Raw genomic sequence first — 57671 nt, 5'->3', positions numbered from 1 at the left:
TCGCCAAGTCGCTTCTTACACCGAAGGCGCGGTCAGCTGGCTGGTTTACGCTGATCGTCTGTATCAACTGCCGCTCGGCGTCGTCGCCATCGCTATCGGGACCGTATTGCTGCCAGACCTCAGCCGCCGCCTGCGCGCGGGCGACGAGGCTGGCAGCCGCGAGTCCTTCAACCGGGGCACCGAACTGGCCCTCGCCCTGACCTTCCCCTGTGCGGTTGCCCTAGTCGTGATCGCGCTGCCGCTGACCGCCGTTCTCTACCAACGCGGCGCCTTCACCGCCGATGACACCGCCGCCACCGCCCTTGTGCTGGCGATCTACGGAGCGGGCCTGCCGTCCTTCGTGCTGCACAAAGTCTATCAGCCTTTGTATTACGCGCGCGAAGACAGCCGCTCGCCGTTCCGCTTCGCCGTGGTCTCGATGATCCTGAACGCGGTGATTGCCGTCGGCCTGATGCCCTATATCGGCTTTGCCGCCGCCGCCCTTGCGACCACATTCGCAGGCTGGATGATGGCCGCACAGCTTTGGCTTGGCACCCGGACCATGGGCGACGCCGCCCGCTTTGACACCCGCTTTCGCAGCCGCGCCCCCCGCATCGTCATCGCAAGCATCGTCATGGGTTTCGCGCTTTACGCCGCCCAAGTGGCGCTTGGCGATATGCTGGCAAGCCACGGCTGGCGCTATGCCGGGCTTGGCCTGCTGATTCTTGCGGGCGTGCTCAGCTATTACGCCGCAGGCAGCGCCATCGGCGCCTTCCGGCTGTCAGATTTTCGCACTCTGCGCCGCCGCCGCTAAGCGCCGCGCGCCGCGTTAACCCGGCAGATCACGGGGAAAAGTATGGCCGCTTTCCATACGGTTTATGGCCGCTTTCCGGACAGCGTTTTGCCAAGGATTTCCGCCGATTAACCCCTGATCGCCGCATCAGCCCGCCAAACTCTGCCCGAGCCCGCCTGTCAGCGATTGCGCACCCTGTCCCGCACCCGCGCAAATCCGCCCGGGCTGACCACAAACGACAGCAAGAACCCCGCCGCAAATCCCGGCAGATCGGCAACCCAAGACCAGTCATGGCCCACATCGCCCATACTGGGCATCAGCATCGGCAGCACCGTGAAAAACGCGCCATACAGCGCCTGTATCAGCATCAGCGCACCGATCATGGTAAACGCCCGCAACTGGTTCACCCCCGTCCCCGCCAGCTTCACCCAGATCAAGAACGAAAACGCCCCGATCAAGCCATAAACCCCCGGAAATGCACCATAAAGCGGCTGATTCGGCACCAGATACGCATAAACAAGCCCGCCCAGCGCGCCCGAGGCTAAAAACACAAAAGCCACCGCCCAAGCCCGGAACACCTCGCCGACAAACTTGCCCAAAGCCAGCAACATCGCCACCCCGAACAAAGCCTGCGTTGCGGATCCGTTCACGAAGGCAAAGCTCAAAAACCGCAGCAACACGCTCTGATCGACCGCCCCTGCCGCCAGTCTCTGCCGCCAAAACTCTGGAAACACTCCATAATCCTGAATGGCCGCAATCCGCCACCCCACCGCCTGCACGCCGCCGATCAGTTCGGCATCGGCAAGGCTGAACAAAATCTCCAGCCCGATCATCGGCAAAGCCAGCAGCCACACCACGCCCGGCAATGGATTGATCGGCGCTATCTGATCCGGTCTTACATCGTCCTGCATTGCATCCCCTTCAGGCCCCATGATTGACGCCCCCCCCTGCCTTCGTTAAGCCGAAAGCGCAGTATTTTCCAGATGGAGTATCCCATGTCCGAGCCGGTCCAAACGCCTCAGACCACCTTCCAAACCCGCATCTTTTCCGGCATCCAGCCCTCTGGCGGCTTGACGCTTGGCAACTATCTGGGCGCGCTGAAACGCTTTGTGCAAAAGCAGGATGAAGGCATCGAGACGATCTATTGCCTCGTGGACATGCATGCAATCACCACCTGGCAAGACCCTGAAAAACTGCGCCACCAAACCCGCGAGGCCGCCGCAGGCTTTATCGCGGCTGGTATTGATCCCGCGCGCTCGATCCTGTTCAACCAATCCCAAGTGACAGCCCATGCCGAATTGGCTTGGATTTTCAACTGTGTAGCCCGCATGGGCTGGATGAGCCGGATGACCCAGTTCAAAGACAAAGCGGGCAAGAATTCTGAGAACGTCTCGCTTGGTCTCTATGCCTACCCCGCACTGATGGCCGCCGACATTCTGGCCTACAAAGCCACGCATGTCCCGGTGGGCGAGGATCAAAAGCAGCATATCGAGCTTACCCGCGACATCGCGCTGAAGTTCAACAATGACTACAAGGTGAACTTCTTCCCCGTCACCGAACCGGTGATCGAAGGCGCTGCCACCCGCGTGATGTCTCTGCGCGATGGCACCAAAAAGATGTCGAAATCCGACCCCTCGGATCAGTCGCGCATTAACCTTACCGATGACGCCGACAAAATCGCGCAGAAGTTCCGCAAGGCGAAAACCGACAGCGAACCCTTGCCCGACAGCCTCGAAGGCCTCGCCGGTCGCCCGGATGCCCGCAACCTGATCAACGTCTACGCCGCCCTCGCCGAAATGACGCCCGAGGCGGTGATCACCCAGTATGCAGGCGCACAATTTGGCACGTTCAAGCCCGCATTGGCCGATTTAGCGGTGGAAAAGCTGTCCCCGATCACCACCAAGATGAGCCAACTCATGCAAGACCCCGGCGAAATCGACCGCATCCTTGGCGAAGGCGCCGCGCGCGCTGATGCCATTGCCCGGCCCATCGTCGATCAAGTCTATGATATTGTTGGCATGATCCGTTCGCGCCAAATCTGATGCGCGGCACTGGCGCGTGGCGCAAGCTGACCCGCCTGATTTTGCTGATGGTTCTGGCAGGCTCGCTTGCCGGAACCGCCCTCACCGCCGCCCGCATCGCCGCTGATCCTTTGCTGACGCCGTTTGTCGAAGCGAGCAAGGACCAGATCGAGGCTGCCACCGAAAAGCTGTTGATCACCGCAGCCACGCCCGAGACCCTTCACGCCCATCTCGCCAACCGTCTGGCCGAAACCCGGCGCAACTGGCTGGCGCTGGACGCCTTGGTCGATCTGGCCTACGAGCGCAAAATTCCCATCGATTCCGCCCTCAACGCCGCCGTCCAAACCGCGCGCGAAGAGGATCACAGCACCTACGCCACCCTCACCTCTTGCGCCGCCTGCGCCTATGATCCGGCGCAATGCGCGCTGTCTCAAGTCATGATCTGCCAAGCCCCCATCGCCCTGACCCCGATCGGCGACATCGCAGGCATCACCCGGGCCGGAGTGACCTATGCCAGCGGTGGCGAAGTCGACCAGATCGACCTTGCCCTGTCTGTCGTAGGCCTTGGCGCCACCGCCGCAATCCTTGCCTCTGGCGGCACCTCAGGCCTGGTCAAAGCAGGTGCCGGCCTCGCCAAACTCGCCCGCAAAATGGGTCGGCTGTCGCCGCGATTGGTCGATATGGCGGTGGATGCCGCCCGCACCGGCGTCAACTGGGCCGCTCTGCCCGGCGTGCGCAACCTCGACGACCTGACCGCCGCGATCCGCACCGAAGCTTTCCTGCCCCTGACCAACACGCTGACCGACCTGAACCGGCTGAACACCGCCACTGATGCCACCACCGCGCTGCACCTGCTGCCGATGGTCGATGACGCCGCAGACGCCCGCCGCCTTGCAAACGCCGCAGACGCGCTTGGCCCAAAACTTGTCGGTCGCGCCGAAGTCTTGGGCAAAGCTCGCCTGTTCCGCGCCACCCTGCGCTTGTCCGAAACCGCATGGGCGCTGGGCGCGGGGCTGGTCGGCCTGCTGCTTTCAACAGCCAGCCTGATCGCCGGGATGATCCAACACGCCCTGATCAAACGCCTGCGCACATCCCTGAAACGCAGCGCCCCAGAGACAGCGCAGAAGCCTCCGGCGGGGATACTTAGGCAGAGAGGATGACCAAAGAGGTTGCTCTTTTCAAAATACTCCCGCCGGAGGCGACGGACGCAAATGCGCCGAGCAACGCCAGACGCTGAAATCCCAAGCCTGTGCAGAGCCGAATTTCGCCTTTTCTTGAAATTCGCCTTTGCCGCGATCACTCCGCCATCATCGCCTTTAGCACCGCCTGCGCCTCAGCCGAATCCCATTCGGCATCACCGATCAGCCGCGCCACTTCCTGCCCCTCGGGGTTCAGGATCACCGTCACCGGCAGCCCCAACACCCCCATATGCCGCGCCAAAGCCGATTTCGGGTCGCGCAGCACCGGCAGCGCCACCACGCCCGCATTGCCGTAAAACTTGGTGATCTGGCCGACATCATTGCGCCCGGTTGCCACAGGCACCACCGCCAACTCTGGCATAGCCACGGCCAAGCGATCCAAAGATGGCATTTCCTTGCGGCACGGCGCGCACCATGTCGCCCAGAAGTTAAGCACCACCCATTTGCCCTGATACTCGGCCAGAGAATGTTCCGCCTCGGCCTCGTCCAAAAGCACCGCTTCGGGCAAAGCAATCGCCTCGGCATGCACCGCCAGCTTCTTCATATCGCCGGTCAGCAGCCCATCAACGCTGCCTGCAAATGCCGCCCCAACATTTGCACCAGCCGCAAAGGCCGTATACAGAACCACCAACAGCATCTTGCGCATCATGTCGAAGGCCCTTCCATGACCAAACCCGAAAATTCCGCCAACCAGATGTGGGGCGGCCGCTTTGCCTCTGGCCCTGACGCGATCATGACCGCGATCAATGCCTCGATCGGCTTTGACCAGCGGCTTTACGCGCAAGACATTGCCGGAAGCCGCGCCCATGCCGCCATGCTCGCCGCCACCGGCATCCTGACTTCTACCGATGCCGAGGCCATCGGGGAAGGCCTGCTCACGGTGTTGTCAGAGATCGAGGCTGGGAATTTCACCTTCTCGACCGCGCTTGAAGACATCCACATGAACGTCGAATCCCGCCTCAAAGACCTGATCGGTGCCCCCGCTGGCCGCCTGCACACCGCGCGCAGCCGCAATGACCAAGTCGCCGTCGATTTCCGCCTTTGGGTGCGCGATCAATGCGATGCCGCGATCAGTGGCCTCACCGCCCTGATGCGCGCCTTCCTTGCCCAAGCCGAGGCTGGCACCGATTGGGTGATGCCCGGCTTCACCCATCTGCAAACCGCCCAGCCCGTCACCTGGGGCCACCACATGCTGGCCTATGTCGAGATGCTGGCCCGCGACAAATCCCGCTTTGAAGACGCCCGCAAAAGGATGAACGAATGTCCCTTGGGGGCCGCCGCCCTTGCAGGCACCTCCTTCCCCATCGACCGCCACATGACCGCCAAAGCCTTGGGCTTCGACCGTCCCACCGCGAACTCTCTCGATAGCGTCTCTGACCGCGATTTCGCGCTGGAATTCCTGTCAGCCTCCAGCATCTGCGCCATGCACCTGTCGCGATTTGCCGAAGAACTGGTGATCTGGTCCTCGGCCCAGTTCCGTTTCGTCAAACTGTCGGACAAATGGACCACCGGCTCCTCGATCATGCCGCAAAAGAAAAACCCCGATGCGGCAGAGCTTTTGCGCGCCAAACTGGGCCGTATCCTTGGGGCAACCGTCGCCCTGTTCACCATCATGAAGGGTCTGGCGCTGACCTATTCCAAGGACATGCAGGAAGACAAAGAGCAGGTCTTTGACGCCGCCGACACCCTGATGCTGGCGCTTGCGGCGATGACGGGCATGGTCGGCGATATGACCGCCAACCGCGAGGTTCTGGCCACCTCGGCAGCCTCGGGCTTCTCGACCGCCACCGACCTTGCCGATTGGCTGGTGCGCGCGCTGAACCTGCCGTTCCGCGAGGCCCACCACGTCACAGGAACCCTTGTGGCGCTTGCGGAATCCAAAGGCTGCGATCTGCCTGACCTGTCGATCACCGAGATGAAATCCGTCCACGATGGCATCACCCAAGAGGTGTATTCGGTTCTGGGCGTCGAAAACTCGGTCCGCTCACGCACGTCTTACGGCGGAACCTCGCCGGACTGCGTGGCCAAACAAATCGCCCGCTGGAAATCCCTGCTGGCCTAAGGCACCCTCGCCAAAACCACCGCGAAAGCCACCGCGAAAGCCATTATGCGCCTGCTCATCGCCGCCCTGCTGCTGACCGCCTGCTCTGACCCGTTCATCGGTGCAGGCGTCGGCTTTGGCCCGAACGGCGCAACCGTGCGCCCGGTGATCTCGGGCGCAATCGGCAACGGTCGCATCAGCTACTCTCCTTAAGGACCAAAGATGAGATACCTCTCCCTGCTTGCCATCGCCCTGCTGACCGCGTGCGGCGCCGACGGCAAACCCACCCCGCCGCAATCCGGCATCTCGATGTCGGGCGATATGCGCGCCGGCGTCACCTCGGGGAAAATGCCGTAAACCCACACACAATTGCGTGTGCCTAGGCTTCTGCTATACCCCAAGCGACTGATTTCATAAGGGGCCGCCCGGTGGACCATTTCCTGTATCGCAACGGCACATTGCATGCCGAAGACGTGGCCGTGGCTGATATTGCAGCGCAGGTCGGCACCCCGTTCTACGTCTATTCCGCCGCCACCTTGGCCCGGCATTACACCCTGTTCACCGAAGCGCTCTCCCCCCTCCCCCACCTCGTCTGCTTTGCGATCAAATCGCTGTCCAATGTCGCGGTGCTGAAACTGCTGGGCGATCTGGGCGCGGGCATGGATGTGGTGTCGGGTGGCGAATACCGCCGCGCCGTTGCCGCAGGCGTACCCGGCGATCGCATCGTGTTTTCCGGCGTCGGCAAAACGCGCGAGGAAATGCGCCTCGCACTTGAAGGCGGCATCCGCCAGTTCAACGTCGAATCCGAACCCGAACTGCGCGCGCTTTCCGAAGTGGCCAGCAGCATGGGCACCACCGCCCCCATCACCATTCGCGTTAACCCCGATGTCGACGCCCGCACGCATGAGAAAATCGCCACCGGCAAGAAAGACAACAAATTCGGCATCCCGATCAGCCGCGCGTCCGAAGTCTATGCCGAGGCCGCCAAACTGCCCGGCCTACAGGTGATCGGGATCGACGTGCATATCGGCAGCCAGCTGACCGAACTTGAACCCTTTGAACAGGCATATAAAAAGGTCGCGGACCTGACCCTGCGCCTGCGCAGCGAAGGGCATACCATTTCCCGCCTGGACCTCGGCGGCGGCTTGGGCATTCCTTACGAACGCTCGAACTCCGCCCCACCCTTGCCCCACGACTACGGCGCGCTGATCAAACGCACCGTCGGCCATCTCGGCTGCGAGATTGAGATCGAACCCGGTCGCCTGATCTCGGGCAACTCCGGCCTGCTGGTGTCGAAAGTCATCTACGTCAAATCCGGAGAGATCAGCGATTTCCTGATCGTCGATGCCGCGATGAACGACCTTGTGCGCCCGTCGATGTATGGCGCGCATCACGACATCATCCCGGTGACTGAATCCAAAGCCGCCACCGAAGCCCACACCTATGATGTGGTCGGCCCGGTGTGTGAAACTGGCGATACTTTCGCCAAGGCCCGGCCACTGGCTCCCTTGGCCGAAGATGATCTGATCGCGTTCCGCTCGGCAGGCGCTTATGGCGCAGTGATGGCGTCCGAATACAACACAAGGCCGCTGATCCCCGAAGTGCTGGTGAAAGACGATCAATTCGCCGTCATCCGCGCCCGCCCCAGCTATGAAGAAATCCTGAACCGCGATACCATTCCGCTCTGGCTGTGAAACGTAGAGGCCGATGACCGAACCCAGCGAAGCTCAGGCCCTGAAGAAGATCGAAACCCCGCTGCGGATCACGCTTGCGGGGCTTTGGGCCGAGCGTATCACCCGCGCGTTCTGGCCACTGTGGAGCATCGCCTCCGCCAGCCTCGCCGCCGCCGCGTTCGGCCTGCAAGACGCCCTGCCGCTAGAGGCAGCTTGGTTCCTGATGGTCACCGCCACGCTGGGCCTGATCTGGGGGATTATCCACGGCTTTCGCGCCTTCCGCCGCCCCAGCCGCGTGGATGCCCTGATCCGTCTGGACAGCAAACTTCCCGGCCAACCCATCGCGGCGCTGCGCGACACCCAAGCCATCGGCATCAGTGACGACGCTTCAAAAGCCGTCTGGGCCGCCCACCGCGCCCGCATGGCCGCCCGTGCCTCCACCGCCCGCCCGGTGCAACCCGATCTGCAATTGGCCAGCCGCGACCGCTACGCGTTGCGCTACGTTGCCCTCACCGCGCTGGTGATGGCGCTGCTGTTCGGCTCGATCTGGCGCGTCACATCGGTCGCAGGCATCGCACCCGGCGGCACCGCGAACGCCGCCGCTGGTCCCGCGTGGGAAGGCTGGGCACAGCCGCCCGCCTATACCGGCAAACCCGCGCTCTATCTCAACGACCAAACCGCCGACGCCCTGACCCTGCCCACCGGCACCCGCCTGCAAATCCGCCTGTATGGCGAACCGGGTGCGCTGATCGTCAGCGAAACCGTCTCGGGCCGCACCGACGCCCCGCCAGCCAGCCAACCGGCTCAGGATTTCACCGTCACCACCTCGGGCAAACTCGCCATCGAAGGTGCCGCTGGCCGCACATGGCGCATCATCGCCACCCCTGACCGCGCCCCCAGCATCACCCCCGCGGCAGAGATCAGCCGCGACGGCGACGGCCGCTTCAAACAAAAGTTCAGCGCCAAAGACGATTACGGCGTCACCAAAGGCCAAGTCACCATCGCCCTCGACCTCGCCGCAGTCCCCCGCATCTACGGCCTCAAGACCGAGCCCGAATCGATTCCCGCCGTGGTGCTCGACCTGCCGCTGCCTGTCAAAGGCAGCCGGGCCGAGATCGCCTCCACCCTCGTCGATGATCTCTCCGAATCGGTGCTGTCAAACCTGCCGGTCACCCTGACCTATGCCGCCACCGATGCCGCGGGCCAGACTGGCACCGCCGAACCTCTGCACCTGATCCTGCCCGGTAAACGCTTTTTCGACCCACTCGCCGATGCTCTGATCGAGATGCGCCGCAACATCCTGTGGTCACGCAGCAATGCGCCCGCCACGCTGGAAATCCTGAAAGCGGTGTCGAACCAGCCCGGCGACATCTTCCCCGATGACAAATCCTACACCCGCCTGAAAGCCGTGATTAAACGGCTGGATGCCGAGGCCGCAAGCCTCACCCCCAAAGCCCGCGACGAGATAGCCAAGGAACTTTGGGAGATTTCCCTGATGATCGAGGACGGCAAGCTGTCCAACGCCAAAGACCGTATGATGCGCGCGCAAGACCGCCTTGCCGAAGCCATCCGCAAAGGCGCCTCGCCCGAAGAAATCCAGAAACTGATGGACGAGCTGCGCGACGCCCTCGACGACTATATGGCCGAAGAAGCCAAGAAAAATCCGGCCGATCCCAACGACGAAACCTCGCCCCAACAGCAAGGGCCGTCGATCACCCAAGATCAGATCGACCAGATGCTGGATAAACTGCAAAAGCTGATGGAAGAAGGCAAAACTGCCGAAGCCGCCGAATTGATGAAGCAACTTCAAGAGCTTATGAACAGCATGAAGGTGCAGCAAGGCGACGGTCAAAGCGGCAAAGGCAGCCCCGGCAAGCAGGCGATGAAAGACCTTGGCGACACCCTGCGCGGCCAACAGGGCCTGTCCGACGACAGCTTCCGCGATCTGCAAGACGGCCAAGAAAGCCCCGGCCCCGACGGCAAAACCCTGTCGCAACGCCAACAAGAGCTGCGCGAGCGCCTGAACCAACTGCGCGACGGCGGCAAGCTGCCCGGTCAGGGCAGCGACAAAGGCAGCGATGGCAAACAGGCCCTCAATGATGCCGAACGCGCGATGAAAGACGCTGAAGACGCGCTGAAAGACGGCGATCTGCCCGGCGCTTTGGACAAACAAGCCGAAGCCATGGATAAAATGCGCCAAGGCATGCGCGATTTCGGCGATGCTCTGGCCGATCAGGAACGCCAGCGCGGCAGCACCCCCGATGGCACTGAACAGACCGAGGCTCCCGAAAGCGGCGGCCCGCGCAATCCGCTTGGCCCCGACAACGGCCTGCGCATCGGTTCCGACGGCAACCTGGCCGAGAACAAAGAGATCTACAAACGCGCGCAAGAATTGCTCGACCAGATTCGCAAACGCTCTGCCGATCAATCCCGCCCGGATCAGGAACGCAGCTATCTCAACCGCTTGCTTGACCTGTTCTAACCTGATTCTTTTCACGCCCCCCTTGTTTTCTCGGCCAAAACGGCGCATGTAGGCAGGGCGAAACGCTATCTATCGAACATCTGTCTCCTATACGGGCCTCAGTTATCGATTGCTACGACTGAGCCACGTCATCGCATACTGCGGATGGCACACCAAACTTAGGAGACACACGATGGCTAACGGCACCGTGAAATGGTTTAACGCCACCAAAGGCTTCGGCTTTATCGCCCCGGCAAACGGCAACAAAGACGTGTTCGTGCACATTTCCGCTATGGAACGCGCTGGCATCCGTCAACTGAATGACGGCCAAGCCGTGACCTTCGACATCGAAGCAGGCCGTGACGGCCGCGAGTCGGCGATCAACCTCGCTCTGGCATAAGCCAACCGCGCAGCCAGCCTGCGCAGTGAAATTTGAAACGGGGGTAGCGCAAGCTGCCCCCGTTTTGCTTTGCGCCACAAGCAGATCAGATCAAACCAAACGCAAAAGGCCCCACGCAACCGCAGGGCCTTTCACTCAAATTCGATTAAAATTTGCGTTCACATTGGCGCAAATATTCCACGGGTGGTCTGGAGGGTGTGAAACCCTCCAGGGCCAGCCCAGCAGGCTTAGGCTGCCAAAGCGTCCACTTCCGATTCACCCTTGGCAATCGCAGCTTCGGGGCCAAAAGCCATCGCGTCAGCCGCTGCGAATTGCACATCGGTGATGCCAAAAAAGCCCAGCATGTGGCGCACATAGCCCGAAGCAAAGTCAATTTCCGAGCCAATCTTGGTGCCGTCCGAGGTATAGGCCACGATCGCGCGCTTGCCGGTCAACAGGCCAACCGGGCCGGTTTCGGTGTAGTTGAAGGTCTCGCCTTTGCGGGCCAGCTGATCAATCCACGATTTCAACTGCGACGGCACGCCAAAGTTATACACTGGCAGCGCGATCACCAGCAGGTCAGCGGCTTTGACTTCGGCCAGCAGCGCATCGGCATAGGCCGCAGTGGCTTTTTGATCGTCATTGCGGGCATCCGCCGGGGTAAACATCGCGCCCAACCAAGCGCCGTCAATCGCGGCAACGCCAGCCGACAGGTCGCGGGTCACAACAGTTGCACCGGGGTTGGCCGCCAGAACACGGTCCATGATCCGGTCGGTCAGCCGACGCGACACCGCGCCAGCCGGTTTGATCGAAGATTCAACGCGCAGGATATTGGTCATTTTCAGGGTCCATTTCAGCATAAGGAGGAATTCTATGCACCCTAGATGCGCGCTTTCTCCTCTCTGCGCAATTAGAGGAATCGCACCTCCATTGCGCATCTATGCACAGAAATAGCCTGCACGGCACAACAGCGAAAACCCCCAGTCTTGGCGCAATCGTTAAGAAAGCCTAAAGCTGGCAGTGTAACCCATTGATTCCAAATACCCGAATATGGTCCCGAGTTGGGACCGTAGAAATTGCCCCCATAAAAAAAGGCCGCGCATCCCGCGCGGCCTTTCCAGATTTTCAAGCAATCGCTCCGGACGGCTTCAGCCCAAGGCAGGGTAATCCGTGTAGCCCTTTTCGCCCGGCGTATAGAAGGTGGCAGAATCCGGCGCAGCCAAGCTGGCCCCCGCCTGCATCCGCGCCACCAGATCCGGGTTGGCGATGAATGCCCGGCCAAATCCAACCAGATCCGCCGCGCCCGCATCGACCGCCGCCTGCGCCGAAGCCGCATCCACACTGCCGCCGACGATAAAGGTCCGCGGCCAGGCTGCTTTCAACTTGGCGCGGAACTCTGCCGGAATCGCCGGATTGCCCATCGCCGCGTGATCAACCAGATGCACATAGATCAAGCCGATCTCAGCAAGGCGCGCCATCAACGCCAGATAAGTCTCGTCCACCTCGGCATAGGCCGCCATCCCCGATGCCATCCCATAAGGCGAAATCCGCACCCCAACCTTATCGCCACCAATCGCCGCGACGACCTCTTGCGCAACCTCCAGCAAGAACCGCGACCGATTGGCCACCGATCCGCCCCAGCCATCCACGCGCTTGTTGGTATCGGGCGAGATGAACTGCTCCAGCAGATACCCGTTCGCCGCGTGCAGCTCGACCCCGTCAAACCCCGCAGCAATCGCATTTTTTGCGGCGGTGACAAACTCGGCCTTGGCTTGCTGAATATCCGCTTCGGTCATTTCCTGCGGCACCGGATAATCCTGCATGCCCGCAGCGTCGGTATACATCTGCCCCGCCAAAGCGATGGCCGAAGGCGCGACAATCTTCGCCCCCTCAGGCATGTTGCCGGCATGGCTGACCCGACCGGTATGCATGATCTGCGCGAAAATCTTCGCTCCCTTGGCATGCGCCGCCGCCGTCACCGGCGTCCAGCCCGCAACCTGCGCGTCATTCCACAGCCCCGGCGTGCGGGCATATCCACGGCCATTCGGGCTTGGCGCGGTGCCTTCGGTGACAATCAACCCAGCCGTGCCACGCTGGCCGTAATACTCCGCCATGATCGGCGTCGGCACCGCATCAACGTCAGCGCGCGAGCGGGTCATAGGGTTCATCACCACCCGGTTTTGCAAGGAATGGGGGCCCATTTTGGTAGGGGCAAAAATCGAAGCCGTCATGATGTCATATCCTTTGACAGAAATCTGAACTGAACAGTCTGGCTGATTTTCCCGCCAAGACAACGCCTGTTTCGGCCCTACCGCCTGTGCAACAATGCACGGGCGCAGGGGCTTGAAAGCCGCAGCTGCGCGCCCACAAGCTTGCTGGTTCTGCCCGTTCAATTGCGGGGCAAAAGTTAAGGCTTTATGAACAACCCCATCTTAAACCATTGATATATATAGACCCAAAGCCCTGCCCACGCGTGGACACTAGCCCCGCGTGCTGAAGAAATCGCTGATCGCACGTGCCATCGCCTCGGACACCCCCGGCACCGCCATCAGATCCGGCACCCCTGCCCGAGACACCGCCTTGGCAGATCCGAAATGCGCCAGCAAGGCCCGCTTCCTGACCGCGCCCACCCCCGGAATATCATCCAGCGGTGTGATCGAGACCTGCTTGGCCCGCTTCGCCCGATGCGCCCCATTCGCCCAGCGGTGCGCCTCATCCCGCAGCCTTTGGATGAAATACAGCACCGGATCATTGCGCTGCAACGCCTTCACCGGCATGCCCGTGCGGTAGAATTCTTCCTTGCCCGCGTCGCGATCAATCCCCTTGGCCACCCCCACCATCGCGATATCATCGACGCCAAGTTCCGCCAGAATCCCCGCGACAGCCGAAACCTGCCCAGCCCCGCCGTCGATCAACAGCAGGTCCGGCCAGCTTCCCGAACTCCGCTCGGGGTCTTCCTTCAACAGCCGCTCAAACCGCCGCGTCATCACCTCGCGCATCATGCCGAAATCGTCGGAATTCTTCCCCGCCGCCGATTTGATGTTAAACTTGCGATACTGCGATTTCAGGAAACCTTCCGCCCCCGCCACGATCATACCCCCAACCGCGTCAGATCCTTGAATGTGGGCGTTATCATAAACCTCGATCCGCGTGGGTGGCGCATCCAGATCAAACGCCTCGGCCAGCCCTGCCAACAACTTGTTCTGGGTCGAGCTTTCCGACATCTTCCGCGCCAGACTTTCGCGGGCATTCCTGACCGCGTTTTCCACCAACTCGGCCTTCTCACCCCGCTGCGGCACCGCGAGTTCCACCTTGCGCCCGGCCCGCTCGGACAAAAGGTCCGTCACCAGATCCTCATTCTCCACCGGATGCGACAACAGGATCAGCCGGGGCGGTTCCTTATCGTCGTAAAACTGCGCAACGAAGGCTTCCAAAATCTCGGCCTCATCCGCCCCCGCCCCGGTGCGCGGATAGAAGTCACGGTTGCCCCAGCTTTGATTGGCGCGGATGAAGAACACCTGCACGCACGCCTGCCCGGCATCAAGATGCAGGGCGATCACATCCGCCTCGGCCACCCCCGCCGGGTTGATCCCCTGCGATTGCTGCACCTGAGTCAGCGCCTTGATCCGATCCCGCAACGCCGCGGCGCGCTCAAATTCCATCGCTTCCGAGGCGATATTCATTTCCGCCGCCAAGTTCGATTGAACAGTCGTGGTCTTGCCCTGCAAAAACCGCTCGGCATCCGCCACCAAGGTCGCATAGCCCGGCCCATCAATCCGCCCGGTGCAAGGTGCTGCACAGCGCTTGATCTGATACTGCAGACAAGGCCGGGTGCGGCTGTCGAACATCGAATCCGAACAGTTGCGCAGCAGGAATACCTTTTGCAGCTGGTTCAGCGTGCGATTGACCGCCCCAGCAGAGGCAAACGGTCCGAAATAGCTGCCCTTTTCGCTGCGCTTGCCGCGATGCTTTTTCAACTGCGGGAACGGATGCTCGGTGCTTATCAGAATATTCGGAAAGCTTTTGTCGTCGCGCAGCAGCACGTTATAGCGTGGCTTCAACTGCTTGATCAGGTTCTGCTCTAGCAGCAAAGCCTCGGTTTCCGTCCGCGTGGTCAGAAACATCATCGAGACGGTTTCCGAAATCATCCGCGCGATCCGGCCAGAGTGCCCCGAAGGTCGGGCATAGTTCGACACCCGCGCCCGCAAATTCCGCGCCTTGCCAACGTAAAGCACCTCGGACGCCGCGTTCAGCATGCGGTAGACGCCGGGGCTGCCGTCCAGCGTTTTCAGGTAATCCTGAATAAGGTCGTGCCCGGTCAAGCCGACCTCGGTAAGGCTGATCTCAGTCATACGAAAACACCCCCCGAAGATTCGTCGATTCTACACGCTAGCTGCAATGATAAATGGGGCAGGACAAGAGCAAAGCTATCCCCGATTTCTGTGGATAACATTGCGGAGAAGATTTCAGAACCGCCAAATTTCCCTTGTTTTTGGCCCCATTCGCCGAATTGCCTATTTTTTAGGCGAAATAATAAGCCACTGAAAACAAACGAAAGATTTATTAACCCTTGGCAAATCCCTGATAAATCAGAACTTTTTGTAACGCACCTGTGAAGGCATTGCAAAAAGTGGACAACTTTCAAGCGAGGCGAATTTTCGCCTAGTCAAAATCCATCACATCCGGGGTTTTCCAAGCCAGATGCTGGCCGCCATCAACAGAGATCATTTGCCCTGTCACCGCCACTGAATCGAGAAAAAACCCTAGCGCCGCAGTGATATCGGCAGGATTTGAGCCGCGTTTCAGAATGGTTGCCGCGCGCTGCTGACTGAAACTTTCATCGCTTTGTCGGATGCCTTGCAGCGTTGGCCCCGGCCCGATGCCATTCACCCGCACCCGCGGCGCCAGATCCTGCGCCGCTGTCCGCGTCAGGGCCCAAAGCCCCATCTTGGCCAAAGTGTAAGAGATAAACTGCGGAGTCAGCTTATGCACCCGCTGATCCAGCATGTTCAGCACCATACCGCAGGCCACCGGTTCGCCATGATAGTCCAGCACTGGCGGCGGCACCTGCGCTGCAAAGGCCTGCGTCAGCACAAACGGCGCGCGCAGGTTGCTTTCCATATGGCGATCCCAGCTTTTGCGGGTCGCCGTCGCGACAGAGTCATTCTCAAAGATCGAAGCATTGTTGATCAGCACCGTCAGCGGCCCGCCCAAACCCTGTACCGCCATCGGCACCAGCTTTTCCACCTGCGTTTCAATCAACAGATCGGCCCGCAAAGCCACCGCCTTGCGCCCCATCGCGGTGATCTCTTTCGCCACGGCCTCGGCCTCTTTGCGCGAGCTTGCATAATGCACGGCCACATCATAGCCGCGCCGCGCCAGATACAGCGCCATCTCGCGGCCCAGCCGTTTGCCCGCCCCTGTCACCAATGCCCGCATTGTCACCCCTTTTTGCAATCGCAGCCCTTCGAGCCGATCACATAGCGCCCGCAGCGCTTGCAGGTAGCAGGATTTGCCAAGCCCAGCCGCTTTTTTACCGAATAGCCAAGTTTGCCGGGAAATAATGCGTTGCCGACCATGCCAATGGCGACCATGACCAACAGAAAGACGATGACGGCTTTGATCATTCTACAATCCGTATCGCGCCCAAAGCGCGCGTTCTTCGACCGATGCCAGCGCATCTTCGGCTATATTCAGGCCAAACCGGGCCAGCAACCCGCGCTTTTGCCCCAGCGGCACCAGCTTTACCTTGTCGCCATACAGCGACTTAAGTTTGGGGACCAGATGCGCCACTCCGTCGGTCAGCCCCAGATCAACAGACCGCTGCCCCACCCAAATATCGGCGTTAAACAGATCAGCATCGGCCAATCGGCTGCCGCGTCGCGCTTTCACATGCGCAATGAACGCCTCGTGAATGGGCGCCTGCAAAGCCTTCAACCGCTCTACATCCTCGGGTTTTTGCGGCAGAAACGGATCGGCAAAGCTTTTCTGCGTGCCAGCGGCGACCACCCGCCGCTCCACTCCCTGCTTGGCCATCAGCTCGGGAAAGCCAAAGCTGGCGAAAATCACGCCGATTGACCCCACAATCGACGACGGATCGACCCAGATCTGATCCGCCGCACAGGCCAGCCAATAGCCGCCCGAGGCTGCGACATCCTCGACAAAGGCATGCACGGGGACAGATTTCTCCTCCGCCAACCGCCGCACACGCGCCGCGATCAGGCTCGATTGCACTGGCGACCCGCCCGGAGAATTCACCACCAGCGCCACCGCCGCAGGCTTCATCTTGAAGGCTTTTTCGATGATCGCGGCCAGCCCCGCATCACTCAGCGCATTGCGCCCGCCGCCAATTGTCCCCGCCAACCGGATCACCGGAACGACAGGGGATTTCTTCACAAAGGGGATAAATTTCATCATCCCGCAAAGCTAAGCGCTCCCCCCTCAAAGCACAACGCTAGCCATTCACATTGGCCCAAATACTCGCCCGCGGATCCGTCAACCCAACCCTTGCGCATCACGCCATTCCCCGCCACCCTGCCCGAATGATCGACAAGCTGGAAATGTTCATCGCGCTTGCCAACGAGCGCCACTTTGGCCGCGCGGCCGAGGTTTGTCGCGTCACGCAACCCAGCCTGTCGTCGGCCATCCGCCAGTTGGAAGATCAGTTGGGCGTGCAACTGGTGTTCCGCGGCTCGCGGTTTCAGGGTCTGACCCCGGAGGGCCAGCGCGTGCTGGATTGGGCGCGCCGCATCGTCGGCGACATGCGCGCGCTGAAGGACGAGATGCGCACGGTTCATTCGGGTCTGTCGGGCAATCTGCGCATCGGCGTGATCCCCACAGCTTTGCCGATGGTCGCCGATCTGACCGCGCCCTTCACCGCCCGTCATCCGAACATGCGCGTCACTTTGCTATCGCGAACCTCGGCCGAAATCCTTGCGGGCATCGAAAGTCTGGAACTCGATGCTGGCCTGACCTATCTCGACAACGAACCCCTTGGTCGCGTCACTCAAACCCCACTTTACACCGAATTCTACCGCTATCTCTGCGCGCCCAATTCACCGCTGGCCGATCGTGCACAAGTGACGTGGAGCGAACTGATCCATGAACCCCTGTGCCTTTTGACCTCTGACATGCAGAACCGCCGCATCGTCAATCAGCATCTGGCCGAAGTCGGCGTGCGAATTTCGCCAACCGTAGAATCCAATTCGAGTATTGCCTTGGTGGCGCATGTGAAATCCGGGCTTTGGGCCTCGGTGGTGCCGATGAAACTGGCCGAGATGTTCACAGGCCAGGGCCTGAAAGCGATCCCGATTGTCGAGCCAGAGGCCGAGCATCTGGTCGGCCTGATCACCGCCAAGCGGGATCCGCAAACCCCTGTTCTGCAAGCGCTTATGGACGAGGCCGCAAAGCTGGCGGCCCGCCTGCGCCAATAGGCTATGCCTATTGAACAACGATATATCCATATTGATTTCGCTATCAAACGGCGTATCACAGGCCCCAAGCTACCAAAGGGCCGCCATATGCTTGATTCCGCCGATATCACCACCCGGGTTGAGGAAATCCTGAACACTCACAAAGGGATGGAGGGTTCTCTGCTTCCGATCCTGCATGCGATTCAGGCCGAATTTGGTTATGTGCCGCAAGCGGCGTTGCCGATCATCGCGCAGGATCTGAGCCTGTCGAAGGCCGAAGTGCATGGCGTGATGAGCTTTTATCACGATTTCCGCGAGCATCCTGCGGGCAAGCATGTGCTGAAACTCTGCCGCGCCGAAAGCTGTCAGTCGATGGGGGCAGATCGTGTCGCCGCCCATGCGCAAAAGGCTCTGGGCATCGAATGGCATGAAACGACCAAAGACGGCAATGTGACGCTGGAGCCGATTTTCTGCCTTGGCCTGTGCGCCTGCGGCCCGGCTGCGATTGTCGATGGCAAGCTGGTGGGCCGGGTCGATGAAGCCCGGATTGACGCGATCATTGGGGGTCTGAAATGAAGATTTACCTGCCCCTTGATAGCGCCGCCGTAGCGCTTGGTGCTGATGAAATTGCTGAGTCGCTGATGTTCCAAGCCAAAGCGCGCGGTGTAAACCTAACGCTTGTTCGCAATGGCTCGCATGGCATGGTCTGGCTGGAGCCGATGGCCGAAATCGTCACCGATGCAGGTCGCATGGCATTCGGCCCGCTGACATTAAGCGATGTGCCTGCGCTGTTCGGCGATCTGGCTTCGCATCCGAAGGCTTTGGGAAAAACCGAAGACTTACCGTGGCTTAAGGCCCAAACCCGGCTGACCTTCGCGCGTGTTGGCGTGATCGACCCGTTGTCGCTTGATGATTACAAGGCCCACGGCGGGCTGGCCGGCCTGACGCTGGCGCTTGGCATGGATAAAGCTGGCATCGTTGCCGAAGTCACCAATTCCGGCCTGCGCGGTCGTGGCGGTGCGGGCTTTCCGACGGGCATTAAGTGGAAAACCGTGTCCGAGGCTGTGGCGGATCGCAAGTACATCGTCTGCAACGCGGATGAAGGCGATAGCGCCACCTTCGCCGACCGCATGCTGATGGAAGGCGACCCCTTCACTCTGATCGAAGGCATGATCATCGCAGGCCTTGCCACCGGGGCCACCAAGGGATTTGTGTATATCCGTTCAGAATACCCGATTGCCATTGAAGTGATGCAAAAGGCGGTGAAAATTGCCACCGATGCAGGCGTGCTGGGGGCTTCGGTTTTGGGCTCGGCCAACGCGTTCAACATCGAAATTCGTGTTGGTGCCGGGGCTTATGTTTGTGGCGAGGAAACCAGCCTGCTGAACTCGCTTGAAGGTAAACGGGGTGTTGTGCGCGCCAAGCCGCCGCTGCCCGCGCTGCAAGGCTTCATGGCGAAACCAACCGTGGTGAACAACGTGATTTCGCTGGCCTCGGTGCCGGTGATTTTCGAGAAAGGCGCCGCGTTCTACAAGGACTTCGGCCTTGGCCGTTCGCGGGGCACCATCCCGTTGCAGATCGCCGGAAACGTCAAGCACGGCGGCCTGTTTGAGATCGCCTTTGGCCTGACCTTGGGCGAAATTGTTGATAAAATTGCGGGCGGTAGCGCCTCGGGTCGCCCGGTCAAGGCGGTGCAGGTTGGCGGCCCCTTGGGTGCCTATTTCCCGCGCGCTTTGTTCGACACGCCATTCGGATACGAAGAATTCGCGGGCAAGGATGGCTTGATCGGCCACGCTGGCCTGACGGTGTTTGACGACTCTGCCGACATGCTGAAACAGGCACGCTTCGCGATGGAATTCTGCGCGATTGAATCCTGTGGCAAATGCACACCCTGCCGCATTGGTGCTGTGCGCGGCGTTGAAACCGTGGACCGGATTGCCAAGGGTGACGCCTCGGCAATCCCGCTGCTGACCGACCTGTGCAACACGATGAAGTCCGGTTCGCTTTGCGCCTTGGGCGGCTTCACGCCTTACCCGGTGATGTCCGCGCTGACCCACTTTCCCGATGATTTCGCCCCTATGAAGGAAGCCGCCGAATGAAAGACTTCATCATCCCGGATCGCGATTTCGGCACCCCTGCCGCGAAAAGCAAACAAATGGTCACATTGACCATCGACGGCTTTGACATCACCGTGCCAGAAGGCACCAGCATCATGCGCGCCGCCGCAGAAATCGGCATTTCGGTGCCAAAACTCTGCGCCACCGACAGCATCGACGCTTTCGGCTCGTGCCGCCTGTGCCTTGTTGAAATCGAAGGCCGCAACGGTACTCCGGCCTCTTGCACCACCCCGGTCGCCCCCGGCCTGAAAGTCCACACTCAGAACGCCAAACTGAAGCAACTGCGGCGTGGCGTGATGGAGCTCTATATCTCGGACCACCCGCTGGATTGTTTGACCTGCTCGGCCAATGGCGATTGCGAGTTGCAGGATATGGCGGGCGCGGTCGGTCTGCGCGACGTGCGGTACGAGGCGATCGACACCCATTTCAAAGCCAAAGACACCTCCGGCATCGCCAACCCGAACTACATTCCGCGCGACGATTCCAACCCGTATTTCAGCTATGATCCGCAAAAATGCATCGTCTGCTCGCGCTGCGTCCGCGCCTGCGAGGAAGTTCAGGGCACCTTCGCTTTGACCATCGAAGGCCGTGGTTTTGATAGCCGCGTGTCTTTCGGTGCGAAAACCGACACCGCTTTGTCGTCCGATTGCGTATCCTGCGGCGCTTGCGTGCAGGCCTGCCCGACCGCAACCTTGCAAGAAAAGTCGATCATCGAAATCGGCACGCCTGAACGCTCTGTCATCACCACCTGCGCCTATTGCGGCGTCGGTTGCAGCTTCAAAGCTGAAATGCGCGGCGACGAATTGGTGCGCATGGTGCCCTACAAACACGGCAAGGCCAACCGTGGCCATTCCTGCGTCAAAGGCCGCTTTGCCTACGGTTACGCGTCGCACAAAGACCGCATCCTGAACCCGATGATCCGCGACAGCATCAACGATCCGTGGCAGGAAGTGTCCTGGGATGAGGCGATGGACTTCACCGCCAATCGGATGAAGGGCATTATCGAAAAGCACGGTCGCCATTCGGTCGGCGTGATCACCTCGTCGCGCTGCACCAATGAAGAAGCTTACCTCGTTCAAAAACTGACCCGCGCCGTGTTTATGAACAACAATACGGATACCTGCGCCCGCGTTTGCCATTCGCCCACCGGCTATGGTCTGGGGCAAACTCTAGGCACCAGTGCTGGCACGCAAGACTTTGATTCGGTGGAAGAAACCGATGTGGTGATCGTGATCGGCGCGAACCCGGTTTCCGGCCACCCTGTCTTTGCCAGCCGTTTGAAAAAGCGGCTGCGTCAGGGTGCCAAGCTGATCGTGATTGACCCGCGCCGCACCGAAATGGTCGAAGCGCCGCATGTCAAAGCCGAACATCACCTCGCTTTGACCCCCGGCACCAACGTCGCCATCGTCACGGCTTTGGCGCATGTGATCGTGACCGAAGGCCTGTTCGATGCCCAGTTCATCCAAGACCGCTGCGATTGGGATGAATTCCAGGACTACGCCGAATTCGTCAGCCAACCGCAAAACTCGCCGGAATCCGTGGCCCTGCTGACCGGCGTTCCCGCTGCTGAAGTGCGTGCTGCGGCGCGGCTGTTTGCCAAGGGCGGCAACGGCTCGATCTACTACGGCCTCGGCGTGACCGAACATTCCCAAGGGTCGACCACCGTGATCGGCATTGCTAACTTGGCGATGATGACTGGCAACATTGGCCGCCCCGGTGTGGGCGTGAACCCGTTGCGCGGGCAGAACAACGTGCAAGGCTCCTGTGATATGGGCTCTTTCCCGCATGAATTGCCGGGCTATCGCCATGTCAAAGGTGAAGGCGTGCGCGACATTTTCGAGAAGGCTTGGGGCGTCAAGATTGATGACGAACCGGGGCTTCGCATCCCGAACATGCTGGATGCAGCGGTCGAGGGCACCTTCAAGGGTCTGTATTGCCAAGGCGAAGACATCCTGCAATCCGACCCCGACACCAAACACGTCGCAGCGGGCCTTGCCGCGATGGAATGTGTGATCGTCCACGATCTGTTCCTGAATGAAACCGCGAATTACGCGCATGTGTTCCTGCCCGGCTCCACCTTCCTCGAAAAGGACGGCACATTCACCAATGCCGAGCGCCGCATCAACCGCGTCCGCAAAGTGATGGCCCCGCGCAATGGCTATGCCGATTGGGAGATCACCCAGATGCTCGCCAATGCGATGGGTGCTGCTTGGTCCTACACGCATCCCACGCAAATCATGGACGAAATCGCCATGACCACGCCGTCTTTCGCGGGCGTAAACTATGAAAAGCTGGAAACGATGGGCTCGATCCAATGGCCTTGCAACGACGCCGCCCCGGAAGGCACGCCGCTGATGCATGTCGAGGCTTTCGTGCGCGGCAAGGGCAAATTCATCAACACCGAATATGTCGCGACGGATGAGAAAACCGGCCCGCGCTTCCCGCTTTTGCTGACCACGGGCCGTATCCTGTCGCAATACAACGTCGGTGCGCAAACCCGCCGCACCGGCAACGTCGCTTGGCATGCCGAAGATGTGCTGGAAATCCACCCGCATGACGCCGAAGTGCGCGGCGTCAAGGATGGCGACTTTGTCCGTCTGGCATCCCGCTCGGGTGACACAACCCTGCGCGCCACGATCACCGACAAGGTTAATCCGGGCGTGGTTTACACCACCTTCCACCACCCCGACACGCAGGCCAACGTGATCACCACCGATTTCTCGGATTGGGCCACCAACTGCCCCGAATACAAGGTCACCGCTGTGCAAGTCTCGCCCAGCAACGGCCCGTCGGAATGGCAAGAGGAATACAACGCCCAAGCCGCGATGTCGCGCCGCATCGCAGCAGCCGAGTGATGCAAACCCACCGCCCTTTGCCGCGCCTGATCTTCGGATCGGGCGCGGGCACCGCCAGCCGAGAGCTGCCGGAAGAAGTCGCGGTGGCTTTGTCGTTCAATGGATCGACCCAAGCGGTGATGATGGCCTCGCCGTCTGATCTCGTGGATTTCGCCTATGGCTTCGCACTGACCGAAGGCATCGCAAAACCTAAAGAAATTCAAAGTGTTGAGGTGGTCGAAACCCCGCTCGGCCTTGACGTTCAAATCTGGCTGGAAGCTCAGGCCGAAGCCCGTCTGGCCAAGCGTCGCCGCACCATGGCGGGCCCAGTGGGTTGCGGCTTGTGCGGTATCGACAGCCTGGAAGAAGCCACGCGGGTGATGCAGCCCGTACCGAAAACCAGCTTCCGCATGGCCCCGTCTGCGATTATGGCCGCCATCGCCGCCCTGCCCGCAGCCCAGCCGCTGCACGACACGACCCGCGCGGTCCATGCTGCGGGTTACTTCAGCGACAAACTGTTGGCCGTGCGCGAAGATGTTGGCCGCCACAATGCGCTCGATAAGCTTTGCGGCCATCTGATCCGCAATCCGCATCCCACCGGGGCGATCATTCTGACCAGCCGGGTTTCCATCGACATGGTGCAGAAGGTTGCCGCCCTTGGCGCCCCGATGCTGATTGCCGTTTCTGCCCCCACCGCCCACGCCGTTCACCTCGCCGATCAGGCTGGCATCACCCTGATCGCCCTCGCCCGTCCAGATCGGTTTGAGGCCTACACCCACACCGACCGCATTTCGCAGGAGACCGCCCATGTCGCTTAATGACACCCATGCAGGCCCGCACGCCAAGCTGATCTATATGGCCAACCAGATCGCTAAGTTCATGGAATCAAAGCCACATGCCGAAGGTCTGACGCTGCTGGCATCGCATATCAACGATTTCTGGGAACCCCGGATGCGCCGCCATCTGTTCGAGGTTCTCGATGCTGGCGGCACTGGCCTGCGCCCGTTGGTGCTGGAAGCGGCAGCCACCATCAAGCGCCCCGCCATCGCGGCCTGACCTCAGTTTCTGCACGGGCGCCGCGCACCCCTTGCAAACGAAGGCTTGAGCCACAAGGCGCTTTATCCTAGGCTTGATGAAAGCCTGACGGTGCTGTGCGCTGCCGGGCCATTTTATGAAGTTATTTTGACCGGAGACGTTTCATGCGAAATGTCATTGTTCGACCAGGATCGTCCGGGCAATCTGTCCGCGAATTGCAATTGGCACTGAACAATCGACTGAACCCTTCGCCGAATTTGATCGTGAACGGCCTTTATACCCCGCAGACCGAGCGTGCCGTTGTCGCGTTTCAGCGTTCTAACTGGTTGGAAATGGACGGGATCGCAGGCCCTTGCACCTTGGATGCACTGCATGGTCGCGAAACTTCGCCGGTTATTTTACACAACGTGCCCTATATCAGCCAACCCACACCCACCACATGCTGGGCTGCTGCGACGGCGATGCTGACACGGGTTTCCATCCAATCCATTCGCATGACCACACCCACCCGGCTGCTTGCCGCCGACGGTTCATTGCTGAACGAAAGTGAGCGCGGCCAGCGGCTTGAGGTGCATCAGACCTTTGCGCGCCTGCATCGCCTGCGCTACCAACCGCCGCAAAGCTGGCCGGTTTCGGTGTTGATCGGTTTGCTGCGTCATGGCCCGATCATGCTGGAATTGCTGCATAATCCAGCCAGCTTCAACCGTGGCACAGGCTCCTCCGGCCATTACGTCGTGATCGTCGGCGCGCGCGGATCGCATGCCGACGATGGCAGCACCACGACACTGCGGATCTATGACCCAGACGATAGCAGTGGCGAGGGCATCTATTCGGTGGTCTATGGCTCGATGTTGCGGCGGGTGCCGCTGGCGACCTTTGGCATGTTCACGCAATAGGCAGCCAGCAGACCGCCGCAGTGAAATCCGCGTCTTCTGCGGCATCGCCTTTGATCTGAAAGCCTGCGTCAAATGGCGAGACATCACTGCAAAATTCGGCGTTAAAGCCTTGATCTTGCCAGTTAATCCGCAGCATCTGAAAATCGAACAAACGCCGCGACACTGCGTATTGCGCCTTGTAGGCCGCCTCTTTTGCAACAAAAATCCGCAGAACCTGCAAGCCATGCTGCGCAGCGGGAAGTGCAGCAAGCTGCAGCATTTCTTCGGGCCGCAGAATGGTCGGCCACAGATCAGGCGGCAGCGCCTTCAGCGGCTCTACATCCAAGCCAAGCCCCAGATAGGCCCTGCTATGCGCCATAACTGCCAGACAGGCCCCCGCGCAATGGCTGATGCTGCCCGTCACCGCATCCGGCCAAATCGGCGAGCGATCAGCGTCCATCGGAATTGCTGCACCAGCAAAGCCCAAAGCCCGCAAAGCCCGCCGCGCCGCGTCCCGCCCCGCAGAAAACTCTGCCAAGCGTGCAGGAACAGCACCCGGCACCGCTTCACCCGGCCACAGCACGGGCGCTGCACCCGCTTCGGCGAGCACCACGCCCTCCGGCAAAACCGCGCGAAGCCGCTCTGCGATGTCAGCCATTCACCTGACCGCGCATCGCACGACGCCGCGCCATGGCATCAGCACGCGCATCGGCACGATCCGACATCACAGCAGGCGCGGCTTTTGGCCGATCATCCAGATGCGCCGCCAAAGCCTGCAGCACCGGGAACCGGAAAATGTCAGTGATCGACAGCTTTGCCGCGCCAAGGCTTTCCCTGATCTCACGATGCACCTGCACTGCCAGCAGCGAATGGCCACCCAGAGCAAAGAAATTATCCTTGGAGCCTACCTTCGCCACGCCCAAAACCCGCGCCCAAATCGCAGCGATCTGCGTTTCAATATCCGAGGTTGGGGCAACAAAGCTTTGCACTTCCAATGGCTTCGCGCTTGGCGCTGGCAGTGCCTTGCGATCAACCTTGCGGTTGGGTGTCAATGGAAAGCTGTCCAGCCCAACAAAATGCGCGGGTATCATATGCTCGGGCAAGGCATCGGCCAGACTGGTGCGCAGATCAGCCTCTGCCCATTGCCCAGTCAGATAGGCCACCAACCGCAGATCGCCGGGGTTGTCCTCGCGCGCCATCACCACAGCTTGCTTGATGCCCGCCTGCGCCTCCAGCACTGATTCAATCTCGCCCAACTCTATCCGGTAACCGCGCAGTTTGACCTGATGGTCAGTGCGCCCCAGAAAATCAAGCTTGCCATCATTGCGCCAGCGCACCAGATCGCCAGTCCGATACATCCGCGCACCCCAGGCACTGGCCCGATCAGCGGTGACAAAACTATCGTTCACAAACCGCTCAGCCGTCAGGTCCGGGCGTTGCCAATAGCCGCGCGTGACGCCATCGCCGCCAATCCACAACTCCCCCGCGACACCGGGCGCGACCGGAGTCATAGCGCTATCCAGCACATAGACCTGCTGGTTCGCCAAGGGTTTGCCGATGTTGCACACCCCCTCCACATCGCCCACCTCTTCAACCGAAGACCAGATCGTGGTCTCGGTCGGGCCATACATGTTCAGCACCCGCGCCGAAGTCGCGCTGCGCAGATCGGCGATCAGGGCGCTTGGCAATGCTTCACCGCCCAGCATCACGGTTTTTACACCAGACAGCGCCATACGTGAATCGTCGTTCAGAGCGATCATGCGCGCCATCGACGGCGTACATTGCAGATGACTTACGCCATGCCGCAAAATCTGCGCCGCGATTGAAAAATCATCCGCCGCAACGCCGCCCATATTGGCGCGCTTGACCACCTCGGCCAGCGGCTTCAGCCCCGCCATCACCAAATCTGGTGCGATGCCAAAGTCGATCAGACAGGCCACTTCGCCAACACCGATCCGCTTCAATTGTTCCACCCGCGCCAGCGCATCGTCAACCGTGCCGAACAGGCCAGAATCCTCAAAATAGCGTTGAAATGCAAAATCGAGGATCGCCTCGGTCTCTTCCCCACTCAGCGATTGCAGGTCGATCTGCATCGGGTTTGACACGCCCTGCGGCTTTTTGAACGCCGGGAAAGCCCAGGCATATTGCTTGATCAAAGCCGCAGCCGAGCGCAGGTACTCCTTCATCGGCCCCCGCGCCACTTCGCGTGCAGCATCACGATCCTGCGCGATATAGCTGTGCAGCATCAGCGTCACCACATGCTTTGCCGGGTCATGCCCGGCATCGCGAAGCGCTTGATGATAAAGCTTAATCTTGCCGCCAACCTCTTCCACAGACTGGCCCAGCAGATGGGTCAGCACATTGGCCCCAATCGCCCCCGCCTCGCGCCATGTCTCTGGATTGCCCGCCGTCGTCACCCACAAAGGCAGCTCTTTCGACACAGGGCGCGGCTGGCTGATCAACTCGAACACACCGCCATCCGCCGTCGGAAAGCCAACCTTTTCGCCCCGCCACAACCGGCGCACCTGATCGGCTGCGGCAAACATCGCGGCCTTGTTGTTGGGCGGCGTGTTTTCGGGGCGCAGCACGAAATCATCCGGGTGCCAACCCGAAGCCACTGCCACCCCGGCGCGGCCATTGGTCAGGTTGTCGATCACCGCCCATTCTTCAGCAATCCGCGCCGGATGGTGCAGCGGCATCACGCAAGATCCCGCCCGCACGCCGATATTCTGCGTCACCGCAGCCACCGCAGCACCCGTCACCGATGGGTTCGGATAGGGGCCGCCAAAGGCGTGAAAATGCCGCTCGGGCGTCCAGACCGCGCAAAACCCATGGCTGTCGGCAAACTTTGCGCCTTCAAGCAGCAGCTCATATTTCTTCGGACCAGCGCCGTCGTCATTGCCCCAATAATACAGCGAGAAATCCATGTTCTGCGCCGACGTGATCGCCCCGCCCGACACCAAGGCGCGGTTCTCATCGCTGGTCAGCACCACTTTGAAACCGCGCGCCAAGGTCCAGAACAGTTCCAGCACCGAAATATCGAACGAAAGAGAGGTAACGGCCAGCCAAACCCCCGCCTCTGGACCGATGCGCTGATCCATGCCGGTGAAGAAATTGGCGACATTGCGATGTTCCACCATCACGCCCTTTGGCCGACCGGTAGAGCCCGAGGTATAGATCATATAGGCCAAATCGGCCGAGGTGACCCCAGATATAGGGTTATCATCGCGCGCCAAACTCAAACGCGTGTCGCTATCAAGGCATAGAACCTGTGCCTGATGCTGCGGCAATCCAGCGGCGATATCGCTTTGGGTGACGATCACCGGGCAGGCGGAATCCTCAATATACAAGGCGATGCGATCAGCGGGATAGGCCGGGTCCATCGGCACATACGCCCCGCCCGCCTTTAAAATGGCCAAAGCCCCGATCAACAAATCAAGGCTGCGATGCGCGCAAAGCCCGACCAAGGTGCCCGGACGCACGCCCATTTCGATCAACACATGCGCCGCCTGATTGGCGCGCGCGTTCAGCGCAGCATAGCTGAGGCTATCGTCGTTGCAGACCAAAGCCACCGCATCGGGGGTGCGCAGCGCCTGTGCTTCAAAGGCCTGATGCACGCAAAGGCTTGAATCGTAATCAGTTTTTGTCTGGTTCCAGCCATGCAAAACCTGATCACGCTCGGCATCCGTCAGGGTCGATATGCTGGAAATCGGTGCATCCCCCTGCGCAGCAGTCAGGGCCGCAACTAGATGGCCGATGCGCGCGGCATAGCTCTGCGCCTCGGCCAAGTGCAGGCGGGCCGCGTCGAAATGCAGCGCGCTTGGGGTCAGCGTCACCACTGTCCCCGCAATCGGCCCCGCGTCAGCAACGCCAATCTGCGGACAATGCAGGCCAGCCAGACTGACATCGCGAGTCATCAGATCAAGCGCAAAGCCAGATGTCGAACCCAGATCCAAGGCCGCGCGCGCCTCTGTCACGCTGCCCGCGATGGCCACATGCAAAGGCCGCCAATCCGCGACATAGCCCGCGACGCCTTGCGCGGCCTGCGCCAGATCGACACCACCTGCGCCATTTGCCAAAGCGGCGGCCAATGCAAGATCGGCCAAGCCGCCCGACAGCGGCAGGCTTTGCCATTGCGCCGCATCAGCACTGGCATGGCCAATCGCGGCGGGGTTCATTGATTTCAATGCCTTACGCAACGCAGGTTCAGCCAAAGCAAGGCTCTGCCCCAGTGCGGTCAGCCCCTCAACCTGCGCCAAAATCACTTTGCCGTGCAGGGCGGACGCGGCAACAGCCAGCCCCTTTTCCTGACAGCTTAACCGCATCAGGCGCACCGCACCCGCACCACAAGCCACCACCAACCCCGCGTCGTCTGCCTGCAAAATCTGACCAACCGGCCCTGCACCCTCAGCAATCTCAGCCGCGCCGACATTCACAACACGGTCTGCAAAAGCGATTTTCGCCGTGGTCAGCGGGTTCCAGTAGCGGCCATGATCCAAGCCCCGAACAAGGCGCACCACCGCCTCGGCGCTTTGTGAAAAATCAATCCGCCCCATATCTTTCGGGCGATCACTGCGCAGAAACAGGCTGCGCTGCGACAGATCCTGCGGCTTGCGCTGCAAGATGCCGCTTTCCAACTGTGCCAAAACGCTGGGAAAACTTTCCATCGCAGCTTCAAAACAGCGGGTGTTCAACGTCAGCGCGGTATCTTCGGCGGCAATGTCAAAGCTGCGGCTTTCCAGCACGTCACCCTCATCCACACCGCCTTCGATCACATGCCATGAAATCCCGTGCTGCGTTTCACCCGCCAGAATGGCCCAGACCGGCGCGTTCAGCCCGGCATAGCGCGGCAGCGGGCCATCGTGAAAATTCACCCCAGCCCGCGCCAGCGCCAGCACCGGCGCCGCAATCACCGACAGGTTGGCAATCGACAGCAGCCAATCGACCTTTTCGCCCAGCCGTTCCGCCAAATCCGCGCCATAAGCTTCAACCCGCAATCCGCGACTTTGCGCCCACTGCCGCACATCCTGGTTGCGCGTCACCACCGCCGCCAACCGATGTCCGCGCGCCAGAATAGCCTCGCCGCACTGGCGGGTCAGGGTTTCATTGCCGATCAGATAGGCGGAAAACTGGGTCATATGAGTCCTTACCCCTCAACCGAGGGTCGTGATTGGGCGGTGTTTCTGGGCTTGGCAAAGATCGCGCGCAAAGCATGGCGCGCAAGGTCGGTCAAATAGAATGGCGGATCGCCACGGTCTTTGCGCTGGATCAACAGGCGTGCCCGCCACAAAAGACCGGCCACAAGCACCGAAAAAGTCGCCGCCGCGCTATAGGCAACCCCATGATTTTTCGTGAAATAATGCAATCGACTGTCCAACCAAAAGCTGGGGATCCTCTGCCACTCCCGCATCCCGGTCGAGACAGAGCCAATATGCATCACCCGGCTTTCCACCACATAATCGGTCGGAAATCCCGCAAGGGCGGCACGGCGGCACAGATCGGTTTCCTCAAAATACAGGAAAAACTGCTCATCAAACAGGCCGATCTGCTGCAGCACAGACATCCGCATCATCAAACTGGCACCCGCCAGCCAATCCACCCGCCCGGTCACCTGCGGAATCGGCTGCGCCACAACAAAGCGGTTCAGCGCCCGGCTGACCGGGCCAAACCGCAACTGCCCCTCAAACTCCGACGCGATGGACGGAAACCGAAACGCCGTGCGATGCGCCGCGCCATCGTCGCCATAGATAAAGCTGCCCGCGAATCCCACCGTCGGATTTGCCTGCAAATGCAACAGCAAAGCCCGGATCGCATCCGGTTCAGGAAACGCATCCGAGTTCAGAATATAGACAAAATCCGGTGTCGAGCCATCGGGCATCCCCGCCCTGATGCCAAAGTTATTACCCGCCCCAAAGCCACCGTTATGCCCCGATTGCAGCACCCGCACCGCCTGCGCGCCTTTGTCCCAACCGCGTTTCTGCACCTCGGCCAGCATCACCTGAAACGAGCCATCGCCGGAATCGTTGTCGACGATCACCAAAGCGCCCGCGATCCCGTCCAGCGCCACAAGCGCCGCTTCGGCCGCCTGTAACGTCATCTCGGCAGATCGCCAGTTCAGCAAAACCGTCAGCAATCCCGCCATGCTTCACTCCGCCGCTGTGGCAAGCGGCACGATATTATTGCTGCCCGCTTCAGCCGCAGCAATCACGGCACGCAGTTTCGCCACCAGCACCCGCACATTCGGCTCGAGCACCATACTGTCATGATCGCCCGGCACCTCGATCGTTTGCAAAGCGGGGGCAAACTGACCCCAGTCATTGTCGGGATAGACGTATTCCTTGGCATCGCTGACCCAACGGCCCGCAGCCACCTGCCATTTCAGATCCATCGGCGGGCGGAACAGCACAGCCGCCCCGGTCCGACGGACCAGTTGCATCTGCGGCAAAGCCCCCCGGAACGCAACTTCGACAGCCATATTGTGGAAATCGGTCGGCGCTTCGGCAGGGGGGCCAGCCCGTCGCAGCGCGCGCTGCTGCACATTCCAGGCATGGCGTTTTTGGATCCATTCAAACAAGTAGCCCACACCTTTACGGCGGAACTCCAACAGTTTGATCACAGCCTTGTCGCGCGAAGTCACCACCGGGCGCATCGGCAACGGCGTGTCCAGCAGCACCACCAGCGCCACGTGTTCGCCGGCGGCCTCCAACTGGCGGGCCATATCCCAAGCGGTCAGACCGCCCCCGGAATAGCCGCCCAGCACATACGGCCCATGCGGCTGCACCTGCCGCACTTCGGCCAGATAGTCAGTCGCCGCCTGTTGCAGCGTGGTATGCGGCTGATCATCTCCCAGCAGCCCGCGCGCCTGCAACCCATAGAACGGGCGATCCGCACCCATCAGATTTGCCATGTGGCGCAGATTCAGCACGTTGCCGCCCATGCCTGCCACCATGAACAGCGGCGTTTTCGGCCCGCCCTCGCCCTGATGCATTGGCACCAGATGCGTGAACCGCCGCGTCGGAGCCGCCAGTTTCGTCGGGTGATCGCTGCCCACATCCCCGATCTGCGCCACGATCAGCGCCGCACAGCGCGCAATCGTCGGCGCTTCAAACAAAACCGAGATCGGGAAATCCACCCGATAGGCCTTTTTGACCATCGCAAACAGCCGAACCGCGATCAGACTATGGCCGCCAAGATCGAAGAAGCTGTCCTCAACCCCAACCTGCGCCACGCCCAGCAACTCTTGCCAAAAGCCAACCAAAGTGCGCTCAACCTCGTTGCGCGGCTCCACATAAGCCGTGTCCAGATCGGGACGTTCAAAGGATTTGCCTTCGATTTTGGCAGCCTCGGCTTCGGCGGTTTGCCGGATCAGCGCGGGCAGATCAAGGCTGGACACGATCACCTGACTGCCGCCCAAGGCCAACGCCCGGCCAAAAGCCTCGGCACCTTCGCTGGGCTGGATGCCCAAGCTAAAGCTGTGCAGCAGGCGTTCTTCGGCGGGGGAAACCGGCTTTGCCACCGTCTCGTCAAAGCTCAATTCGCGCGGATCGGGCTGGGTAAAGCTCAATGCCCCTTCCAGCCGATGGATGTTAAAGCCTTCAATTTCCACGCAAACCTCGCCGTCCGGCGTGGCCAGTGTCACATCAAAACTGGCGGTCGGCAGGTTGGCCCGATTGTCCGCCGCATTGCGCACCCAAGACACAATCTCGGCAGGAAGCGGGCGCAAAACCCGGATGCGGCCATAGGACACCGGCACCCACAAATGATCCGGGCGATAGCCGTCGATCAGCCCCATCGCCCAACCGGTCGCCAAATCCATCAACGCCGGATGCAGCAGCCAAGGTCCCGCCTCGTCAGCAAATTCCGCAGGCAAAGCCAGCCGCGCAAGCCCCTCATCTTTGCCAATAGAGCGCGAGTTCAACACCCGCCAGCGCGGACCAAAGTTCAGATGCTCTTCCTGCGGGCTGCGCAAACCGCGCCCCACTTCTGCCGCAGGTAAACGACCCGCAATCGCCAGAACGTCGATCTTCGCGGCCTGCGCTACCAGCGGAATCGCCCGCGCTTGTGCGTGCAACTGCCAACCAAGCCGCCCTTTCACCGTCACACCAGAGCGCAACTCAAATCCATAGCCCTCATCGCTGCGCGGCAGCGTCGCCCGGATCTGCCGCGCCTCGCCCTCGGCCACATCCAAGGGCCGGAAGAAATACAGATCGCGCAGCTCAAACGCCCCCGTCTCTCCCTGCGCGCGCAGGGCTTCGGCGGCGATCTCGATCGTGCCTGTGCCGGGGATCAGCGCCTGACCTGCCTTGGTGCGGTGGCCATCCAGCACCCAACGGTCCATTGCATAAGTCGCTGTAAACAGACGATTTCCTTGGCCGTCAAAGCTTGCTTCATCCAGAAGTGGCGCGGAAATCGGCAGCCTCGGTGCAGGCGGCGCCCCCGTGCGGTCAGCCAAAGCTTCGGCCGCCATGCCAACGCCGGTCCATATCCCCCAGTTCAACGCAATCACCCGCGTTTTGCCAGTGCTGCGCGATTGTGAATAGGCATTCAGGAATTGATTTGCCGCAACATAGTCGATCTGCCCCGCAGGCCCGGTCACTGTAGAGGTTGAGGCAAACAGCACCAACAAATCCAGCGTGCCATCCGGGAACAGGCGATCCAACACCAGCGTGCCATGCAGTTTCGGCGCGAACACCTCTTCGACATGCGCCGGGGTTTTCAGCATCAGCGGTCCGTCGTCCACCACGCCCGCCGCATGGATCACCGCGCGCACTGCGCCAAATCGGGCGACGCCCGCAGCCACCGCCGCGCGCATATCTTCCAGATTACAGACATCTGCTGGGGCGACCAAAACCTCGCCGCCCAAGGCTTCCAGCCGTTGCAGCGCCAAAATCCGCCGCGCAATCGGGCCAGAGGGGTCATGCGCCGCCAGATACTTGGCCCAAGTGCCCCGATCGGGCAGATTGCGCCGCGCGATCAGCGTGATTTTCGCCCCAAACCGCTGGATCAGGTCTTCCGCGATGGTCAAACCGATGCCGCCAAAGCCGCCAGTGATCAGCACATGCGCGCCCTGCGGCAATGTGAATTTTTGTTCGCCAAGGTCAGCGGCCTTCAACCCCAGTTCATAGCGCTTTTCACCGCGCAGGGCTGCGATCACGCTATTGGGCACGGCCAGAAGATCTTCCAACACCTGCTCGGCCAAGGGCTCCAGTGCGGCTTTGCCACGACGCGGCTGCGGTGGCAAAGCCAGATCAAGGGTCGAAACCGTCACCCCCGGCAACTCGCGCGGGATCACCCGTGCGGGGCCTGCGATCATCGCCTTTTCCGGGTCAGCCAAAGCTTCGGATTTCACCTGCGAAGCCCCGGTCGAGGCCACGGTGATATGCAACGGGCGCGGCAGATTTTCCTCGGCAATCGCTTGGGCCAGGAACATCAGACTGTAAAAGCCCTGCTCCAGATTGCGGTGCAAAAAGCTTGATCCGGGGCGGAAATCGGGGCTCCGCGTCACCAGCCAGAAATGCGCAATCCGGTTCGGGGTTTGGCCCCGCGCCACCAGATCGCGGATCAGCAGATCATAGCCTTCGCGACCACGTTCGGGTGGCAGCATATAGCCGCCCTCGCCGTCGCGGCCAAAGGCATCCGCCGCCCGCACGGTTTGTACATTGTGCCCACCCGCCCGCAGCTTTGCGGCACAAATCGCACCAAGGCCTTCTTTATCAAGGAAAATCAGCCAGTTCTCTTTCGGCGCATCCCCAAAATCTGCGGCGAAGTCAAATCCCGTCGCCGCGGGCCGCCAATGCGGTTTCCAGCCCCAATCGCCGATATCCTCGATACGGGCGGGCAGCGCCTGCGCCTCAACCTCGGCACCCTTGCCGGGTTCGATGAAATAGGGTTTGCGCTGAAAGGCATAGCCCGGCAGCACCACCCGATTGCGCCGCGCGCCTGCCCAGATCGGTTCCCAATCCACCGCCACGCCGCAAGCCCACAGCCGCGCGATGCTGGCCATATGCCACGCATCATCGGCCATTTTCTGCTCGGGATGCCGCAGCGCCGCGATCACTTGCCCCTGCGGCACACCATTGGCCTGCGCCAAGGAGGACAGCGCCCGACCGGGGCCCATTTCAAGGTAGACCCGCCCCGGCTCTGCCATCAGATCGGCCATGCAGGCTTGGAAATTCACTGTGTTGCGCAGGTGCTGCACCCAATAGTCCGGGCTGGTGGCCTCGGCCTCAGTCAGCATAATTCCTGAACGATTGCTCACAATCGGAATCTGCGGCGCGCTTAAGTGAACTTTTCTTAGGTAATCGCCAAACCGCGTCAAAATCGGCTCTAGCATCCGGCTGTGTGCAGCGATGTCGATCTGAATCCGCTGGGTCTCAACCTCGACCTTCGCCAGTTCCGCAGCCAAAGCCAGCAAGCTGGCATCCGGGCCGGACACCACGCAAAGCCCCGGCGCATTGACCGAAGCCAAATCCAGATCGCCGACGATAAACGGGCGCAAATCCGCTTCCGAAAGGGGCACCGACAGCATCCCACCCGGCGCAATCGTGTCAAACAGCGTGCCGCGCAGATGCACAAGGCCGATGCAATCTTCAAAGCTGATCACGCCCGCAAGACAGGCCGCCGTGTTCTCGCCCATCGAATGGCCGACCAGCGCCGTAGGCGTCACCCCCCACGACATATACAGCTGCGCCAGCGCATATTCGGTAATCATGATCAGCGGCAATTGCACCGACGGCCGCTTCAACCGTGCATTGGCTGTCGCTTCCATCCCGATTTCCGGCAGCCACAAAGCCCGAATATCGTAATCCAGCTTGGGTTGCAGCACCGCCAAACCCCGGTCCATCCAATCGGCGAACACCGGCTCTGTCGCGTAGATATCCCGCGCCATTCCGGCATATTGCGCACCGCCGCCGGGAAACATGAACACCACTTCGGGGCTTTCGCCCAGAAAATCATGGTTAAACACGCGGCGCGGATCGCCACCTTCCAGCAGATCAGCCGCCTCTTCATGGCTGCCCGCCACCAGCACCCGCCGCTTTTCAAACGCGCGACGACCTTCTTTCAACGTATAAGCAACATCGGCCAGATCCTGCGACGCATCTGCGCGCAAATGCGCAGCCAACCGCCCCGCCCCGGCATCCAAAGCTGCCTTGGATTTTGCCGAGATAACAATAGGTTGGAACGGCCACAGGCTGTCTTCGCCCTCCGCCCGCGCGGGGGCTTCTTCCAAGACCACATGCGCATTGGTGCCGCCAACGCCAAGCGAATTCACCCCCGCCCGGCGTGGCCCAAGGCTGCCCCAATCGCGCAGCTGATCATTTACCACAAACGGGCTGCTCGCAAAATCAATCGACGGATTCGGGGCCTCATAGCCCAAACTTGGCGGCAATTGCCGATGGTGCAGCGACAGCGCGACCTTAATAAGCGAAGCCGCCCCGGCCGCCGTATCCAGATGCCCGATGTTGGTCTTGACCGAACCGATGCGGCACGAGGCCACCGCATCCGTGGTCTGCCGGAACGCCTGCGTCAGCGCCGCGACCTCAATCGGGTCGCCCAGATAAGTTCCGGTGCCATGACATTCCACATAAGACACATCCGCCGCCGAAACTCCGGCAATCGCCTGCGCCTCGGCAATACATTTCGCCTGCCCATCCACCGACGGCGCAAGGTAGCCCGCCTTTGCCGCGCCATCATTATTGACAGCGCTGCCCTTCAGGATCGCCCAAATATGGTCGCCATCGCGGATCGCATCGCGGGCCCGCCGCAAAACCACCACCCCCGCACCCGAGCCGAACACCGTGCCTTCCGCGCGATGATCAAAGGCGTGGCAATGGCCATCGGGGGACAGAATCTCGCCCTCGGTGAACAGATAGCCGCGCGCATGCGGCAGCTCGATCGTCACGCCGCCCGCCAAAGCCATGTCACATTCGCCGTTCAGCAGCGCTTGCGTGGCAAAATGCACCGCGACCAGTGATGTCGAGCAGGCGGTCTGCACATTGATCGACGGCCCTCTCAGATCAAAGATATGGCTGACGCGGGTGGCCAGAAAATCCTTGTCATTGCCGGTATGGCGCAGCAAAAACATGCCGGTTTGATCAACCAGATCGCGGTTTGAACACAGGTTAAAGTAGAAATAACTGCCCATTCCGCAGCCCGCATAAACCCCGATGGAGCCTGCAAAATTCTCGGGAGGATGGCCTGCGTTTTCCAACGCCTCCCACGCCACCTCAAGAAACTGGCGGTGCTGCGGATCCATGATCGCGGCTTCTTTCGGCGAAAAGCCGAAGAAATCTGCATCGAACTGCTCAAACCCATCCAGCACCGCTGCCGAAGCCACATAATTGGCCTTCCGCAGCCGCGCCGGGCTTTCGCCAGCCGCAAGCAGCTCTGGCTCTGACAGCACCCGGATCGATTCGATGCCCCCGGCAAGATTGGACCAGTAGGCGGCAATATCAGCAGCCCCCGGCAAATGCGCGGCCATGCCAACCACAGCGATGTCGTTATCGCTGATGTTCAAGTCACCGAAATCCTTGCTCATATGCCTTATCTTCCCGACTGTCCGCAGGCGACAAACCCACAGCAGATCTCAACAATTTACCCCAAATCGTCACAGTTCACACCCTATCAACTCCATTAAAATGGCGACGACAGGGCTTTTGAACAATGCCTTCCTATTTCAACAATACGGCCCGGTTATGGCAAAGTTTCAGCAACGCCGCTTACCAATGCCCAGCGCCTGTGCCGCGCAGCATCGCCCATTGCGCGCGGCAGTAGACGATCAGGTCAAAACCAAAGCCCAGAACAGTGATCAACAGCCGTTTTGGTCGCAGCAGCGCGCGCGGTTGATCAGCAGCCCGCACCACCCGCTTTATCAGGAAATGCCCCGGCACATAGCCGAACGGCCAGCGCGGCAACCGCGCCCGCAGCACCGCACTCAGCCAAGCCGGATCACCCGCAGCCCGCGCCAATTCATCATGGCGCCGCGCCGCAGTCACCGAAACCAACGCCGCAAAGGCTGCGAAATTCACCGCCGATCCGACCACGATTCGCACCTGATGCTTGATCAGGGCGCGCACAGACCGCTCTGACGCATAGATGTGCCAAACGTCATCAGCGCCGCCAATCCGCGCGAAATCCTCGGGCTCGGTCAGCGCGTCGGTCAAAACCATCGCGCGCAGAAAACCATCCTCAACCGGCAGGCCAATCGGCAGATGAAACCGCCGCGCCACCGGCGCAGGCATCGCGTAAAGCTGGCCACAAATCGCGGTTTTCCAATCGTCCAAACCGCCACCCGCCGCCGCGATGATCTTGTCCAAGGCTGACAACCCCTCGGGCTGCGCCACGATATCCTTGATCGGCTGGCTGTTGATCACCCAACGCGCGCCCAAAGCCTGCACCAACCGCCGCAGTGCCCCCGCATCACAAAACGCGATATCGGCATCGACAAACACCAGCACATCGGCGTCAGGTCGCGCCAGATCATGCACGAAGCGGTTCCATGTCCGGGATTTACCGCCCTCTGGCAGATCGGCAACCTCTGCGCCCGCTGCCCGCGCAAGCGCCTCCGTGTCATCGACGCAGCCATTCGCCAGCACCAACGCCCTTGCCTCAAACCCCGCATCGGCGAAAATATCCTGCGCCAGCAGCCGCGCCATCATCGCCGCAATCCCAGCCGCCTCGTTATGCGCAAAGACGCCGATATCCACCCGCATCAGATCACCGTCCGCTTCTGTTTGCCGTGTTGCAGATGCTGTCGCAGCACCAAGCGCTGCGCATCCAGCCGCAGCTGCCGCATCCGCTCGGCCTCGGCCAACAAGCCGCCGACCATCAGCCAAGTGAACGGAATATGCGTCGCATTGGGCAAAAGATCGAAAAGATTGGCCGCCAAAATCAACGCCAATCCCGCGCTATAGCGGTTGAACGGCGCCGCATACCGAGACAACGCCTCACGCCCCAGCAGCAGGATCGGCAGGCTGGTCAGCCCGAACTCGGCAATGAAACCCATCCAGCCATAGGTGCCCATCACGATCACCCAAGCGCCATCGGCAATCGTGGTCATCTGCCCGGTGATCGGATCATGCAGAAACGCCCGGCCATAGCCACCCCAGCCAAACAGCGCCTTTTCCTGCGCCCGCGCCAACAACAGCTCTTCATTATCAATGCGGAACTGCAACGAGCCCGCCCGGTCAGCGCTGAACCCATTGGCAAAATTGACAATCTGCTCCACCGGAACCAGATGCAGCCCGCGCAAAACCGGATAGCTGATCACCAAAACCGCAATCGCCGCCGCTGCCAAAACCTGCAGCCGCCAGTTTGCCAGCAACACCAGGGGCGTCAGGCACAACGCATAAACCGCGACGCCCGCGCTTTTGCAGACATACAGCATGAAGGCCAGATACAGCGCGATCAGCAGTGCCTTTGGTCGCAGCTCCGAGGTCGTATCGCGCAGCCGCACCATCGCCGCCAGCACCACCATCAGCGCAAAGAACGCCACCCAAAGCCCATGCGGCAAAAACACCACCGGGCGATAGCCTCCTTGCCGGATGGTCTGGAAAAAGTCGTGCTGGAAAAAGCCGTAAACCCAGACGTTCATCTGAGGCGAAAACCGCGCCTCGATCAGCATCGGCACCGAATACCACAGCCCGGCCAGCACCAGCGCCTCAATCACTGCACGCATACCCGCAGGATTGCCCAAGTAGCGCCGCGCCAGCAAGAACGGCAGCAATGCGATGAACTGGTTCGCCACCGCCGCCGCAGAATCGTAGATTTTCATGCCCTGCAGATAGGCAGCTCCGAAGTAAATCGGATCGGTGTTGGTCAAAACCGTGCCAAAGGGCGAGATAATATAGATCAGGATCAATACCTTGCCGATCCGGCCTTCAGGCAGAAAACTGATCTTGTCGTGACGCACGTATAGCGCGCCCACCCAAGCCATCAGATTTGGAATCGTCGTTTTGTCCAGATCCGGGATGATCGGAAAGTTGATCACCGTCAGCGGCGGCATGATCAGATAGCCACCCAACACCGTCCAGATCAGCGCCCGCGCCGGGTCCAACCTGCGCCACAACTGCCAACAGACCAAAGGCCAGACAAACAGCATCATAAAGGCAATGATATTTGGCGAGGCCACGGCGCGGTTCAGCTTTCTGTCAGCAAGGCCAGCATCTTAGCACATGCGGCCCGTTATCACCAATATCAGCTTCGGCAAATATCGGGTTTGGGTCCACATCAGGTCAGCCGCAAGAAAATCGGGATCCGCCGCAACAGCACCACCGTGGCCCAACTCATGCCAAAAGTGGCCAATGTGGCGATCATCTTGTCCACACCCGGACCGGCGAGTTTATAGGTCACCAGCATGAAAAACGGATGCAGCAGATAAATGCCAAACGCCGCCTGCCCCAGCAATGGCAGCGCCTTGTGCTGCATTTGCACCCGCCAGAACGCTTCAAAAAGCAGCACGGCGCCAAACAACGTCCAGGCCCACGGCTCGGCCTCAGTCACCATATACGCGCCAAGCGCCATCGCCGCCCCGGCAATGATCGGCCAGATCGAGCGTCCCATCGGATGCGCAATCCCAACCAACAGGCCCAAGGTATAAACTGGCAGCGAATACAGCCATTGCGTCAGTGGCGCAGGCGGTTTGTAGACATGCATCGCCCAAAACATCGGCACCGACACCACCACCACCACCGCCAGCGCAGCCGCCAATCGCGCCGGAGTCGTGACGAACCGCCCGACAGGTTTCACCAGCAGCATCGCCAGCGCCACAAAGGGCAAGAACCACAGATGAATTGCCGATCCGACGAACAGCGTCCACGGATCATGCAAAATCTGCCATTTTTCCGGCGAATCCGAGACTTTCAGATCAATCAGCCGGAAGAACGCTGACCAGAACAGCCAAGGCAGCAACAACCTTTGCGCCCGCGTCACGAAATTGTAATTGCCGCCCGCGCGTTGAAACGACTGCATTGCCAGAAAGCCGGTCAGCACCAGAAACAATCCCAGCGACAGATGCCCGGCCCAATCATCCACCAGCGCATAGACATGCGCCGCCACGATGCCAAAACAGGCAAGGAAGCGGGCCAGATCAACCGATTGGCGATGCGTGCTGACTTTATTCATCCTTCGCAAGTAGTATGAATCGCCAAAACCTTGCAACGGTTTCAATGCAGCGTTTGCGAAACAATATGTTCGCGTTTTACTGGTGCAATGGCCATGTTTCAGCCATTTTGCTGTGCGACGCCGCCAGTTATCTCAGAAAGGCGCAGGGTGCAGTTTCAGTTCGATACGACGACGATCACCGTCAACATTCATGACCGCGCCGCACTGATCGCGGCCGTCGCTGCCCGCTTTGCCGCCCGCGACGGCTTTGCCTTGGCCACGATCAACCTTGACCATCTGGTGAAACTCCACTCTTCGCCCGCGTTTCGCGCTACTTATGCCGCGCAAGATTTCGTAGTGGCCGATGGCAACCCAATCGTTTGGTTGTCCCGCCTTGCGCACCGCCCGGTGGCTTTGGTGCCGGGGTCTGACATGGTGCTGCCCTTGGTGGATCTGGCCGTCAAAGCGGGCCGCCCGGTCGCGCTGATCGGCACCACCGATGCGGCCCTTGCCATCGCGGCGACGGCGCTTGAGGCGCGGATCCCCGGCCTGCACATCGCCCTTAAAATCGCACCGCCGATGGGTTTTGATCCGCAGGGCCCCGAGGCTGACGCTATTTTGGCCCGCCTCGCCGCCGCCGACATCGGATTTTGCGTCCTTGCCTTGCCCGCGGGCAAGCAAGAGGTCATCGCCGCGCGGGGCCGCAGCCTTGCGCCGCACACCGGCTTTGCCAGCTTTGGCGCGGGGCTTGATTTTTTGGCCGGCAGCCAAACCCGCGCACCGCGCTGGATGCGGGCACTTGCGCTGGAATGGCTGTGGCGGGCGTTGCGCGATCCGCGCCGCATGGTGCCGCGCTATGCTGCCTGCTTCGCCATTCTGCCGCGACAGATCTTGGCCGCGCTGAACCTGCGCCGCCGCTGACTACTTATACTCGATCAAACCACGCCTGCGCCCCCGCGCCCGGTTGGCCCAGTAACTTGCCACCCCACGCGCCTCGGCAAACCTGCCGATCACGCTGAAAAAGCCCCAAGCCAAACCGCCGCGCCGCACCAACCGCACCACCTGCGCGGGATAAATCAGCGCCAACAGCCAGCCCAGCGGATGCAAAAGCCCCGCCAACACCATCACCACCGGCAACACCAATCCCCACACCACCGCCCGCCGCGTCTCGGCCAGCCAATGCCGTTCAGCAGCCGACCCATGCCGCGCGGCACCTTCGGCAAAGGCATAGCCCGCCCGCACCATCCGCCGCCACCACTGCCCAAAGCGCAGCAATGCCGCGTCATGCAGCGTCATCTCGTCAACGATCCGCCAGACCTCGCCACCCGCCCTGCGCAACCGCAGACACAGATCCGGCTCTTCTCCGGCGATCAGGCTGGCGTCATAGCCGCCCACCGCCTGCACCGCCGCAAACCGCATCAGCGCATCGCCCCCACAGGCCAGCGCTTGACCGACCGGAGTATCCCACTCCCGATCCGCCAGCGCGTTATACACCGACGCCTCGGGAAACCGCTCGCGCCTGCGGCCACAGATCACCACAGCCCCCGGATGCGCCGCAAATCCCGCCAAGCCCGCCGCCAGCCACCCCGGCTGCACCTCGCAATCGCCATCGACAAACTGCACGAATGCAGGCGCCTCTCCTCCCGCCGCCAGCACCGCCAACCCCGCATTGCGCGCCCGCGCCGCCGTGAAGCCAAGCCGCATGTCCAGCGCCACCACTTCGGCCCCCAAATCCCGCGCCGCCTGAACCGAGCCATCGCCCGACCCCGAATCCACATAGATCAACCGCCGCACCCGGCCTTGCAGCGATTGCAGGCACTGGATCAGCCGCGCGCCCTCGTTGCGCCCGATCACCACCGCGTCAATCACCGCATCTTGCATGCCACGCCTCCTGAATTGCTGCCAATCTAAGGCCATGTTTGTGCCTTGGCCATGCCCCGCTGCACCCACAGCATGCCCCGTAAGTCTTTCAATTCGGGGCAAGTTCAGCTATGTGTAACGCTTCTAGGCGGGGGCCTGGACGAATCCTGATCAGCCACGCGCCAGCCAGCGCAGGGTTGCGCGTGGTGCGTCTTGTTTCACCCCTGCCGAAGGGCAGCCCGTTGTTATGTTGCTTGCGCCCCGCTTTGGCGCAGTGTTGCAGGAGCCTACCCTTCGGATGAACCGACACAACATCTTGTCATCGCGGCCCACAGGCCCCGCAGATATGGAGATTTTTGCCATGACTGCCGACCAAAACGGCCCACAAGACAACCAGCGCAAAGCCGCTGGCGTGTCGCTGTTTCGCACCGGCCAGTCCGGGTCGTATCACGATGTCTCTCCCGATCTTCAGACCGGACGAGAGATTTTCTCTGGCACCCTGCCTGCCTTGTTCAACCCCGCGCGGGTCTGGGAATCACTGGCTCAGGTTCAGGCTGATGTGAAATCCAAATCTGGAAACGGTTTGTTTCTAGAAGCGTCAGATCATCCCGCCGCCGTCGCCTTTGACATTCTGCGCACCCGCCTGCTGCGTGGTTTGGCCGAAAAAGGCTGGAAGCGCATCGCCGTCACCTCGCCGACGCATGGCTGCGGCAAGTCCTTTGTCGCCACCAACCTTGCGTTTTCGCTGGCCCGTCGCCCGGCCAGCCGCACCGTTCTGATGGATTTCGATTTGCGCCACCCCGAGATCGCACAGATCCTTGGCGTCAAAGACGACGTTGATCTGGCAGAGTTTCTGGCCGGGCATCAGCCCTTGGAAAGCGAATTCCGCCGCTTTGGCCGCACCCTTGCGCTGGGTCTGAACACCCATCCGATCGAGCGCGCCTCAGAAACGCTGCACGACCCTGACACCGTCACAGCCCTCGCCGCGATGATCGAACAACTCGACCCCGAGGTGGTGATCTACGATCTGCCGCCCGCTTTGGTGAATGACGACCTGTTGGCGCTTGGCCCCAATCTTGATGCCGTGCTGCTGGTCACCGATGGCGCACAAACCTCGCCCGACGAAATCCGCGCCTGTGAAAAGATGTTTGAGGGGCGCATCCCCTTGCTGGGCGTGGTGCTGAACCGCGCTCAGGATTTCAACGCGGGCCGCTACCGCTACGCGAAGAAGTAGATCATGGGTCAAATTCAATCTATCGAAGAACTTGTCAGCCTGCTGCTGCGTCGGCGCTGGATGATCATTCTGATCACCCTCACCGGCCTGTTGGCCGCCGTGGTCTTCGCAAAAACCCGACCCGACATTTACGAATCCGCAGCAGTGATCCAGATCGAGGGCGCGCAGGTCGCCGAAACCAACGCACAGGGCGGGCAGGTGCAGCCCGATGGCGGCGGCTCGGCGCAAATTCTGCAAACCATCGAACAGCGGCTGACCACCCGCGATGCCCTGAACGCGGTGATCGAGCGTCACAACCTGTTTGCCGATCAACCTCAACTGGCCAATGATGAAAAGCTGATCGCTTTGCGCAGTTCTGTCACCTTTCAGGCCGTCGACAGCGCGGGCGGGCAGGCGTTCGGTCAGGGTCGCAGCATCTCGGCGATCATTGTTGCGGTGCGCTATGGCGACCCCGAGATGGCCGCACAGCTGGCCAATGATTTCGCCCAAGGCATCCTTGATCAAAGCGCCGCCGGTCAGCGCAGCCGCGCCGATACCAATGTCGCGTTTTTCCGCGAGGAAGAAGCGCGGGTTTACGAGCAAATCTCCAAACTCGAGGCCGAAGTCGCCGCCTATAAAAATGCCAATGCCGATGCCATGCCCACCTTGACCGATGCCCGCCGCGATGAAATCGTCAGTCTGTCCGACGATCTGCGTCAGGCCACGCAAGATCTGGTCGGCTTGCAGAACGAGCAGAACGCCATCACGCAAAAGCAGGTGCAGCGCGAAACCGACAAGCGCCGCTTTGATGACATTGCCGCCCAGATTGACGTGCTGAATGCCCAGATCGCCTCGATCAACACCCGCAAATCTGCGATTGAAACCGCGCTTGCCGCCACTCCCGAAGTGGAACGTGTGCTGGCAGGTTATGACCGCCAACTGCAACAGTTGCAGGGCCAGTATGACAACGTAACGCAGCGCATGGCAGAGGCGGAAACCACGCAGCGCCTGTCCGAACGTCAACAGGCCGAACGTTTTACCCTGCTCGACCGCGCCTTGTCGCCAGAATATCCCACGGGCGGCGGTAAGAAGAAAATCGCCATCGCCGGGGCCGTGGCCAGCTTGCTGGCAGCGCTGACCTTGGCCTTTGTGCTGGATCTGATGCGCCCCGTCGTGCGCACAGCCGCGCAGATGCAGCGCCAACTGGATCTTGAACCCGTGGTCTGCATCCCGGAAATCCGCGCCCCCAAAGGCCGCTTGGGCAGCGCAGCCCTGCGCCTGATCGACAATCCCAAGCGCGCGGCTTTCGGTCTAAGGCGCTTTGCCATGATCGCGGGCGGGGCCACTTTGCTACTGATTTTGCTCGCTGCCGTGATCGGCTGAACCGGGCTACAGCTGGGCCCGCGCTACAAGATCATCCTCGGCCCATAGCCCAGCCAAAGGGCCGTAACCTTTGCGCTATGGCCATCAAAATCAACATCCTGTGGTCGGTTTTTCTCATTCCACCACCTACAGAAATTTGTCCCAGCTGGGACACTTCCGCGATGCGTTGTCCCAGCCCCGCCAAAGCAAAAAGCCCGCCCCAAACGGGGCGAGCCGGATCAGAATGTGCTCAGACCGCAGACATCTCAACCAAAATCTGTGGCCGAACCGCCCAGCTCAGTAACCGGTGCCCTGCACCACCACACCCACGGTCGCCGCCAGCACCTTCATATCCGTGACCAGCGACAGATCAGCCTCATAGGCATCATCAAACTGCGCCCGCGCCTCAAACGTCGTGCGATTGCGCCCCGAGGTCTGCCAATACCCCGTGATCCCCGGACGCAGCGCGTAATAGGCCCGCCCCGGATACATGCTCTGCTGGTTGATCATCATCGGGCGCGGCCCGACCAAGCTCATATCCCCGGTCAACACGTTCCACAGCTGCGGCAGTTCATCCAGCGACGACTTGCGCAGGAATTTACCGGTGCGGGTGATACGCGGGTCGGACTTCAGCTTTTGCGTGCTGTCCCACTCCATCCGGGCTTCGGGGTTTGCAGCAAGGAATTCTTCCATCCGCTCATCCGCATCCCGCACCATCGAGCGCAGCTTCCACATACGGAACCGCTTGCCGGATTTGCCGACACGCATCTGTGTGTAGAACGGGCTGCCGCCATCGCGCGCCACCAAAATCGCCGCAATCGCCACCACAGGCACAACAGCCGGAGCCGCCAACAAGATTGCCGTGACATCGAACGCGCGCTTGAAAAAGCGCCGATATGGCCCACGCCCTGACGGATTGACCTTCACCATTGCACCCAAGGGCGCAAGATCTGCAGCTTTGTCGGGGTCAGCCGAGGTGGATCGATAGTTGAAGAAGTCTTGGTAGTTGATTGTCATTACAGGTCACCAAACGACAACCATAAACCACACACCCCGACCCCATCGTTGCATGGGTTTCAGGAAACAAACCTAGTCCCGGTTTGGCCGGATCCGATCTGAAAGTTAGCAGTCTATTTGCCGCACTTAACAAGTACGCCCCCACCTGCAATTTAGCCGTTCCCCTACAGGCTTGGCGACACCTTTCGCGGGGGGGCGGACATATTTAGGCCATTTTAACCGATATATTTCGCCATACTGCCGCCATGATCTTGCCTTGATTCAGTATAGCGCAACCCTGACGTGAACCGCGAAAAACGCTCTCCGCCGCAGGAGCATATGAAATTCCGCACTGCAGAAATTTCGGGCGAATCACTTCGCCCAAGCAAACACAGAAGTCACGCCAAAAGCGCGCCGCTATTGTTTCTATTTCGACGCAAATTCGTCGAAAGCCTTAGACCGACTCGCGGCCTTCACGCAGAAAACACCAACCAGCAAACAGCGCGATGGCAAGCATACCGCCCAGGGGGTAGGACAGCAGCGCATAAACCAAGCTGACATCATGCAGCAGAGACAGCAGCAAACTTGCCGTCCCGCCCGAAATTGCACTGATTATCAAACCGACCAACATGATTCACCACCGGCGTATCAGACGAAACCTGACCTCTTTATTCTGCCACGTTTCAGAAACAATACTAGCGAAAAATGCTAAAAACCCGGCAGAACGCGCGCCAATTTCAACCTTGGCGCGAAGGATTCCCCTATCTTTGGGCTATTCGGAAACAATCCCCAACAAATAGCGGCCATAGTCGTTCTTTCTGAAAATTTCCGCCCGCGCCAGCAGCGCCGCCTTGTCGATCCAACCGGCACGATAGGCGATCTCATCCGGGCACCCCACCTGCAAGCCCTGCCGCGCCTCTAGGGTGCGCACAAAGTTCCCGGCATCCAGCAGACTGCCATGCGTGCCGGTATCCAGCCATGCAAAGCCGCGGCCCATCTTTTCGACCGTCAGACTGCCCTCGGCGCGATAAATCTCCAGCAGATCGGCAATTTCCAGCTCGCCCCTTGGCGAAGGTTTCACCCGAGCCGCCAGTTCCGGCGCGCGCGCGTCCAGATAATACAGCCCGGTCACCGCATAGTTTGACGGCGGCACCTCTGGCTTTTCGATGATCGCCTGCACATTGCCTGCGGCGTCAAACTGCACCACGCCATACCGCTCGGGATCAGCGACGCGGTAGCCGAACACCGTGCCACCTGCCTGCTTCGCCCCCGCCGAGGCCAAAATCTCGGGCAGGCCATGGCCGAAAAAGATGTTATCGCCCAACACCAGCACCGACGGCGCACCGGCCAGAAAATCCTTCGCCAACAGATAGGCCTGCGCCAAACCATCCGGCGAGGGCTGCACGATATAGGTCAGCGACAGGCCCCATTGGCTGCCATCACCCAGCAATCGGATGAACTGCGGCTGATCGTCTGGCGTGGTGATGATGGCAATCTCGCGGATGCCACCCAGCATCAGCACCGACAACGGATAGTAGATCATCGGCTTGTCATAGATCGGCAAAAGCTGCTTGCTGACGCCCATCGTGATCGGCCACAGCCGCGTGCCAGAGCCGCCCGCCAGAATGATCCCCTTGCGCATCATACCGATACCTCCTGCAAAATCTTATCCAAACCGTCGCGCCAATCTGGCCGCACAAGACCAAACGCCGCCAAACCGCTGCAATCCAACCGCGAATTCAGCGGACGTTTTGCGGGCGTCGGATAGGCGCTTGAGGGAATGTCATTCACCACACAAGCCAAGCCGGCCCGCGCCATGATCTCGCGCGCGAAATCCGCCCATGAACAATCGGGCGCACCCGCAAAATGCTGCACGCCGCTGGCCTTGCCCTCAAGCAAGCCACGTGCCAGCGCGTAAACCGCGTCGGCAATATCCGCCGCAGGCGTCGGCCCGCCGATCTGATCGGCCACCACATTCAGACTGTCGCGCGATGCACCCAGCCGCAGCATGGTCTTGACGAAATTCGCGCCATGCGCCGACACCACCCAAGAGGTCCGCAGGATCACAAAGCGCCCACCCGCTGCCTGCACGGCGCGCTCGCCCGCCAGTTTGGTGCGCCCATAAGCCCCCAAAGGCGCCACCGGATGATCCACAGCAAACGGCTGATAGCCCGCGCCATCAAAGACATAATCGGTCGAGATATGCACGAACGGCAGCCCCTTGGCGGCACAAGCCCGCGCCATAGCCCCCGGCGCATCGCCGTTCACCACCAACGCCGCCGCGTCTTCGGTCTCGGCTTTGTCCACCGCCGTCCAAGCCGCCGCATTGATCACCACGTCGGCATCGCAAGCCATCACCGCCGCCGCACAGGCCGCAGGATCCGACAGATCGGCACGATCCCGCCCCAGAAACGCGGCTGTAACGCCAGCAGGCAAGCGCCGCGCCAATTCGCGCGCAACCTGCCCGGTTTGACCAAAAACCAGTGCCCTCACAGCCACTCCCCCGATTTTCGCGCGAAAATCGTCACGGAATTCGTGCGAATTCCGATCACGCTTTCACCCCCAGCCGCACGCCCACACCAGCACGCGCCTGCAGCGGCTTCCACCACGCTTCATTGTCCAGATACCATTGCACGGTTTTCTCCAAACCCTGCTCCACCGTCACCGATGGCCGCCAACCCAATTCCTCGCGGATACGGCTGGGATCAATCGCGTAGCGCGCGTCATGCCCCGGGCGATCCGTCACATAGGTGATCTGATCGGCATAAGAGCCCGAGGCCTTGGGCCGCTTGGCATCCAGAATCCCGCAGAGGGTTTGCACCAATTGCAGATTGCTGCGCTCGTTCTCGCCACCGATATTATAGCTGCGCCCCAGCGCGCCCTTTTCCACCACCAACAGCAAAGCGTCGGCGTGATCCTCGACATAAAGCCAATCGCGCACGTTCGACCCGTCGCCATAGATCGGCAAAGGTTTCCCCGCCAACGCATTCAAAATCACCACTGGGATCAGCTTTTCCGGGAAATGATACGGCCCGTAATTGTTCGAGCAATTGGTCAGCACCACTGGCAAGCCATAGGTTTCATGCCACGCCCGCACCAGATGGTCGCTCGCCGCCTTTGACGCCGAATAAGGGCTGCGCGGATCGTAAGAGGTCTCCTCGGTGAACTGCCCTTCGGCGCCCAGCGAGCCGAAAACCTCGTCCGTGCTGATGTGGTGAAACCGGAAGCCAGCAGGCTTGCCCGCACTGACCCAATAGGCCCGCGCCGCCTCCAGCATGTTATAGGTACCGTTGATATTGGTCAGGATGAAATCGCCGGGGCCATCAATACTGCGGTCGACATGGCTTTCCGCCGCCAGATGCATCACCACATCCGGGCGATGAAGGCTGAAAATCTCATCCAGCCGGGCGCGGTCGCGAATATCCGCCTGCTCAAAGCTATATAGGTTCGACCCCGCAGCCTCGGCCACATTGTCCAGACAGGCCGCATAGGTCAGCGCATCCAGATTGACCACCTCATGCCCGCGCGACACCGCCAAACGCACCACGGCCGAGCCGATAAAGCCCGCGCCCCCCGTCACCAGAATCTTCATGCCATCACCCATTCAAACGGCGAGGCCACATCGCGCAACAACGGTGCCACCGCATCCTTGCCCGACAAAACCGGAGCGCCCGAAAGACCCCACACAATGCCAATCTCAGGATCATCCCAGCGCACGCCACCATCACAGTCGGGCGCATACACATCGGTGCATTTATACTGAACTTCGGTATTGGCAGCCCGCGTCACAAAGCCGTGCAGAAAGCCCTTAGGCACCAGCAACTGCCGCCCATTCTGCGGCGAAAGCTCGACCCCGACCCATTTGCCAAAGGTCGGCGAGCCGCGCCGGAAATCCACCGCCACATCGAAAATCAACCCCGCCGTGCAGCGCACAAGCTTGTCCTGCGCACGCGGAGGCGCTTGATAATGCAGCCCGCGCAACGTGCCCACCGCCGCCGACATCGAGTGGTTGTCCTGCACGAACCCCAAGCCAAGGCCCGCGGCCGCCATTGCATCCGCGTTCCACGTTTCGGAAAACCAGCCCCGGTCATCGCCAAACCGCTTGGGCGTCACAATCATCACGCCCGGCAGCGCCGTTTCTTCAATCTGCATATCTCAACCTGTTCACATCGTTTTGCTAAGCTCTATCGCAGCTTTGCGGCCAGACCCAGACCGAAATATGACCTTAAAGCATGCCAAGCATGTCAGCATTGACCCAAAACGCCAACGCCACCAGCACCGCCGCCAGACTGAACAGCACAATATCGTTCAGCGGATCCCACGCCCGATGCTTGCGCGCCAGCACGATCACCGCCGGATGCAGCGCAACCAGCGCCACGGCCTGCGCCAGCAAAGCCCCCTCAAGCCCGCCTTGAGTGACCCCAATCAGGAATGCCAGCGTCTGCACGAAGGCCTTCAACGCCTGCAGCCAGAAATAATTCCGCCCATCGCCCGCTGCCAGCGCCGATTGATCATAGGTGATGCCGATGGTTTCCGGCATCTGGATCAGCGCCACCATCACCACGATGAACCCCGCCGCCGCATAGCGCGCGTCATACATGATGCCGACCAGCGGCACCCCGATCACCGCCAAAAATCCCAGCAACAGCAAAGTCCCGCCCGAGATCGCCCAGCGCAGCTTCCGCATCTTGGCAAAGTTTGCCGCCGAATCTGCCGGGTGATGGTCACGGTACAGCGGAATCATGATCCGGCTGTTCACCGCCCGCGCCAACAGCAGCGGGAACGAGGCTAGAAAATAGCCGATGTTGTAGATCCCCAGCTCTTCCAGCGTCAGATAATGCCCGAAAATCGCCTTGTCGCCCTGCGCCAGCGCAAAGCCGCAGGCGGTTGACATGAAGATCCACTTGCCGAAATGGATCAGCTCTACCCCCGCCGATTTGTCCCAGTGAAAGCGGTTCGCTGGCCCCGGCAGATACACCCAAGTCAGCACCAGCTTTGCCAAAGACCCGACAATCGCGCCAATCACCAAGCCCCAGACCGAATGTGTCATCAGCGACAAAACCACCATCGCCACAATGCCAATCGCCTGCGCGATCAGATCCAGCAATGTCACACGTCCCAGCAGCAAATGCCGCGTCGCCGTGTCAATCCGCGTCGGATTGAACCCCGAGATGAACAGCGAAATCCCCGCCACCGGCAGCAGATACTTCAACTCGGGCGCATGATAGAAACTCGCCAATGGCCACGCCAACCCGCAGGTCACCAGCCACAACATCGTGCCGCGAAACGCATGGATGGTGAAAGCTGTGTTCAGAAAATCCGGGTCGTCGCCGCGCTTGTTCTGCGAAATCGAGGCCGAAACCCCGACATCCGAAAACATCACCATGCCGACCAGCACCACCGACACCAAAGCCATCACGCCAAAGGCATCCGGCGCCAGAATCCGCGTCAGAATAAGGTTAGAGCCCAGCCGCATCACCTGCGTCAGCACATAAGACCCCGCCGTGAACGCCGAGCCCCGCAACGCGCGCGCGAACAAACTTCTTCCCGCAGGCGCGGTTTCATGCATCTCTGACATTCATCCAACCCTTTACCAATTCGCCCCGACCCATGGCAGAGACGCGTAACCCTTCAATGAACGTCGATTTGGCTATAATCTAGACGCGAAAGTGCTAAATTCGCCTTAATCTCGCCAAAAGCCGCGCCTATCGACGAAAGCAAGACGCAAAACGGTGCCAAATGAAGATTGCTTACCTGATCAACACCTATCCCAAGCCATCGCACACCTTCATTCGCCGCGAAATTGCAGCGCTTGAAACCATGGGCTGGCAGGTGCACCGCTTTGCCATGCGCTCGGATCGCGGCGCTTTGGTGGACCCGGTCGATTTCACCGAAGATGACAAGACCGAACATGTGTTGGAAATTGGCGGCAAAAACCTGCTGCGCTCCAGCTTGGGCTGGATGCTCAGGCACCCCGGACAGGCGCTCGCGGGGCTGAAAATGGCGCTCCGCTGCGGCAACAAAGGCAAGTCCGGTGGCCCAGGAACCGGCGGCGTGCCGCGCCATCTGATTTACCTGCTAGAGGCCGCCCATATCGCCCGCCGCGCGCAAGAGCTGGGCATCAAACACATCCACGCGCATTTCGGCACCAATTCTGCCACCGTGGCGATGCTGGCCGAGGCCCTCGGCGGCCCCGGTTTCAGCTTTACCGTCCACGGCCCCGAAGAATTCGATGCCCCCCGCGCATTTTCCTTCCCCGAAAAAATCGCCCGCGCCCGCTTTACCGTCGCAATCTCCAGCTACTGCCGCAGTCAGCTGTTTCGCTGGAGCCAGATCCCCGAATGGTCAAAGATCAAAGAGGTGCATTGCGGCGTCGAAACCTCTGGCTACCCCGCGCCCGCGCCAATGCCCGAAGGTGGCCCGCATCTGGTCGCCATTGGCCGTTTGTGCGAGCAAAAGGGCTTTCCGGTGCTGATCGAAACCATGGCCATCGCCGCCAAACGCCTGCCGGGCCTGACCCTGACAATCTGCGGCGATGGCGAGTTGCGCACGCTGATTGACGGTGAAATCGCCCGCCACGGCATCAAAGACCGCATCCACATCGCAGGCTGGGTCGACGAATCTGGTGTGCGCGCGGCCATCGCAAATGCCCATGCTCTGATCCTGCCCTCGTTGGCGGAAGGTCTGCCGATGGTGGTGATTGAGGCTATGGCCTGCGGTCGCCCTGTGATCTCTACCTGCATCAACGGCGTGCCCGAATTGCTGACGCCGAACGAAGGCTGGCTGGTGCCCGCCGGCGATCCTGCCGCGCTGGCCGATGCCATCGTCGCCCTGTCCAACACCCCCAATGATGTTTTGGCGCAGATGGGCCTTGCCGCCCGCGCCCGTGCAATGGCCCGCCACGATGGCAACACCGAAGCCGCCAAACTTGCCGTACATTTCTCTGACGCGCTAAGGCTTGATGCAATGAACACGCAAAGCCAAGACCTTGCCGACCATCACCTGACGGTGCAGAATTCAGCATGAGCCTCGCCATCATCTGCGCCAGCCACAACGACGCGATCCTGAATGACAATCTGGCGCGCTCTCCGATCATCGCGGAAGGCACCGCTCCGCTGCATCTGGAACGCGGCGCACCGTCTGCGGCCGTCGCCTATAACCGCGCCATCGACGCCACAGGTGCCGAAATCATGGTCTTCGCGCATCACGATGTTTACCTGCCCCGCGGCTGGGATGCACTGCTGTCGCGCCGCTTGCGCGAATTGGAAGCGGTTGATCCAAACTGGGCGCTTTACGGCCCATTCGGCGTGGGTCTGGATGCCAGCCACATCGGCCCGGTCTGGTCTTCGAGCATCGGCCTGATCGTCGGCCGCGTCCCCACCGCGCCAGCCAAGGTGCAAAGCTATGATGAAATGGTCATCGTCATGCGCCGCGCTGCTGGCCTGCGCTTTGACGAGGCTCTGCCCGGCTGGCATATGTATGGCACCGATATCGTCACAACCGCCCGCACCGCTGGCCTGCACGCCTATGCAGGGGCGCTGCCCACGATCCACAACGACCGCTACCATGACCATCTGCGCGGGGATTTCGTGCAAGCCTACACCGCGATGCGCCAAAAATGGCGCGCTCAGCTGCCGCTGCGCACCCCGATCATCAAAATCAGCAAATCCGGCCTGCATCTTTATAAAAACCGCTGGCAGGATTACCGATCCGAGACATTCCGCGCCAATATGTCGGTCGGCATTTCCCACGCGCCGGAATACCTCGCCTCGCTCTGCGGCTGGTCCGACCTTTCAGCCTCGGCTTGAATAAAACATGAGTAAAATTTGCGTCCCGCTCCCGCGGCCTCGCCCCTTCGGGTCTTGGCCGCGCTAAGCCGTTTCACATTGGTCTAAATACTCCCGCCGGAGGCTTCTGGGGCCGATGTCGGATGCCTCCGGCGGGAGTATTTCAGAAAGAGCAAATACCAAGAGCCCGCTTAGATCATCGCTTTCAGCTTTGCTGAAACCGCCTCTGCAAGCTTGCCATGAGCGGCCTGATCAAAATGCACACCGTCCAACGGGCTGACATTGATCACCGTGCCTGCGTCCAGATAGTCAATCCCGCGCGCCTGCGCCAAAGCCGCATAGAGCGGCGATAGCGCAGCCGACCGCGCAGCACCGCCCCAGAATTCATGCCGGATCGGGCCGGTCTCGACCACTGGAGCAGGGCAGATCAGCAAGATCCTGAACCCGCCATGCCGCTCTTGCATCAGCCGGTGCTGCGCGATGTCGAGCAGGCTTGCCACGCCGCCAAGCACCGCCTGCGGCGTCGAAGTGAAACGCGCCTTGCTGTCGTTGGTGCCCAGCATCAGCACCAGAACATCCAGCGGCCCGTGGCTTTCCAGCGCGATTTTCAAGCCGGTGACCCCGTTCATATGCGCGCCCATGATCGGATCGTCGAACATCGTCGTGCGCCCCGGCAGACCTTCCTCGATCATGTCGCAGCCCAAAGCCGCTTGCACCCGGGATGGCCAGCGCACCCCCGGACCATAACGCTCATACACCGCCAGATCGACGATCGGCGCTGTTCCATGCGTGTTGCTATCGCCAAAACACATCACTACCGGCATCTTATCCCCCCATTTTGTGCCACGCTACGAGGCCCCGACACCTGCGTAAACCCCCTTCCCCTTTTGCCCCCCGCCCCCCATATAGAAGCCGACCCAATTCCCGTGAGGCTTTCCATGTTCGGCACCCCCACCACCCCCCCGGCACCCGTTGCCAACGATCTGATCATCGACGGCTCTGAAGCCAGCTTCATGCAAGACGTGATCGAGCCGTCGCAGATCACCCCGATCATCGTTGATTTCTGGGCACCGTGGTGTGGCCCTTGCAAGACGCTTGGCCCTGCCTTGGAAGCCGCAGTCACTGCCGCCAAAGGCAGCGTGCGCATGGTGAAAATCAACGTCGACGAAAATCAGGCCCTCGCCGCCCAGCTGCGCATCCAGTCGATCCCCACGGTTTTCGCCTTTTTCCAAGGCCAGCCGGTTGACGCCTTCCAAGGCAACATCGGTGCGTCCGATCTGAAACGCTTTGTTGATAAGCTCGCCGCGATGGGCCCCGCGCCGGACAACGGCCTTGCCGATGCCATCGCCGCCGCCGAGACCATGCTGGAGGATGGCGAGTTTGCCGATGCCGTCGAAACCTTCACCGCGATCCTTGAAGAAGAGCCTGAAAACGTCGCGGCCTATGCTGGCCTGATCCGCGCGCATCTCGCACTTGGCGATCTTGATCTGGCCGAAACCCTGATCACCACCGCCCCCGGCGCGCTTGCCAAAGCCAAGGAAGTCGAGGCCACCCGCGCCATGCTTGATCTGGCCCGTCAGGCCGCATCGGCTGGCCCCGAAGATGATCTGCGCGCAGCCCATGCCGCTGATCCGAAAAACCCACAGATCCTGTTCGACCTCGCCACCGCCCTACATGCCAATGGCAAGGTCGAAGAAGCCGTCAGCACCCTGCTGGATCTGTTCAAGCTGGACCGCGAGTGGAACAACAACGCCGCCCGCACCCAGCTGTTCACCATCTTTGACGCGCTGAAACCGCAGGATCCCATCGTGCTGGCAGGCCGTCGCCGCCTGTCCTCGATGATTTTTGCCTGACCGCAATATGTCTGAACGTATTGCTTCCAGCAACGCCAGCACTAGCTAGAGGGCATGATGAAGCAAACCGACCTGCCCGACACACTGCCCCTGTTCCCGCTGCCGGGTGCGCTGTTGCTGCCGCGCGCCCGCCTGCCGCTGCATATCTTCGAGCCGCGCTATCTGGCGATGCTGGAAGATTGCATGAAAACCCCGCACCGTCTGATCGGCATGATCCAGCCGCGTCTGGGTCCGCAGGGTGAAAAGCGTTTGTCCGCAATCGGTTGCGCCGGTCGTCTGACCGGTTTTTCCGAGACCGAGGATCACCGCTATATGATTACCCTCACCGGCGTGTCGCGCTTTCGCCTGCGCGCCGAGGTCGAAGGCTTCACCCCCTACAAGCGCGCAAATATTGACTGGCAACCGTTCAGCCGCGATCTGGGCCGCGAAGAAACCGACCCCGATTTTCAACGCGAACCCTTCCTTGCGCTGCTCTCGCGCTATTTCGCCACCCGCGACCTTGGCACCGATTGGAGCGGCATCAAAGCCGCCGAGACCGAGCTTTTGATCAACTCGCTGTCGATGCTGTTGCCATTCAGCCCCGAAGACAAACAGGCGTTGCTCGAAGCCCCTTCGCTGATCACCCGCCGGGAAACCCTTGTGACCCTTTTGGAATTCGCCCTGCACTCTGATGGCCGAGACGAGACCCTGCAATGACCGATACCCCAGACGCATCCGCGACCACCGCAACGCCGTCCAACGCCGCCACCCCGCACGACCGTCGCATGTTAGAGGCCCTTGTTTGCCCCGTCACCCAAGCCGTGCTGACCTATGACGCCGAAAAGATGGAGCTGATCTCGAAAGCCGCACATCTGGCCTTCCCGATCCGTGACGGCATCCCGATCATGCTGGTCAGCGAAGCTCGCGCGATCGAATAGCCCAGGGCTTCAACCGAGCACTTCGACAAACAAACGTGTCGCAGGCAGACCGCCTCGACTGACAAGCGCCCCTGAAGGCTTTATCGGGTGCAAAGTTGTAGCGAAACAGCCCGGCCCCCAGTCCGGGCACGCATGAAAATGAACGGCTCTGCGCACACCAAGCCTTGTCTTTAGGATAGGGCTCCAATTCGCCTCACCCGCACCCCATAGGCCAACGCCTGACCGCCGGGTGTGCGAGCCACAGATATTCTAGGCAATTTATGCCTCAACAAACTCCCAAGAAATTCTAAGCGGCACAGCCCAAAAGCGCCCGCCCGGGGGGGTGATGAGCGATCAGAAATCCTCCAGTGGAGGATTTCCGCGAAGAACGCCCGGCCGGTGGCCGGGCCGGGAGGAGGGCGCTGCCCGGCGGCGCTAATGCGCCTTGATTCCGGGCCGGGGCTTTGCTGATGATCTTGAGAACCCGACCGGGTAGTCAAAGCCACCTCAATCCCGCCTTGGCACAGCCTTGACATGTACAACATTCTGCACATATACCATCCAAAGCAGAACCAAATCGCGCAAACCCAACGGGGTGCCATGAACATCTTAACCTATACCGATGCCAGAAACGGCTTGGCGAGTGCGATGGACAAGGTCGTTCAGGATCGCGAAGAAACCATAATCACCCGAACTGGGCGCGAATCCGTTGTGATGGTGGCGCAAAGCGAATGGAGCGCCATTCAGGCAACGCTGCACCTACTGTCTTCGCCGCGCAATGCGG

General features: G+C 60.8%; 49 protein-coding genes (2 of these 49 running past the window's edge). 25 read left to right on the top strand and 24 right to left on the bottom strand.

Annotation, left to right across the window (positions count from 1 at the left end; genetic code table 11):
- Positions 1-793: the 3' portion of a murein biosynthesis integral membrane protein MurJ gene (gene murJ / locus QQJ98_RS02060; RefSeq protein WP_284323650.1), read on the top strand. The gene continues 749 nt to the left of window position 1, outside the view; only the last 793 of its 1542 coding nucleotides appear in the window; its start codon lies beyond the left edge, outside the window; the stop codon is at positions 791-793.
- Between the two features lie 158 nt (positions 794-951).
- On the opposite strand, the gene QQJ98_RS02055 is transcribed toward murJ, so the two are convergent.
- A complete protein-coding gene (locus QQJ98_RS02055; RefSeq protein ID WP_284323649.1) occupies positions 952-1683 on the bottom strand; it encodes a rhomboid family intramembrane serine protease in 732 nt (243 codons plus the stop codon).
- 84 nt (positions 1684-1767) lie between these two features.
- Between QQJ98_RS02055 and trpS the strand changes: the two genes are divergently transcribed.
- A complete protein-coding gene (gene trpS, locus QQJ98_RS02050; protein ID WP_284323648.1) occupies positions 1768-2814 on the top strand; it encodes a tryptophan--tRNA ligase in 1047 nt (348 codons plus the stop codon).
- On the top strand, positions 2814-3953 hold the full coding sequence (locus tag QQJ98_RS02045; protein ID WP_284323647.1) for a hypothetical protein: 1140 nt from the start codon (positions 2814-2816) through the stop codon (positions 3951-3953). Before trpS ends, QQJ98_RS02045 begins: the two co-directional genes overlap by 1 nt.
- Before the next feature lie 136 nt (positions 3954-4089).
- Here QQJ98_RS02045 and QQJ98_RS02040 read toward each other — a convergent pair whose 3' ends face one another.
- Entirely contained in the window at positions 4090-4638 is a 549-nt protein-coding gene (locus tag QQJ98_RS02040; protein ID WP_284323794.1) for a TlpA family protein disulfide reductase, read from the bottom strand.
- Between the two features lie 18 nt (positions 4639-4656).
- Here QQJ98_RS02040 and argH point away from each other — a divergent pair, with 18 nt between their 5' ends.
- The 6 genes from argH (at position 4657) to QQJ98_RS02010 (ending at position 10567) form a co-directional block, all read left to right on the top strand.
- Positions 4657-6054, top strand: coding sequence for an argininosuccinate lyase (gene argH / locus QQJ98_RS02035; RefSeq protein ID WP_284323646.1), 1398 nt, complete (start codon positions 4657-4659; stop codon positions 6052-6054).
- Between the two features lie 45 nt (positions 6055-6099).
- Positions 6100-6246 carry a hypothetical protein gene (locus QQJ98_RS02030; RefSeq protein WP_284323645.1) on the top strand — a complete coding sequence of 49 codons (147 nt, stop codon included), beginning with the start codon at positions 6100-6102 and terminating at the stop codon, positions 6244-6246.
- A gap of 9 nt (positions 6247-6255) precedes the next feature.
- Positions 6256-6390: a hypothetical protein gene (locus QQJ98_RS02025; RefSeq protein WP_284323644.1), complete on the top strand. Its 135-nt coding sequence runs from the start codon at positions 6256-6258 to the stop codon at positions 6388-6390.
- 71 nt (positions 6391-6461) lie between these two features.
- Entirely contained in the window at positions 6462-7727 is a 1266-nt protein-coding gene (lysA, locus tag QQJ98_RS02020; protein ID WP_284323643.1) for a diaminopimelate decarboxylase, read from the top strand.
- Between the two features lie 13 nt (positions 7728-7740).
- Positions 7741-10188: a DUF4175 domain-containing protein gene (locus tag QQJ98_RS02015; RefSeq protein ID WP_284323642.1), complete on the top strand. Its 2448-nt coding sequence runs from the start codon at positions 7741-7743 to the stop codon at positions 10186-10188.
- A gap of 172 nt (positions 10189-10360) precedes the next feature.
- Positions 10361-10567, top strand: coding sequence for a cold-shock protein (locus tag QQJ98_RS02010; protein WP_054005407.1), 207 nt, complete (start codon positions 10361-10363; stop codon positions 10565-10567).
- Positions 10568-10794: 227 nt separating this feature from the next.
- Here the strand turns inward: QQJ98_RS02010 and QQJ98_RS02005 are convergent, their stop codons facing one another.
- From QQJ98_RS02005 to QQJ98_RS01980, 6 genes are all read right to left on the bottom strand, one after another.
- Positions 10795-11385 carry an FMN-dependent NADH-azoreductase gene (locus QQJ98_RS02005; RefSeq protein WP_284323793.1) on the bottom strand — a complete coding sequence of 197 codons (591 nt, stop codon included), beginning with the start codon at positions 11383-11385 and terminating at the stop codon, positions 10795-10797.
- Positions 11386-11694: 309 nt separating this feature from the next.
- Positions 11695-12777, bottom strand: coding sequence for an alkene reductase (locus QQJ98_RS02000; RefSeq protein WP_284323641.1), 1083 nt, complete (start codon positions 12775-12777; stop codon positions 11695-11697).
- Between the two features lie 249 nt (positions 12778-13026).
- Positions 13027-14898, bottom strand: a complete 1872-nt coding sequence (uvrC, locus tag QQJ98_RS01995) for an excinuclease ABC subunit UvrC (RefSeq protein ID WP_284323640.1) — start codon at positions 14896-14898, stop codon at positions 13027-13029.
- A 310-nt stretch (positions 14899-15208) separates the two neighbouring features.
- A complete protein-coding gene (locus QQJ98_RS01990) occupies positions 15209-15985 on the bottom strand; it encodes an SDR family oxidoreductase (RefSeq protein WP_284323639.1) in 777 nt (258 codons plus the stop codon).
- A gap of 2 nt (positions 15986-15987) precedes the next feature.
- Positions 15988-16173 (bottom strand): hypothetical protein, encoded by a 186-nt coding sequence (locus QQJ98_RS01985; RefSeq protein WP_284323638.1) that lies wholly within the window; start codon positions 16171-16173, stop codon positions 15988-15990.
- A 1-nt stretch (position 16174) separates the two neighbouring features.
- Positions 16175-16963 (bottom strand): S49 family peptidase, encoded by a 789-nt coding sequence (locus tag QQJ98_RS01980; RefSeq protein ID WP_284323637.1) that lies wholly within the window; start codon positions 16961-16963, stop codon positions 16175-16177.
- 125 nt (positions 16964-17088) lie between these two features.
- Here QQJ98_RS01980 and QQJ98_RS01975 point away from each other — a divergent pair, with 125 nt between their 5' ends.
- The 7 genes from QQJ98_RS01975 to QQJ98_RS01945 all read left to right on the top strand — a co-directional run bounded on the left by QQJ98_RS01975 (position 17089) and on the right by QQJ98_RS01945 (position 24840).
- Positions 17089-17979, top strand: a complete 891-nt coding sequence (locus QQJ98_RS01975) for a LysR family transcriptional regulator (RefSeq protein WP_284323636.1) — start codon at positions 17089-17091, stop codon at positions 17977-17979.
- An 87-nt stretch (positions 17980-18066) separates the two neighbouring features.
- Positions 18067-18534, top strand: coding sequence for a formate dehydrogenase subunit gamma (locus tag QQJ98_RS01970; protein ID WP_284323635.1), 468 nt, complete (start codon positions 18067-18069; stop codon positions 18532-18534).
- The gene (locus tag QQJ98_RS01965) at positions 18531-20057 is read left to right on the top strand and encodes a formate dehydrogenase beta subunit (RefSeq protein WP_284323634.1); all 1527 of its coding nucleotides are present in this window, start codon (positions 18531-18533) and stop codon (positions 20055-20057) included. The genes QQJ98_RS01970 and QQJ98_RS01965 overlap by 4 nt, the downstream gene beginning before the upstream one ends.
- On the top strand, positions 20054-22930 hold the full coding sequence (gene fdhF / locus QQJ98_RS01960) for a formate dehydrogenase subunit alpha (RefSeq protein WP_284323633.1): 2877 nt from the start codon (positions 20054-20056) through the stop codon (positions 22928-22930). The genes QQJ98_RS01965 and fdhF overlap by 4 nt, the downstream gene beginning before the upstream one ends.
- The gene (gene fdhD / locus QQJ98_RS01955) at positions 22927-23727 is read left to right on the top strand and encodes a formate dehydrogenase accessory sulfurtransferase FdhD (protein WP_431307776.1); all 801 of its coding nucleotides are present in this window, start codon (positions 22927-22929) and stop codon (positions 23725-23727) included. Before fdhF ends, fdhD begins: the two co-directional genes overlap by 4 nt.
- Complete coding sequence (locus QQJ98_RS01950) at positions 23717-23965, top strand: formate dehydrogenase subunit delta (RefSeq protein ID WP_284323631.1); 249 nt, start codon at positions 23717-23719, stop codon at positions 23963-23965. The genes fdhD and QQJ98_RS01950 overlap by 11 nt, the downstream gene beginning before the upstream one ends.
- A 143-nt stretch (positions 23966-24108) precedes the next feature.
- The gene (locus tag QQJ98_RS01945) at positions 24109-24840 is read left to right on the top strand and encodes a peptidoglycan-binding protein (protein ID WP_284323630.1); all 732 of its coding nucleotides are present in this window, start codon (positions 24109-24111) and stop codon (positions 24838-24840) included.
- On the opposite strand, the gene QQJ98_RS01940 is transcribed toward QQJ98_RS01945, so the two are convergent.
- The 7 genes from QQJ98_RS01940 to QQJ98_RS01910 all read right to left on the bottom strand — a co-directional run bounded on the left by QQJ98_RS01940 (position 24830) and on the right by QQJ98_RS01910 (position 40941).
- Positions 24830-25477, bottom strand: coding sequence for a 4'-phosphopantetheinyl transferase family protein (locus QQJ98_RS01940; protein WP_284323629.1), 648 nt, complete (start codon positions 25475-25477; stop codon positions 24830-24832). The genes QQJ98_RS01945 and QQJ98_RS01940 overlap by 11 nt on opposite strands.
- Positions 25470-29957: a MupA/Atu3671 family FMN-dependent luciferase-like monooxygenase gene (locus QQJ98_RS01935; RefSeq protein WP_284323628.1), complete on the bottom strand. Its 4488-nt coding sequence runs from the start codon at positions 29955-29957 to the stop codon at positions 25470-25472. Before QQJ98_RS01935 ends, QQJ98_RS01940 begins: the two co-directional genes overlap by 8 nt.
- A gap of 8 nt (positions 29958-29965) precedes the next feature.
- Positions 29966-30961, bottom strand: a complete 996-nt coding sequence (locus tag QQJ98_RS01930; RefSeq protein WP_284323627.1) for a glycosyltransferase family 2 protein — start codon at positions 30959-30961, stop codon at positions 29966-29968.
- A gap of 3 nt (positions 30962-30964) precedes the next feature.
- Positions 30965-37357, bottom strand: coding sequence for a type I polyketide synthase (locus tag QQJ98_RS01925; RefSeq protein WP_284323626.1), 6393 nt, complete (start codon positions 37355-37357; stop codon positions 30965-30967).
- 181 nt (positions 37358-37538) lie between these two features.
- Complete coding sequence (locus QQJ98_RS01920; RefSeq protein WP_284323625.1) at positions 37539-38531, bottom strand: glycosyltransferase family protein; 993 nt, start codon at positions 38529-38531, stop codon at positions 37539-37541.
- A complete protein-coding gene (locus QQJ98_RS01915) occupies positions 38531-39949 on the bottom strand; it encodes a hypothetical protein (protein WP_284323624.1) in 1419 nt (472 codons plus the stop codon). The genes QQJ98_RS01920 and QQJ98_RS01915 overlap by 1 nt, the downstream gene beginning before the upstream one ends.
- A 98-nt stretch (positions 39950-40047) precedes the next feature.
- On the bottom strand, positions 40048-40941 hold the full coding sequence (locus QQJ98_RS01910; protein ID WP_284323623.1) for an acyltransferase family protein: 894 nt from the start codon (positions 40939-40941) through the stop codon (positions 40048-40050).
- A gap of 147 nt (positions 40942-41088) precedes the next feature.
- Here QQJ98_RS01910 and QQJ98_RS01905 point away from each other — a divergent pair, with 147 nt between their 5' ends.
- Complete coding sequence (locus tag QQJ98_RS01905) at positions 41089-41841, top strand: WecB/TagA/CpsF family glycosyltransferase (RefSeq protein WP_284323622.1); 753 nt, start codon at positions 41089-41091, stop codon at positions 41839-41841.
- On the opposite strand, the gene QQJ98_RS01900 is transcribed toward QQJ98_RS01905, so the two are convergent.
- Positions 41842-42801: a glycosyltransferase family 2 protein gene (locus QQJ98_RS01900; RefSeq protein ID WP_284323621.1), complete on the bottom strand. Its 960-nt coding sequence runs from the start codon at positions 42799-42801 to the stop codon at positions 41842-41844.
- Positions 42802-43141: 340 nt separating this feature from the next.
- Between QQJ98_RS01900 and QQJ98_RS01895 the strand changes: the two genes are divergently transcribed.
- Positions 43142-44014 carry a CpsD/CapB family tyrosine-protein kinase gene (locus tag QQJ98_RS01895; protein WP_284323620.1) on the top strand — a complete coding sequence of 291 codons (873 nt, stop codon included), beginning with the start codon at positions 43142-43144 and terminating at the stop codon, positions 44012-44014.
- 3 nt (positions 44015-44017) lie between these two features.
- Entirely contained in the window at positions 44018-45376 is a 1359-nt protein-coding gene (locus tag QQJ98_RS01890) for a Wzz/FepE/Etk N-terminal domain-containing protein (protein ID WP_284323619.1), read from the top strand.
- Between the two features lie 276 nt (positions 45377-45652).
- On the opposite strand, the gene QQJ98_RS01885 is transcribed toward QQJ98_RS01890, so the two are convergent.
- From QQJ98_RS01885 to QQJ98_RS01855, 7 genes are all read right to left on the bottom strand, one after another.
- Complete coding sequence (locus QQJ98_RS01885) at positions 45653-46372, bottom strand: sugar transferase (protein ID WP_431307775.1); 720 nt, start codon at positions 46370-46372, stop codon at positions 45653-45655.
- Between the two features lie 433 nt (positions 46373-46805).
- Positions 46806-46934 (bottom strand): hypothetical protein, encoded by a 129-nt coding sequence (locus QQJ98_RS01880; protein ID WP_284323618.1) that lies wholly within the window; start codon positions 46932-46934, stop codon positions 46806-46808.
- Positions 46935-47123: 189 nt separating this feature from the next.
- Complete coding sequence (gene rfbA / locus QQJ98_RS01875) at positions 47124-47996, bottom strand: glucose-1-phosphate thymidylyltransferase RfbA (RefSeq protein WP_284323617.1); 873 nt, start codon at positions 47994-47996, stop codon at positions 47124-47126.
- Positions 47993-48844, bottom strand: coding sequence for a dTDP-4-dehydrorhamnose reductase (gene rfbD / locus QQJ98_RS01870; RefSeq protein ID WP_284323616.1), 852 nt, complete (start codon positions 48842-48844; stop codon positions 47993-47995). Before rfbD ends, rfbA begins: the two co-directional genes overlap by 4 nt.
- A gap of 55 nt (positions 48845-48899) precedes the next feature.
- A complete protein-coding gene (gene rfbB, locus QQJ98_RS01865; RefSeq protein ID WP_284323615.1) occupies positions 48900-49943 on the bottom strand; it encodes a dTDP-glucose 4,6-dehydratase in 1044 nt (347 codons plus the stop codon).
- Positions 49940-50503, bottom strand: a complete 564-nt coding sequence (rfbC, locus tag QQJ98_RS01860) for a dTDP-4-dehydrorhamnose 3,5-epimerase (protein ID WP_284323614.1) — start codon at positions 50501-50503, stop codon at positions 49940-49942. Before rfbC ends, rfbB begins: the two co-directional genes overlap by 4 nt.
- A 73-nt stretch (positions 50504-50576) precedes the next feature.
- Positions 50577-51929, bottom strand: a complete 1353-nt coding sequence (locus QQJ98_RS01855; RefSeq protein ID WP_284323613.1) for an oligosaccharide flippase family protein — start codon at positions 51927-51929, stop codon at positions 50577-50579.
- Positions 51930-52090: 161 nt separating this feature from the next.
- Between QQJ98_RS01855 and QQJ98_RS01850 the strand changes: the two genes are divergently transcribed.
- Together QQJ98_RS01850 and QQJ98_RS01845 are read left to right on the top strand one after the other, a co-directional pair.
- Positions 52091-53377 (top strand): glycosyltransferase family 4 protein, encoded by a 1287-nt coding sequence (locus tag QQJ98_RS01850; protein WP_284323612.1) that lies wholly within the window; start codon positions 52091-52093, stop codon positions 53375-53377.
- On the top strand, positions 53374-54159 hold the full coding sequence (locus QQJ98_RS01845) for a glycosyltransferase family protein (RefSeq protein ID WP_284323611.1): 786 nt from the start codon (positions 53374-53376) through the stop codon (positions 54157-54159). The genes QQJ98_RS01850 and QQJ98_RS01845 overlap by 4 nt, the downstream gene beginning before the upstream one ends.
- 170 nt (positions 54160-54329) lie before the next feature.
- Here QQJ98_RS01845 and QQJ98_RS01840 read toward each other — a convergent pair whose 3' ends face one another.
- Positions 54330-54962: an SGNH/GDSL hydrolase family protein gene (locus QQJ98_RS01840; RefSeq protein WP_284323610.1), complete on the bottom strand. Its 633-nt coding sequence runs from the start codon at positions 54960-54962 to the stop codon at positions 54330-54332.
- Positions 54963-55076: 114 nt separating this feature from the next.
- Between QQJ98_RS01840 and QQJ98_RS01835 the strand changes: the two genes are divergently transcribed.
- The 4 genes from QQJ98_RS01835 to QQJ98_RS01820 all read left to right on the top strand — a co-directional run.
- Positions 55077-55991, top strand: coding sequence for a thioredoxin family protein (locus QQJ98_RS01835; protein WP_284323609.1), 915 nt, complete (start codon positions 55077-55079; stop codon positions 55989-55991).
- Positions 55992-56045: 54 nt separating this feature from the next.
- A complete protein-coding gene (locus QQJ98_RS01830) occupies positions 56046-56687 on the top strand; it encodes an LON peptidase substrate-binding domain-containing protein (protein WP_284323608.1) in 642 nt (213 codons plus the stop codon).
- Complete coding sequence (locus tag QQJ98_RS01825; protein ID WP_431307774.1) at positions 56684-56908, top strand: Trm112 family protein; 225 nt, start codon at positions 56684-56686, stop codon at positions 56906-56908. Before QQJ98_RS01830 ends, QQJ98_RS01825 begins: the two co-directional genes overlap by 4 nt.
- Positions 56909-57421: 513 nt before the next feature.
- Positions 57422-57671: the 5' portion of a type II toxin-antitoxin system Phd/YefM family antitoxin gene (locus tag QQJ98_RS01820; RefSeq protein WP_284323607.1), read on the top strand. Its footprint extends 74 nt past the window's final position; the window shows 250 of its 324 coding nt (coding positions 1-250); it begins with the start codon at positions 57422-57424; the stop codon falls past the right edge of the window.

Origin of the sequence: Cypionkella aquatica (assembly GCF_030161095.1) — a bacterium.
Classification (GTDB): Bacteria; Pseudomonadota; Alphaproteobacteria; order Rhodobacterales; family Rhodobacteraceae; genus Cypionkella; species Cypionkella aquatica.
Note: the sequence above shows the minus strand (reverse complement) of the source record. Positions and strands in the feature narration are given on the sequence as shown.

What these genes read in the sequence shown, in the direction of transcription:
- QQJ98_RS02055 (WP_284323649.1), bottom strand. Translation starts at nt 1,683, where the DNA reads ATGCAGGACGATGTAAGACCGGATCAGATAGCGCCGATCAATCCATTG.
- trpS (WP_284323648.1), top strand. Translation starts at nt 1,768, where the DNA reads ATGTCCGAGCCGGTCCAAACGCCTCAGACCACCTTCCAAACCCGCATC.
- QQJ98_RS02045 (WP_284323647.1), top strand. Translation starts at nt 2,814, where the DNA reads ATGCGCGGCACTGGCGCGTGGCGCAAGCTGACCCGCCTGATTTTGCTG.
- QQJ98_RS02040 (WP_284323794.1), bottom strand. Translation starts at nt 4,638, where the DNA reads ATGCGCAAGATGCTGTTGGTGGTTCTGTATACGGCCTTTGCGGCTGGT.
- argH (WP_284323646.1), top strand. Translation starts at nt 4,657, where the DNA reads ATGACCAAACCCGAAAATTCCGCCAACCAGATGTGGGGCGGCCGCTTT.
- QQJ98_RS02030 (WP_284323645.1), top strand. Translation starts at nt 6,100, where the DNA reads ATGCGCCTGCTCATCGCCGCCCTGCTGCTGACCGCCTGCTCTGACCCG.
- QQJ98_RS02025 (WP_284323644.1), top strand. Translation starts at nt 6,256, where the DNA reads ATGAGATACCTCTCCCTGCTTGCCATCGCCCTGCTGACCGCGTGCGGC.
- QQJ98_RS02015 (WP_284323642.1), top strand. Translation starts at nt 7,741, where the DNA reads ATGACCGAACCCAGCGAAGCTCAGGCCCTGAAGAAGATCGAAACCCCG.
- QQJ98_RS02010 (WP_054005407.1), top strand. Translation starts at nt 10,361, where the DNA reads ATGGCTAACGGCACCGTGAAATGGTTTAACGCCACCAAAGGCTTCGGC.
- QQJ98_RS02005 (WP_284323793.1), bottom strand. Translation starts at nt 11,385, where the DNA reads ATGACCAATATCCTGCGCGTTGAATCTTCGATCAAACCGGCTGGCGCG.
- QQJ98_RS02000 (WP_284323641.1), bottom strand. Translation starts at nt 12,777, where the DNA reads ATGACGGCTTCGATTTTTGCCCCTACCAAAATGGGCCCCCATTCCTTG.
- uvrC (WP_284323640.1), bottom strand. Translation starts at nt 14,898, where the DNA reads ATGACTGAGATCAGCCTTACCGAGGTCGGCTTGACCGGGCACGACCTT.
- QQJ98_RS01990 (WP_284323639.1), bottom strand. Translation starts at nt 15,985, where the DNA reads ATGCGGGCATTGGTGACAGGGGCGGGCAAACGGCTGGGCCGCGAGATG.
- QQJ98_RS01985 (WP_284323638.1), bottom strand. Translation starts at nt 16,173, where the DNA reads ATGATCAAAGCCGTCATCGTCTTTCTGTTGGTCATGGTCGCCATTGGC.
- QQJ98_RS01980 (WP_284323637.1), bottom strand. Translation starts at nt 16,963, where the DNA reads ATGATGAAATTTATCCCCTTTGTGAAGAAATCCCCTGTCGTTCCGGTG.
- QQJ98_RS01975 (WP_284323636.1), top strand. Translation starts at nt 17,089, where the DNA reads ATGATCGACAAGCTGGAAATGTTCATCGCGCTTGCCAACGAGCGCCAC.
- QQJ98_RS01970 (WP_284323635.1), top strand. Translation starts at nt 18,067, where the DNA reads ATGCTTGATTCCGCCGATATCACCACCCGGGTTGAGGAAATCCTGAAC.
- QQJ98_RS01965 (WP_284323634.1), top strand. Translation starts at nt 18,531, where the DNA reads ATGAAGATTTACCTGCCCCTTGATAGCGCCGCCGTAGCGCTTGGTGCT.
- fdhF (WP_284323633.1), top strand. Translation starts at nt 20,054, where the DNA reads ATGAAAGACTTCATCATCCCGGATCGCGATTTCGGCACCCCTGCCGCG.
- QQJ98_RS01950 (WP_284323631.1), top strand. Translation starts at nt 23,717, where the DNA reads ATGTCGCTTAATGACACCCATGCAGGCCCGCACGCCAAGCTGATCTAT.
- QQJ98_RS01945 (WP_284323630.1), top strand. Translation starts at nt 24,109, where the DNA reads ATGCGAAATGTCATTGTTCGACCAGGATCGTCCGGGCAATCTGTCCGC.
- QQJ98_RS01940 (WP_284323629.1), bottom strand. Translation starts at nt 25,477, where the DNA reads ATGGCTGACATCGCAGAGCGGCTTCGCGCGGTTTTGCCGGAGGGCGTG.
- QQJ98_RS01935 (WP_284323628.1), bottom strand. Translation starts at nt 29,957, where the DNA reads ATGACCCAGTTTTCCGCCTATCTGATCGGCAATGAAACCCTGACCCGC.
- QQJ98_RS01930 (WP_284323627.1), bottom strand. Translation starts at nt 30,961, where the DNA reads ATGGCGGGATTGCTGACGGTTTTGCTGAACTGGCGATCTGCCGAGATG.
- QQJ98_RS01925 (WP_284323626.1), bottom strand. Translation starts at nt 37,357, where the DNA reads ATGAGCAAGGATTTCGGTGACTTGAACATCAGCGATAACGACATCGCT.
- QQJ98_RS01920 (WP_284323625.1), bottom strand. Translation starts at nt 38,531, where the DNA reads ATGCGGGTGGATATCGGCGTCTTTGCGCATAACGAGGCGGCTGGGATT.
- QQJ98_RS01910 (WP_284323623.1), bottom strand. Translation starts at nt 40,941, where the DNA reads ATGAATAAAGTCAGCACGCATCGCCAATCGGTTGATCTGGCCCGCTTC.
- QQJ98_RS01900 (WP_284323621.1), bottom strand. Translation starts at nt 42,801, where the DNA reads ATGCAAGATGCGGTGATTGACGCGGTGGTGATCGGGCGCAACGAGGGC.
- QQJ98_RS01895 (WP_284323620.1), top strand. Translation starts at nt 43,142, where the DNA reads ATGACTGCCGACCAAAACGGCCCACAAGACAACCAGCGCAAAGCCGCT.
- QQJ98_RS01890 (WP_284323619.1), top strand. Translation starts at nt 44,018, where the DNA reads ATGGGTCAAATTCAATCTATCGAAGAACTTGTCAGCCTGCTGCTGCGT.
- QQJ98_RS01885 (WP_431307775.1), bottom strand. Translation starts at nt 46,372, where the DNA reads ATGACAATCAACTACCAAGACTTCTTCAACTATCGATCCACCTCGGCT.
- rfbA (WP_284323617.1), bottom strand. Translation starts at nt 47,996, where the DNA reads ATGATGCGCAAGGGGATCATTCTGGCGGGCGGCTCTGGCACGCGGCTG.
- rfbB (WP_284323615.1), bottom strand. Translation starts at nt 49,943, where the DNA reads ATGAAGATTCTGGTGACGGGGGGCGCGGGCTTTATCGGCTCGGCCGTG.
- rfbC (WP_284323614.1), bottom strand. Translation starts at nt 50,503, where the DNA reads ATGCAGATTGAAGAAACGGCGCTGCCGGGCGTGATGATTGTGACGCCC.
- QQJ98_RS01855 (WP_284323613.1), bottom strand. Translation starts at nt 51,929, where the DNA reads ATGTCAGAGATGCATGAAACCGCGCCTGCGGGAAGAAGTTTGTTCGCG.
- QQJ98_RS01850 (WP_284323612.1), top strand. Translation starts at nt 52,091, where the DNA reads ATGAAGATTGCTTACCTGATCAACACCTATCCCAAGCCATCGCACACC.
- QQJ98_RS01845 (WP_284323611.1), top strand. Translation starts at nt 53,374, where the DNA reads ATGAGCCTCGCCATCATCTGCGCCAGCCACAACGACGCGATCCTGAAT.
- QQJ98_RS01840 (WP_284323610.1), bottom strand. Translation starts at nt 54,962, where the DNA reads ATGCCGGTAGTGATGTGTTTTGGCGATAGCAACACGCATGGAACAGCG.
- QQJ98_RS01835 (WP_284323609.1), top strand. Translation starts at nt 55,077, where the DNA reads ATGTTCGGCACCCCCACCACCCCCCCGGCACCCGTTGCCAACGATCTG.
- QQJ98_RS01830 (WP_284323608.1), top strand. Translation starts at nt 56,046, where the DNA reads ATGATGAAGCAAACCGACCTGCCCGACACACTGCCCCTGTTCCCGCTG.
- QQJ98_RS01825 (WP_431307774.1), top strand. Translation starts at nt 56,684, where the DNA reads ATGACCGATACCCCAGACGCATCCGCGACCACCGCAACGCCGTCCAAC.